Origin of the sequence: Alkalihalobacterium chitinilyticum (assembly GCF_029028005.1) — a bacterium.
GTDB lineage: Bacteria > Bacillota > Bacilli > Bacillales > Bacillaceae_F > Alkalihalobacterium > Alkalihalobacterium chitinilyticum.
This window is the reverse complement of the sequence record NZ_JAOTPO010000005.1, coordinates 1-57,671: the sequence shown is the minus strand read 5'-3', so window position 1 is coordinate 57,671 and position 57,671 is coordinate 1. Positions and strand designations below refer to the sequence as shown.

The window sequence follows — 57,671 nt, the reverse complement described above, 5'->3', positions numbered from 1 at the left end:
TGGTTTAATAAGTTTGAAGTCGGGTTATCCCGGTAAAATGTTTTTGCTTCATCTGACCAATCAATAATAGTCTCTAAGTTTCCATACCATTTTCTTAACCTTCCACCTTTTGCATATAAAAACCAACGCTTGTTCATCTCTTCTTGATTAACTTCCCACGCAAACCGTAAAAAACGTTCATTGTTTGCTGTTTTGTTTCCTGAGCCGGATTTGTCTATAACCGTTTCAATTGACGGGTACATGTTAAAATTTTCAAGCATTGTTTGACTTGTCCAATATGCAAACGGATGCTTTGGAATTCGTTTGAATTCCTTGATTCTTTTAATAAACCAATTATCTGTATTCATCATTTGTTGTTCTTTTTCTTGGGTGCCAAACGAAACGAGATTAATAAAGCAACTAGTAAAATCCTCAATTGGTGTATTGCGAGTAATATACGATGTTGTTTGAACGACTTCCCCGCCGATTTCCTCAAACGCTCGTGCACCGAGATGGACCATGGAGACGATTGATTGAGTTTCCATTAAAAACGATCGAACTCGTTCGTATCTGCTTAAGAACATCCAGGAATGTTGATTAATTGTCGCAATATAACTTTCAGGTTTTCCTAGTTCGTGCATCTGCTCCATGAAAACAGTGAAAAGATCATTGGAGTATTCTTTGTAATGCTCTTCAATGTATTTTTTAAGAGCAGGATTCATATTTCCTATCCCCATATAAGGAGGGTTTGTGATAACGACATCATATTTCATTGTTAATATTTTGGCCTGTTGAAGCAACGGCGGAATGGTTGCTAAAATGACATCTCGATATTGCGCTTCAAACAAATTAATAGAATCACTCGTGCGGAGCTCTTCTAGTCGTTTCTCAACTGCAGCAAATTGAAGATTTTCTAGTTTTAATATTGAACCAAATTCTTTTGCATCATGGAAGCTTGCGATGAAATGGTTTAAGTCGATTTGAACTGTTGGATCCACTTCAACATTCGTTGTGTCAATAAAATAGTCAACGGCATCTCTTGGAATTTCATTACTTTCTTGGATAGAGCATACATGCACTTGAATGGGCTCTCTAAATAAGCGTCGATTATAGCTTCTTGCTTTCATCATCAGTGCAAAATAAGCTAACTGTGCAGCTCGGTCATCAATGTCTAATCCATACAAATTGTTTTCTAGGATCAACTTTGGAATTTCACGAGGAGAATAACCAGCTTTTGCATAAATGTGATAAAGAATATCAAAGGCGTACACAAGGATATGTCCTGAACCCATACAAGGATCTAACACCTTTATTTCTTCAGGCTTTAAATCGGTAGGTTTCAAGCTGTCCAACTGAGCTTGAGCATGAGCGTCTTGTTCAATTTCTTCTATATAATAGTTCCAGTTTGCTTTTAATTCTTCGTTTGGGTGGGTTTCCAACCATACACGCCCAACGGCATTTTCAACCATGTATTGTACGATCCATTTCGGTGTAAAAAGCTGTGTAGCTGCAGGGATGTTTTCTTTCGTGACTTTTTGTTTTTTCTTCAATCCGGCAAAAACTTCATCTTTCTTTTCAGAAATGTAAAATTGATACAGCCAACCGATGATTTCAACTTGATCTTTCCAATCTTCTTCAGGAATTAATGTGACGAGAAGTTGGAGGACGGAATCATCCTGTAATAAATTGTGCGGCAATAACAGTTCGGTATAGTCGTTAATTTTTTTAAACATAACCGGTAAAATCGTATGTAATGCGTTACATTGCTTGATGAGTAAGTATTTAAACAGCCCTTCTCTATCGTTAGCATCTTGAAAACGATAAAGTCTATCAAGGTTAATGTCTAAATCGATGTTTTGGGCTTCTGCTAAAATGTCCGGCTCTGTTTTCCAGGGCTGTTCTGAAGAAAGAACCCTAACCCCTGTTGGCAAGTAGTCATTCACTTCCATAAAACGAAGGGCTATCAAACGGTTAAACCACGTATAAGCGACCTCTTCAATAATTTGCTCGTAGCCTTTTTCTTTTATTTTTTTAATAAGCTCTTCCCGTTGCTTTAGTTCAAAAGAGGGAAAAATTCTTTGATTGACGCGGAAGCCACCTTCACAGACTTCCGCTTCTTTGATCTCACCTGGAGTTATTCCCAGTTCATACGCTTGTTGTTCGATATCAATAACCAGCTGCGTTCGTGCTTGGACAGCGAATTTTCGAATAGTAGATTTATTCATGTAATTCTCCTTCTATTAAATTAAACGAATCACCGTATCTTCTTTTAATTTTTTTTTGAGGCGCTCACGCATCTGTTCAAGCAAATTGTCAATCTCTTGTTCATTTTCGATCGTTGTTGACTCCCGTAACAGACTCGACATGCATACATTTAAAGTCGTTTTCCGTTGATACTCCGTCTTCAATTCCACCGGTTTTACTGTAGTTCCCGATGGGACTATCGGTGTAATTCGTACTTTTTGAGACTGACTCAGTTCCATTTGTTTTGCATGAATTTCATTAAATGAGCGAACTTTTAACCGGCCACTTTCTTCTTTCATGGCGATCGCTTCATAAAAGTTGTTCACGGTTTCCAAACGGTTCGATAAATCATCAAAGCGCTCTTTAATGACCGGTAAAAGCTCATCTTTAAATGACTTTACAGAAAGTTCTTTCATAACCTTTTCATAGTCAGTTTTAATTACTTCTCGCACAGGACGACATTCTATTTCTAATAACCCAGTAAACTTATCGACAAACCGTTTGATTAAAACCGGTAATTGGTAAATGTTAGCGTATGGGTTTGCTTGCTGAACAATTTTTTTCATGTCTCTAATTGCTTTTATGATCTCCTCGTCCATAACGTACGATCGGTTTTTCTCAAAAGTCTCAATTTTTTCAAGCGCATCGTCAAAAATCGATTGTTGTTCTTCAAAGAAATGTTTTATATCTTTTCTATCATCGACATAATCTAGAATATCTTCTTTTAATTGATAGGCCACTTTATACCAGGTGAGCGTGTCAGGAATCGCTAGCAGTTCATTAAATGTCATCTCTGCTTCTAGCAATAGGTCTTTTCCTGGATAAAGCTTTTTGTCACAGCGATCTAAATATCTTTTAATAACTGTTTCAAGCTCTTTTTCTACTAATAAATTAAAATAACTTCGTAATTGCTCTTCGTTTGCAAACGGCGAAGCCACACCCGTTAACTCTTTAGAAAGGTTTTTAATATTGTTTATATATTTCGCCGGTGTTTTCTCTCGTTCTTTTATGAACGTGTGCTCAATGTAATCCCGTTTTGTTAAATAATTTAGAAATTCTTTATCTTCTAGCTCAATATGCTGTTTGTTTAAAAGTAAATTAATTTTTTGTGATTTAAACAACTTAATAACAGAAGCAACAATATCATATTTATGCCAACCGTACGGAATGTTGGAGAAAAACGTTAAGACACTCTTCATAGTAATTGGAATATTTCTTTGGCTGTTTCGACTAATATAAGCATTTAGTTCAGCTAGTGCTAGCTTATTAGGTTCTTCAATCAAACACAGTTGTTCGTTAGTTCTAATTAATAATGGGTATAAATCTTTTACTGAATTTGTATGTTGTCTGATTTGGTTGAGCTTATGATAAAGGGACTCAATCAGAACTTTGATCGCTTCATTCATTCGAGCTTCAGTTTTTTTTGATTTTACTTTTAACGCTTGATTGTTTACATAAAGGTCCGCCTCTTTCAGTCCTTCAATTAAAAGTGTTTTTACTCGTTTCTTTCTATCAGTTGACTCTGTTCTTTTCCTCAACCTAATATCGTCAACAGTCGATGTAAATATCGTTCCGCCTGCTTTTCTTAAATAAGAGTCTATCTTTTTCGCTTGTTCCATTTCTTCAATCAACGTTGTATCTTGTGGAAGTTTAATAATTAAATTATTTTCTCGCTGTGACATTGATTTAAGTTCCGCTTCGTGAAGTGCGTTTATTCCTTCAAAATACGGAGTAATGACCTTCACACCAAACGGATGTCCTTGTTGATGTATGGCGAGACTATCAATATATGTATTAAACGAAAAGTGATAACGAGTTGAATAACGAAACTTTTTTTTGTTATAGATATCTTCAAAGATGAAGAGCCCAATATCACGAATCGTTTCAGCAAAATCAATATGTATACTTTTAATTTCACGATTGACAGCTTGTTCATCACTCGTAAGAAAAATGTACTCTTCTCCGTTTTTCTGGACTAATGTTTCGCAAATGAGTCGTTGCAAGGAATTTTGAATCGTTTTCATTTTTTCGACTTTGTCTTCATCGATATGCTTCACAAGCAACGTTGCGATGTTCTCAATATTGGATGGCATTTCTTTTACGTATTTTACTAAAAACAAGAGTTTCAGAATTTCAACATCTTCATCAGTTAAACGACTGTTTTGTTGTGCTTGAATAATCACCGAGCGGATACTGATTTCAAGGAACGTTTCAATCGTTTCATAAAAAGCAGAAAACGGGACGAGGGTTCCTACTTCATCGGAAGCATGAGCAATGGCAGACGCTTGAAAAGCACTTAGTAAGGAACGCTCTCCTTCAGATAAGCTTTTTCCTGCAGCGCCGTGAACGCGAACTCCAGTAAACACTTTTTGTAATAAGTGAAATTGATAAGGAATGAATGGGTACACATCAATAAAATCGTTTTGATCGGCGAACGATTTAAATTCAGGTATATCTTTGAACGTGATCAGATTATTAATAATCGATCGTTTTTTCGGATATAACAATTGCAAATCTTGCTTCGCTGTATCATTTTTTTTCAGTATCCGTTTCCGAATGACTTCATCCACATTGGAGCTCGATAATCTTAGTCTTGTATTAAAACGACCTTGAATTTTAGAGAAATCATCGCCTTTGACTTTCGTAATTGATTCTATTTCTTGTTGGCTCGTTACTAACACCCAGCACTTTCCACCACAATAAATCCCTAATTGCTCCACTACGGTCTGCAGGTTCAACATGAGTTGGGTGTCGTCCCCTATGTATTGCCCCATTTCATCAACGAGGAATAATACATGATGATTGTCAGCTTGTCTTTCTATATATTCATTGACCCGCTGGGCGAATTTTTCAATACTTAAACTATAATTGTCTTCAGCTTTGTGAAACCAATTCCGGACTGCCTCTTCACTCATTTTTGTTGTCTTGGCTAATGCTTTAACAATCCCCTCTTCTTCGTAGTATAGATTTTCACGAGAGTACTCCCAGGTCGAGCCTGCAATTGATTCGAATGTCGACTTAAAATCCTCATACACGTGTTCTTTTACTAATTGTCGCTCTAAATCCGCAAGCCACGGAATAGAACCACAAAACCCTTGCATTTCATTAAAAGCTTGATTAAATACTCGTAAAATAGAATTTCTATTTAAGTTTGAATCAGATTCCGACTTGGCATCAATGTTAAAAAGAACCACATCAGTCGTGACTTTCGAAACGTCTTTCATGTTTTCTAAGATTGCTGTGTCTTCAATTTTATCTTCAAAAAAAGATAGTGCTTCTTTATTTTTTATTTTTTTATTAGCTAAAAGGTACGATAAAATTTTTAGAAAGTGCGATTTACCAGACCCGAAAAAACCTGATATCCAAACACCCATTTTATCGGTATGGCCAAATACTCCCTTGTTGTAAGCTTTAAAAAAGTCTTCAAAGTGTTCGGCTAACTCATTTGTAACTATATACTCATCCAACTCTTGATAAACGTTTAATTCATCATCTTGACCGACTTTAATTACACCTTTTATATCCCGGTTTATCGGCTTTTTAAACATATTTTTAATGTGCATAATACATCCACCTCGCCCCTTCATTTTACACTTATTCATAATGTCGGTAAACGCAAAAGGAAGTTTATTGTCGAAAAATGCAATAATAGTCTATTAAACCAATAATTGTTATAGCAAGATATAAATGATATGATTAGTAGGATAAAGGAGGTTCTCATGTCTATTGCTACAAAAACCATAGCGCTTACAGAAAGTATTCAAGTGAATGAAGGCTCACACATTCTCTATTTTTACCAATCAGAAGAACTATATTTAGAAAATCTCGCATCATTTATCGTCAGTGCTATTCAATTAAATCAACATGCAATTGTTATTGAAACACCGGAACGTTTTGAGGCCGTCTTACAAAAGTTGCCTAACCTATTAAGTAAAAATGAATATGAACCATTTTTGCATTTTGTTGATAACTTTGATTTCTATCAAAAATACCAAGATTTCCGTTTTGATAGAGTGTTAGAAAACTTTAAGACGACAGTCCAACCGTTTATTAATGATAATCTCTGTGCCCGTGTTTGGGGGCTCGTGGAATGGAAGGATCAACCCAATATTTTAGAAAAGCTGCATACATATGAATGCGAATGTGACCTGACTGTTAGTGAAATCGGATATATGACGGTCTGTTGTTATGACGGCAATTCTGTCCCTTCCTATATTCTTACAGAAATGATGAAAAGCCACCCCTACTTTATGACAGATAATGAGATTGTAAAATCATCGCTGTATCAACGAAATGAGCAAACCGTGTTCCCTTCCTTAGCGACGCAACGAGAGATTGAATCTGAACTAGACTTCTATAAGCAAAAGTTAGATTTTATTCATGTCGTAGCTCATGAAGTTCGCAATCCACTAACGGTCATTAAGTCATTCGCTACGATATTAAAAACCGAATTACATGATCCAGATGTCCAAGCTAGATTAAGTCTAATTGAAGATTATTCTGTAGCGATTGACCACGAAATTCATCATATTATCCAAACAGAACAAATGTTAACGAGTGATACGTTTTGGAAAATGAAACTCATTAAGGTAAACCCTTTATTAGAAGAAGTATATGAAATCATGATGGTTAAAGCACGAACACAAAATATCAACATCAAATCAGACTTGCGTGTACCTAGTAATACGATCATTCACGGGAACAATATGGGTTTTAAATTAATTATTTCTAATCTTATAAGTAATGCCATTAAATACAGCTTTGAGGACAGCACGATTTATCTAAATAGTTTTATTGAAGACAACAAGCTCATCATCGATATTATTGATCAAGGCATCGGCATTTCACCTGATAACCTGGAAAAGCTCTTTCAAAAGTATCATAAATTAAATGAAGAAGAAGCTGGTCAAGGGATCGGGTTGTTTATGGTGTATAAACTCGTCAACCATTTTAAAGGTGAGATTTCAGTAGAAAGTGAATTAGGTAAAGGAACTTCATTCCGAATTAAGTTTCCCGTTTAGTAATTATATATATATCCTTCGTAAGCGCCTAGTTTTGTTTTTATTTGTTTACACCGCTATGATGACTCATAAAAGAACGGATAAGACAACAATTTGTCTTATCCGTTCTTTCAGGTTGATGTGCTTAATTGCTTGATTGGGTCGCTTCACTGTATTCGACCGCATCTTGTTGACTGCTCTCGTCACTGCCAACTTCTTTGGTAAGAAACGTTTCACGATGACGATACAGTAGATAGCCTGCTAATAGGAATGAGAAGAAGTCAGCGATCGGAAATGCTAACCAAACCCCAGTTGTACCGATGAAGTGCGGTAAAATTAAAACGAGTGGAATCAAGAAAAGAAATTGTCGAGATAAAGATAAAATTAACGCAAGCTTTGCTTTACCCAGTGCTTGGTAAAGACCACTGCTGATAATTTGAATTCCAATTAAAAACACAGCTGCAAACATCACTCTCATCGAATCTGCTCCCGCTTCAATAACAGCCCGATCTGAGGTGAATATGGACATAAGGTACGACGGGAACAACATGACAATAAAAAATACAGCAACCGACATAATTGTCGTGATCTTCAGACTTAACAAGACGGTTTCGCGCAGACGCGAAAAATTCTTGGCTCCATAATTGTAACCGACAATCGGTTGCATTCCCTGCATAATTCCTGCCATTGGCATAAAGGACATCATAATAATTCGCTGAATAATTCCGAATACCCCAACGTAGAATTCACCGCCAAAACGAATAAGCATCGCATTAATTGCTATCATCATAACGCTTCCTGCTGCCTGTTGAACAAAGGCAGGAAGACCAACGAGTGTAATTTCCTTTACAAGTGCAAACTTTAATTTAAAATCGGCTATAGTTAACGATAATGTACTCTTACCGGAAACGAAATATTGAATGACCATAGCACTTGTAACCACTTGAGAAATGACAGTCGCATATGCAGCCCCGCGAACCCCCATGTTCAATCCAAAAATAAAAACGGCATCCAGAATAATATTAAGAACGGAAGGAATAATCATCGCCATCATCGCAAAGCGAGCATTACCTTCTGAACGAATAATACTATTTGTTGCAAACCCAAATGTAAAAAACAATGTCGCTAATAAAATCGGGAACATGTAATCAAGGGCATACGGCAAGATCTCAGGTGTAGCTCCAAATAAAATAAGAACCGGTTCCAAAAAGGTAAAGGCCCCGACAAACCCTATAACACTAAGTAAGAGGATAAGCGTTAAGACATTTCCAAACACTTTATTCGCCTCTTTTTCCTTTCTCTCGCCTAACCTTCGCGAAATAACAGAGGCACCACCGATCCCCATTGCTGCTGAAATGGCCATCATAAGCATCATGAGTGGAAATGAGATCGTTACCCCCGCTACTGCTGAAATCCCGACACCGTATGATATAAAGATCGTATCAATGACATTGTAAAGTGCCATAACGACCATTCCGATAATAGCGGGAATTGATAAGCTTTTTAGTAATTTCGGAATGGGTTCTGTACCGAGACGTTCACTTTGAAATTTTTGATTCATGTTGTTTGAACCTTCTTTCTATATAACTAGTAACGTATTACTTTTGTAAATTGAGTGCTAATTTTTTTAACCAAATAATAAGGATCTTCTGTTCTTCCTTAGATAGACCGTTGACCAGCTCTTCCTCTAGTCGGCCAATATCGTTCCACAGCGTTTCTTCTAGAACTCTACCTTTTTCAGTTAGAATAATGGTTTTGCTTCTCCGGTCACTTTCGTTATCTTTTTTCTCAATGAGTTCTTTTTTTAACATTGATTCAATAATTCCGTTCATCGTCGGTGCTTTAATCAATAGATTTTTTTGGAGCTCAGATTGAAGGAGATTACCGTGGGCATGAAGTAAATAAATCACTTTTGCTTGAGCTACGGTTAATCCATATTCGCTTAACTTCTCATTGTATAAATTTTGGAGAAGGTGGCCGACAACACCAATGTGATAACCGACCCTCTCATCAATATTCCGTTCCATTTTCATTAGCCCCCTAACTAATCCTAATCCATAATTTTAAATAAATTTGCTGTTTTCCGCAATGGATTTCTGTTTTTTATATAAAAAAAAATATTAGTGTCCTAACTTTTCGGTTTGTGAAAGAATAAGGTAATTAGTACAAGTACAAGTGGCTGATTAAAAGCCATATCTTGGAGGAAATGCTAAAAGAAAAAAGCCTTACCCTGAGAGAAAACGGGTTCAGCTTTTTGGGGGAAATGCTAATAAATTTAAGTGGTATACTGATAGCATAGCATTAAAAAAAATGATCACCAAAGATTGTACGCCAAAAAGCACTTAAATGTCTACGCCCTCGTATGTTAAAGAAATGATCACCTCTAAAATAGAAACTTAGAACGAAATCAATTTGGCGGACACACAGGACCTTAATTAGTTAAAATCCTTCATTCATGAATGTTCGCGGACTGAGAGGACCTTATTTGTAGCATTTTTTGTTCCAAAGGCTGTTTTTATAGTTAATAAGGGTATCTGAGTCCGCTAAATCATAGAAAACAGATTTTTTGTCACAAATAACGGCTCTGGAGTCCGTTCCTACTCTAATCCTTATCTGGGTACAAACCTGTTCCTCGAAAGATAAGACTTTAAATCCATGTTTCTTTTAAACAAGTGTAAAAATTCAAATTTATAATGCCCATTTTCGTATGGCTACAGCCACGCCATCTTCTATATTGGAAGACGTGACCCAATCCGCAGACTCTTTGACGAATGGCTGCGCATTCCCCATTGCAACACCGATTCCAGCATCTTTTATCATCGCTAGGTCATTAAGACTATCACCCATTGCCATGACATTATCCATTGTAATGCCTAATCGTTCACACACTTTTTCAATTGCTCTCGCTTTATTCACACCAGAGGCATTAATTTCAAGATTTGTCGGACTGGAATTACTAATTTCAAGTGCTTCGTTTTGCTTTAACTCCTTTAATATCACATCTCTCACTTGGTCGTCTTTTATATCAAATCCAAACTTCATCCATTCGTGTGAAGAAAAATCTTCAGGAAATTGCTCGCGCCATACGTTATCGACGGATGCAGCCCAACAAAGTGTATTATGTTTTTGTTTTAATTTGTACATATGCTCAACAAACGAAAAGTCCAGTAACTGTCTCTCAATGAGATTTCCCTGTTCGTCCCAAATTTCACTCCCATTCACTGTTATCAGATAAGAGCTAAGGGACAGTGAATTTACAAGGTCATCGCAAGTCATTCTCGTCCGCCCTGTGCTAATGACAACGTGGATCCCTTTTTGTTCCGCCTCTTTAATGGCTTTACGGTTTTCCTCAGAAATCTCGTGTCGGTCATTTAAAAGGGTTCCGTCCATATCAATTGCAATTAATTTAATATCTTTGTTGCTGATGTTCGAGTTTTCCATTGGTTCTCTCCTCTATATTTGTTTTATTTTAGTTTACTGCACTTTTAACGTGTTTATATGTACTTGTTGCATAGAAAAAGATTAAATAAAGAAGTATTGATATTTACAACTTTATTGTAACAAAAATGGCCGTGAAGAAACATGAATGTGAACATGGAATTATTTACTGTAACGGTTTCGTAAGGGGATTTTATTCTTTTGGGGTAAGATAATAAAAACACGCCAGCCAGTTATTTCATACGAGTTACGATTTGTTTTGATGTAGGAGGATAACGATGAGAAGGATATTGCCAGGTTCGATATTAACTTACAGCCAATATGGTCATGTGAAAATCCCTAAAGAGGTGAAATGCAAATGTCCAGATTGTAGTAAAACAGCACGCTTCACACTTAAAGCGGATTACCAGGCAAATCGAACGGGATTGTTTTCAAAAGGAAATTGTCCAGAATGCAAATCAAGCTCTTCTTTTGTGATCATGCTCTCAGATTACTTGGATAAATCGAATGAGGACGCTGAAGTGTATATATACGATCCTAAAACAACATTTGCTGAAGTAGAAAATCACACGAACATTCCAGAAGATTTGATTCGCGCCTATCGTTCTGCGCTAAACGTACATCAATCTAAAGACCCTTCAGCGACAGCGGTTTTATCAAAACGTGTTCTTGAAAGCGTCGTGAAAAGCTTTCTCGGTGATAAGGTCAAAGGACAGTCTTTATCGGAGCAGTTGGAACACTTACCGAAGCATCTTGATTTAAATAAACCAATCACATCTTTAACAAGCCTTACTCATCCAGAAAGCCACTTTCATCAAATTTTAGAATTGGAACGGGACTTGGATGAAGATATGGCCAGGTTGTTAATTGAATTACTAGAAGGGATCATTGAATATTTATATATACTCCCGTCAAAAATTGAAACAACACATGATCGCATTCAACAACAACTTCACTAGTTCAATTACTCTTTACATATAGAAGTTGGCCTTTATATACAAAGGGCGACTTCTTTTTCATGAACTTATGTAACCATGACGTCTTATTTTTTCCACAACTAAACATTTCTCTCTTCTCTATAAGATTTGGTATAATAAAAAGCATGCATACTAGGCAGGCCAGCTCCCCCATCGTTGATTAGAGAAGAAGAGAGGAAAAACGATTGAAAAAGTTCAAGAAATTTTATTTGGAAATTACGAGTGTTTGCAATCTCGCTTGCAGCTTTTGCCCTCCTACTGAAAGGCAAAAACAATTTTTATCGGTAGATGATTTTTCAAAGCGATTAGATCAAATTAAGCCTCACACAAACTATATCTACTTGCACGTCAAAGGTGAACCATTACTTCATCCGAAAATTGATCAACTACTTGACATTAGTCATGAAAAAGGGTTTAAAGTTAACATTACAACAAATGGGACGTTATTACGAAAAGCAAAGCATAAAATAATAAATAAGCCAGCCCTAAGACAAATGAACTTTTCCTTGCATAGCTTTGATGGACATGAAGGATCAACAGACAAAGAAGGTTATGTAGGTAGTATTTTAAGTTTTATTAAAGAAGCAACTGCTCAATCGGACTTAATCGTCTCGTTACGATTGTGGAACTTAACCGAGGATAACTTGACGAACGTTCAAAAAAAGCGAAATCGTGAAGTCCTCGAAATCATTGAAAAAGAATTTAACCTTGATTATAAAATTGAAGAAAAAGTGGTACCTGGCACCGGTGTAAAAATAGCCGAGCGCATTTATATAAATCAAGATATTGAATTTAAATGGCCAAGCTTGCACGAGGAAGAAGACGACGGTAAAGGTTTCTGTCACGGGCTTCGAAATCAAGCGGGAATACTAGCAAACGGTACCGTTATTCCATGTTGTCTGGATGGAGAAGGAGTTATTAACTTAGGAAATATTAACGAGACGAATTTCTCTGAAATTATTGAAGGCGAACGAGCGAACAATTTGTATAACGGCTTTTCACGCCGTGAAGCCGTCGAAGAATTATGCAGAAAGTGCGGTTATCGAACAAGGTTTGGCGCATAGTTTTTTAAATCATAACTAAAGGGTGGAACTCCTCCACCCTTTTTTATTGACTCTTTCTATATTGGAGCACGAGTGATTTGGGAGCGATTAAATCAGCGATAATAACAAAACGCTTGGGTGCATGCCCAACAAAACCAAAGGGATAGCAGGTAATGACCGTTAAGGTGGCTTTTGGTTTAGGGGCGAGAGCTGTTCGATTTTCTTTATCTACAATTCGTATCTTTCTTACTAAGTACGTAAATTCTCCTGCTTCTGTTTCAACGATCAACCGATCCCCTTTTTCTATTTTCCCCAAATGACGAAACACGGTATCGCGATGCCCGGATAATACAGCATTATTGTTTTCTCCTGGAAGTGCTGTACGTTCGACATGTCCAATCCCTTGTTTAAGCTGCTCCTCTCTTGTGCCATAAAAGATAGGTACCCTTGCTTTTAGTTTAGGGATCATGAAGTATCCGTAACGCTGTCCACGAACAGGTCTAGTTTTTTCTTGTATTCTTGGTTCAACAACAGGTATTACTTCTAAATTTGCTTCAGCATCCTCCGTACTAGGTCGATCGATTTCCGTCATTTCAACAGGTATCTTCTCCACCGCAAAAAACCTTTCATAAACCAAAAGGCATTCCAGCTCATGATACTTAACCCTAACAAGAATAGAAGAAGAATGATGAGTTTGAGTCCCATCATTCTTCCTGTTTTGAACGAACTAAGAAGCACGTCTTCTCTCCTTACGTAAGAAACGAGTATATATCACAGCAGCAAACAACGAAAGGAGTACACCAATGAACATATTGGTAATGTAAGGAGAAGCGGTTTCAGGCATCTTTTCTCCAAGTGGATGTTCATGAGCTAAGTGCGGGAGTACCGGTAGCATATTTCCAATATCCGATAAGAACTGCGAGTCAAAAATATTTTCATCCATCGATAAATCTAACAGCAAGTTTCCTTCATCATCGTAAAATTCGATAACGAGTATCTTTCCATCTAAGCTTTCCCTATCTAATAAGCTTAAAAGCGAAATAGCCTCCCTTTGACCATTCGATTTTAGATAAAATGTTGCTGTCATCTTCAAGGCAGCTAACATATCGGTAAATATAGAAGCAATTTCCTGTTTCTGTTGTTCTGTTAACTCTGTAACATTCGAAAAATCACCGATCGCTAACAGCCTCGCCTCTATAGTGGTCATATGTGCTTCGACCGTTTCTTCATCTAACTTACTTAAATGTAAAAAAAGCCGGTCCAGCTCATCATCTGTTATTCCTAACTGTTCAAAAAAGCCTGTGACTGCATCAAGCTCATGACTGTATGTAAGGTAAAAATCGATAGCTGCGTCTAAGTCTTCTAAGAAATAATAGTCTTGTGGAGAGTCACCTTGTTCGATGAGAAGAATTTCAAGTTCGTCGTAAGACATATTGTACCGATCTAAAAGTTGCTGACGATTTTCAGCGGTTATTGGTGTTCCTACCCATTCTTTTAGCTCTTGGAAAGTGCCGAAATCATCTACCGACAAATCAAAGTAGTTTTGTAAATAGTCCTCTAAGTCTGACTTGGTCCAACCAATAGGGGAAAGATACTGCTCAATGACTTCTTTATTAATTTGGGCCAAGGTGACAAGCGGCAGTTGGATACAGATCAAAAGTACAATGACGAATAGTGCCAGTGCTCTTCTCATAAACATTCCTCCCTAAGATGTTAACGATTATTTGCTTATAGGATTTGATATCTTTTGTAAAATATACCATTTATCAAAAATAACGTTCTATGATCACACCAGCACTAATATTGGACCTTCTACATCAAAACAAAAACGGGTAGATACTAGCCCTACCCGTTTCCACCTTTACTATGAAACTCTTCTAATCAATATTAAAATTTGGTAATATCAGAACCTCTACACGACGGTTTTTCGCTTTTCCTTCATCGGTTTCATTCGATGCAACTGGATGATATTCACCATACCCTGTAGCACTTAAGTTTCGAGGATCTAATTGCGGATTTTCCAGTAGAATCTTCATAAAGTTAAGAGCTCGCTGTGCACTTAAGTCCCAATTGGATCGAAATTGTTGGGTTCGAATCGGAACATTATCCGTATGTCCAGCAACCACGATTTTTCGAGGAGGGTCCGTAACGAGCAAGTCTGAAATCTTGTCTGCAAGCACTTCAGCATCTTCTCGCACGCTTGCACTTCCTGAGTAAAATAACGCATTATCTAAGATCGTTAGTAGTAACCCTTCCGATGATAACTGGGTTTCTAATTCGTCACTAAGGCCATTCTCTTGAATGTAACGGTCAATTAGTTCCTGGAGCTTTTTTAAATCCAACTCTTCTCGTATTTTAACATCAACTTCCTCTTCATCGCTTTTTTCAGGAGTCGTTAGATTAGGTTCTAACGCAGGTGTTGGATGCTCTAAGATACTGCCTCCACCTTGAAAGTTTTCATTAAAAACTTCCATCAGTTGTTGATACTTTTCGGCATCGATGGAACTCACAGCAAATAAGACGATAAAAAGAGCAAGTAATAACGTAAGCATGTCAGCGTAGGGAATTAACCATGACTCATCAATATGTTCCTCATGGTGCTTCTTGTTTCGTCTACCCATTCACACTGTCCCCTTGGCTTAAAGCTCCTTCAAGTTTAGCTCGATCGGAATAAGGAACATACACTCTTAGCTTTTCTTCAATTGCTCGTGGTGCAACTCCAGACTGTATGGACAACACCCCTTCAATCATCATGCTTTTAATCATAACTTCTTGTTTGGATTTTCTTTTTAACTTGTTGGCAAATGGATGCCACAATACATAACCTGTGAAAATTCCAAACAAAGTAGCAACGAATGCTGCAGCAATCGCATACCCTAGTGCATCTATATCATTTAAATTTCCTAGTGCAGCAATGAGCCCGAGCACCGCCCCTAAAACTCCTAACGTTGGAGCGTATGTACCTGCTTGTGTGAAAATAGCTGCGCCAGCTAAATGTCTTTCTTCCATCGCAGAAAGTTCTTCTTCCATCGTATCCCGAATATAGTCAGCTTCCATTCCATCGACTGCCATTTTCATTCCTTGTTTTAAAAAAGGATCTTCAATGGCTTCGACTTGGTTCTCTAACCCTAATAATCCTTCTTTTCTCGCGAGTGAACTAAGGTCTACAAACGTTCGGATAAGTTCATTCACATTTGGATTTTTTTGATCTTGAAACAATACTTTAAATAATTTAGGGATTCGTTTCACTTCGTTCCCAGGAAAGCCAATTAATATTGTAGCTGCTGTACCGAAAAAGATAATAAATAGTGCTGCAGGGTTAAGTAAAACAAGTAAACTCGTTCCTTTAAAAATTAAACCTAATAGAATAGCGGCAACGCCTAAAATAATTCCTATAATTGATGTCTTGTCCATAGTTTCACCCATTCTATAATTATAGTTTCCAAAAATAAAATAACAATAAACCTCCTTATATGTCCTTCTAATAAAATGTACAGGGCAAATAACAAAAGCCTAACAATTAGATTGATAGGCTTTATAAAAAGTACTAATCCCACTTTGTCGTGATTAATAAATTCTATAATCAACCCTATCGGTAGTCCGGCGACCATGGTATAAGTACTTTAGGCCCGTGACTTTGCGTCCTTATTTTTCAATAAGTTTGCCATTTTCGAAGGTTTTTCTATGTTTTTGATAATATCGGTCAATAAATAGGAAATCTTAAGTAGTAAAATAGAATTAATTTAAATTTGACAAAATAAAAAGAACAAGGCTCCTTGCATCCTTGTCCTCACTATAGATGTAGCTTTCTTAATCGACTAACTATGAATAAAGTTTCGGAATAGCTTCTTGATCTTGCCCCCGGTCATTCACCATCTTAAGGTGGTACGTAAGAAACTCATCCCAAAGGCGAATGAATAAATCAACGAGTTTCGGATCAAATTGTTTACCGCGTCCCTCTACTATGATGCTCTTTACCTTTTCGGGTGGAAAAGCGTCTTTGTACACACGCTTTGATAAGAGAGCATCAAATACATCAACAATTGCTACAACCCGACCTTCAAACGGGATTTCCATTTCTTTCATTCCATTAGGATAGCCGTTTCCGTTCCACCATTCATGATGGGTATGAGCAATTGATGCCGCTAGTTTAATAATCGGAATATCGAGATTAGATAAAATTTGATGGCCAATGTCAGCGTGAGTTTTCATAAATTCCCATTCCTTCGAGTCTAGCTTTCCTTCTTTATTTAAGATGGAATCAGGAATACCTACTTTTCCAATGTCATGAAACTTTGCAGCAATCGCGATTTGCTCGACAAATGCCTCATCTCTTCCGGCTAACCGTGCTAACATGCCCGACAATGTACGCATCATCAATTATCCCTGAAAAACATTGTTCTAAATAAAGTTTTTGTGCTTCTTTTAAACGAGTTAATGTTGAGTGATTATCAATAAAGTGTCGTAATTCATCAATTGCCAGCAACTCATCGTAAAGTTCATCAACAACTGAAGGAATAATAGGTATAAGAGTGGTTTTATATTGTGAAAGAAATGCTAGTCTATCTTCTGTAATGCCTGTAAGCTTGATTTGTTCCAATCTTGAATGATCACTTGTTCGAATACGTTTCATTGAGTCCCTCTCCTGCTTCACGAAAACATTTCCTTAAAAAGTCACTTTCATATAAATATTGCAGTTACTTTTTAAGTTGATCCTTTGCATATTTTTTAAGCTCATCCACGATTACTTTTTCCATTCCGAGTGTTAAAAACTTAATTCCATACAATGAGCCATAGACATCTTTTTTCTCCCAAACGACTTCACCGACCATAACAAAAAGTTCGGTGGATAACGTAAAAGTTACTTCGACCTGTTCACCATTTTTTAAGTTGCCAGCATCCTCTTTACTGCAATTTAACTGTAAGCCATTCGGGCTAATATTATTAATTTCCCCTTGAAACGGTGCGGATTTAGTTTCAATATCATGAACATTTGTTATGTGTCTATACTCGCAACCTAGTGGTTTTCCGAAATCATACCTAAAGGCTTCATTTCGTTTATATCTTTTGTCTACCATTTTGAGTCCCCCATTTTTAAAACGAATTTACTAATTGGCTTTGATATGTATTTAGTCCTATTCTAGAAACTTAAATTTTTACATGAGCCAAAGAAATACTAAGTTCCCATTATCTCTATTTTTTAAACCATTTTATTTATATTTAAAATCGACAGGAAATGACTAGAATAGTACTATTATACCTTTGTTTTTATTCGCAGGAAGAAAAAAATGTAACAAATTTAATAATTTTATACCAATAAAAAATGATGATTATAGTTGAATTTTTACCTACTCTACGTGTGATTATAATGCTAAGATAATATAAAAGTAATAATACAAAACTTTCCTTTAAGGAGTTACTATGTTGTGGAAATGGTTCATTAGATCAAAAAAGAATGTGCTTATCTACTTGATGATTACAATCATACCTACGATAACGATTAGTCATGCTTTAGCTTTACAAAAAGTTCAAGAAATTGAAAATCATTATATGTATATAACTGAAAATTACGCTCAACTGCATGCTCGTCATATTGACCGCTTTATTGGAGAAACGGTTAGCAGGATTGATATGTTAGCGACTCTAATTGAAATTAATCCGGATGATTTAAGTAATGTTGAAGAGATATTAAAGAGAACCCGTGATAAAGATATCCGGTTTTCGGGGTTTTATTGGTCCAATCCGGAAGGCGATATATTGATTGGAACTAATGAACTTGCTAACCCAATAAACATAGCAGATCGTGAATATTTTCAAAAAGCAATAGAAACAGGAGAATACACCATTTCCCCTGCCCATATTGGCCGTGTCACAGGGCGATTTATTATAACCATTGCTACTCCGGTTCTAAACAATGGTGAAATGAGCGGGGTTTTATTAAGTAGTTTGAGAATTGATAAGATAGAGGAATCAGTTATTAAGCATAGTGATGACGAAAAGGTCTCGGTAATAGACGATACGGGACAATCGATCTTAGACACCGGCTTCAACCTAGCTAGGGATGGAACGTATAATTACACAGTAGAAATTGACAAAGTACCTTGGAGGATTGAGGCTCAGATAGAAACGACAGAAGGTAATTTGTATGCTAAGGCTTTTTTTACAAACGTAGGAATCTTATTTATTTTCACTCATATCCTGTTTATGTTAATTCAATATTCTTTACTAAAAAGACAAATTAAAATTGAAAAGAAACAAAATGAATTGCAAAAAATTGAATTAGTTGAAAACTTAGCAGCTAGCACAGCCCATGAGATACGAAATCCGTTAACTGGGATTAAGGGATTAGTTCAGCTTTTGAGTGAAAAATATAATGATGAAAAAGATCAACTTTACTTTAATGTCATCCAACAAGAAGTTAATCGGATCAACACAATTGTAAGCGAGTTACTATTACTAGGAAAACCAACTGCTCATAAATTAAATACGTATTGTGCCAAGGAAATTATTAAAGAAATAGAGCCAATTATTCATTCGGAAGCTAATTTAAAGAGTGTTGACTTATCTATACAATTTGCTTACGATCGACTTCCTATATCGTGTGTAAAAGATCACCTTAAACAAGTATTATTAAATTTAATAAAGAATGCTTTAGATGCCGTAAACGAAAATGGTGGTCAAGTAAGGATCTGTTTAGAAAAGAAGGGTACGAATTGCGTCATTAAAGTTGCTGATAATGGTATAGGTATGCCTGAAGACGTATTAAATCGTGTATTTGATCCTTTCTTTACAACGAAAGAAACAGGAACAGGTTTAGGTCTAGTAGTATGTAAGCGAATTGTTGAGTCGTACGGTGGAAAAATAAAAATCGATAGTACAATCGACAAAGGTACTGACGTAGAAATAATACTTCCCTTGGTTCTGGACAAGAATTAGTAAAGAAATGACCTTCCCCTTTGCTGTGGAGAAGATCATTTCTTATTTAGTATTTTGATAAAAACTATTTATAAATAGCTATTAACCTTTTTTTATCCAGAACTTTAATACACCAGCATCTTCAGTATCACTTAGAAGCTCATGACCTCCTGTTTTTGCCCACGCAGCTAAGTCATTTTTAGCTCCTTTATCGGTTGCATGAATTTCTAGAATTTGTCCTGAAGTAAGTTCATCCATCGCTTTTTTTGTTCGAACGATTGGCATAGGACATGCTAATCCTTTTGCGTCTAGTACTTTATCTGCTTTCATTGTCATTGTAGTCACTCCTATTATTTTAAGTTTATTATAGGTTTCTCTTATATTTGGGAAGGGAGATCATCCCTTCCTTATTTTCAATTCAGTATACTACTTAGCGAACCGCGCAACGGTTTGGTCCTATTTCCATTTCACGCTTTTCATCTTCGTTTGGAGTAATCTTACCCATATTCGTTTCACGAATTTCTTGGTATGCATTCGGTTGTGGCGGTAAGTTTTCAGTAACGATTTTTCTGAACTCATCTTCATCCGTGATATTGAGGCCATGATTTTTGGCGAATAATGTACCTAATTTTTCTGATACACTACCATCATCATTGAGTTCATCGATAATCATAAAGTGAGCTGGTAATACAACTAAATCCTCTGATAATTCACGGTAACGGTTATAAAGTGATTCTCTTAAGTCAGCTACCCAATCTTCAGCTTTTCCAGCTAAGTCTGGTCTACCGATTGAGTCGATGAAAAGAATATCTCCTGAAAGTAAGAATTTCTCATCAACTACAAATGATGTTGATCCGATTGTATGGCCTGGAGAATAAAGGGCGTGAATATTGATCGTTGTATTACCGATCTTCACATCGGTTCCACCTTCTAATGGTGCGTATTCAAATGTTACTTCTTCTGCATCTTTTGGCGGTAACCAATACGTTGCACCTGTTTGTTCAGCAATTGTACGTCCACCTGAAATATGATCAGCATGAAGATGTGTATCAAATACATGCGTAATTTTTGAACCAATTTCCTTAGCAAAATCAGTGTAAACATCCGTCATACGCGTTGAGTCGATAATAGCAGCTTCCCCGTTAGAAACGACCATATAAGATAAACAACCTTTCCCAATACGTACAAATTGGTACAGTTCACCACCGTCCGTTAAATCACCAACTTTAACCGGCTCTAAGTGCTCACTCCAAGCTTTCATTCCACCTTTGAGGTAAGAAACGTCTAAACCTTCTTCAGAAAGCATTTCTGCTACCATGATTGAAGAACCTTCTTTTGCACAAACCACTAAGATTTCTTTATCAGTAGGAATTTTATCGATAATTCCTTCAACACCATCTAATAAATCAAAATATGGAATGTTAAAATAATTAAAGTTCTCTCCTTCAATTTTCCAATCTGCAAAGTCTGCTTCATTACGAACGTCTAATATAAATAAATCTTCTTTGTTAAAAACCTTCTTCGTCACTTCTTTAGCTTCCATTGCTTTTACAGTCATCTTGCATACCCCCATTAGTATAATTTTAATTAAAAAAATATAGGATTAAAACGTTAAACTTACATCAGCATCTTTCGCAAACTCTAAAAATGTTACAGCTCCACCTACATCAATACCGTCAACAAATTGGTCCTTCTCTAATCCCATTACGTCCATTGTCATTTGGCAGCCGATCAGTTTCACACCCATTTCTTGTGCCATTTGGACTAGCGCTGGAATAGATGGAACTTGTGCCTTTTCAAAGCCAGCTTGGTATTGTTCTTTTCCTTCAGGCATTGGAAGCTGTTGGTGTGCTTCTTTATGAATTAAGTTTAAGCCTTCAAATGTAAAGAAAATAGCTACTTCTTGATTGGTTGCTGCAGCAGCATTTGCTACATTAAATACTTTATATGCATCAAATAGTCCACCATTACTTGCGATAATTGCTAATTTTCCACTCATTATAAAATCCTCCTAAAATTGTAATTAGTATTACTATTTATTCAATAGATTAATAATTGAATTTGGATCAAAACCTAACACCCATTGACCATTAATTTCTGTTTGTGGAACCCCATACTGACCAGTTTTTCGAACCAAATCTTCCATTAATGCTGGGTTCGTTTCAAGATTCACTTCATTAAACGGAATGTTCTGTTCCATTAAGAAGTTTTTTAGCATCACACAGTAGCGACATGAGTTTGTTGTATAGACCGTAATGTTTTTCATTTGTAAAATCCCCTTTCACCTTATTCTTTATAATCCATATACCTCAATGGGTATTTGGTTAAACAAAAATTTTTAGATCACCTTTCCAGTCCAAGCGTTCATTCCACCAGATAAGTTAGTGACATTAAAGCCGTAGCTTTCTAAAAAGTTGACTGCAGTTGCACTTCTCGCACCAGATCGGCAAACCATAATATACTCTTTTGATTTATCTAGTTCGTGCATTAATGCCAAGCACTCATACCACCTTTGACATTTGTTACTTTTTCAAATCCTAACTTTTTTAACATCTTCGTCGCTTTATTACTTCTCATCCCACTTTGGCAAATAACAACTACTTCCTTTTCCTTCGTTAAATGATTTACTTTATTCGAAAGTTCATGAAGTGGAATGTTTTTAAACCTTTTTATGTGATTAGACCTGTACTCTCCAGGTGTTCGGACATCAATCAGTTGAACGTCTTTTTTGTTTAATTCTCGTTTTAATTCAGCTGTAGTGATCTGTCTAACACCTTTTGCTGGCATGAATCTATTAATTAAAAATAAAACGAGAAATATTGGAATGATATAATTTAAGTACTCCATTCATTTCCTCCTTGACTGTAAGCTCATTACAACTTTTAATTACCCCTATAGGTATATTTCAATCTAAAAAAACCCTTAACTATCTACTTTTAACCAACATGTTCACAGCTTCTTGGATCAGTGCATCGGTATTTTCTCCCTTTTGTAGTTGCTCTCTAACACAATGTTCTAGATTGGCACTAACCACTACAGCTAATGTTCGGTCTAATGCGTTTCTAGCTGCAGATAATTGGACAACAAGATCTTTGCAATCTTTGTTTTCTTCCATCATACGCAAGATCGCCTTGATTTGTCCTTCAACGCGTTTAACTCTATTTCTCATTTGATCGGTATACATCATTGTTATCCCTCCATTAATCTGGGAATGTTTCCTTGATTTTATGTGCTTTACAATTACTATAATATACCCTACTAGGTATAATGTCAAATCTTTTTATTAAATTAAATAATAAATAGCAAACACAAATAAAATAAAACCAATAAATGTGGTCATAAAAATAATGAGCTTAAAAGAAGAATGGAAGGTTTGCGCATTTATATTTCTACGATTTCTTAAATAAATAAAGGTGGCTAATGTAATGGTTAAAAGACCTAAGATTAAGGAAAATACACTAATGAATATGGCTAGCGTTTGGTCATAAATATCAGCAAGAGGGGTATTGTAATGCAGCGTCGTTGCTAAAAAGCCGATCCCAATAATCGCAATGGCCGTTCGGATCCAAGCAAGGTACGTTCTTTCGTTAGCTAAATGCTGTTGAATGTATTTTGATTCATGTGTCTCGTTTTTTTCTTTCATAAGTAACTCCTCCCCATCGAGTGGTCAAGCCTCAAATTCAAGACAACTTACCTTTTTATATACTCTTGTCAATTGAAGCAATCAATCGTTCTTCGATGTCCTGGGCAATTTGATTTAACTCGATGTCATTTACTGTCTGAATTAGGGCTGTAGGCTTTGGCATTCCAATTTTTGTCTTTTGATCTTCCGTATAAACTACGATCTTACATGGTAAGAAATAACCTACTAATTTATTATTATCAAGAACTCGCTTCGCTTCTTGTGGATTACATACCTCTAGAACGGTAAAGGATTGATCAAATTCTAATCCTGTTTGGTTTAACTTCTGCTGTACATCAAATTCCCATAGTACACCAAATTTATCTTCTAATAAATTGGCTTCAAGTCTTTTAATCGTCTCTTTGACTGATTGATTTGTTTCTACAGTATAATGAAACATAAGCATTCTCCTTTTCTAATTTATTTTTGTTGGTGAAATTAATAAGCCTCACTGTGGTAATTTTATACCTATAACGGTATATCACCAGATCAATTAAAGTCAAATAAAACCTCTTACTTTTCCTTCTCTTAGAGTTAAGTAGTGACTCGCTCAATTTCTCCCGATTCGACGTGGAACAAACAACCTATTATTTCTACATCCGTGCCGTACTTTCTATAAGTGGGATGTTCTTTCAAATGATTCACTTGTTCTAATACATTGATTTTAGTTAGTTCATCAATAGATACTTCTTTCTGGTTGTTTCTCGAGGGTAGGCTAGTTTGAATTTTCGATAACCAACCATTTAGTTCGTCATCATTCAATCCAGACCATGCGGCTTTCACCCCACCACAGTCAGTATGCCCTTTAATTATGATTTTTTTTACCTTTAGATGTTTAAGCGCGTAATATAGACTTGCTGAAAAGCTTTCATCTTCGGTATGAACTTGATTGGCGATGTTTCGGTGAACAAACATGTGACCGAGTGGCATTTGTGTAATGACAGAAGGGCTTACTCGAGAGTCACTACAAGACAAAACAAAAAATTCAGGTGTCTGTCCTTTTTTTAGATCATCAAAAAAGGCAGGATCTGTTTCTTTTATTTTTTTAATAAATTCCTCATTCTTTTTTCTTAGTTCCAATAGCTCCATATTCTAAGCTCCTTCTTTGATTGCCTGTAATGCTTCGTCAATTGACAGAAACGTTACATGTTCTTTATATTTCTGATCCCATTTTGCTTTTTTCAAGATATCCATAACTGGACCTTTAATTCCTGCAAAAAGAAATTGAATTTCTCCTTTACGACAAGTGTCTATGATTTCTTCTAGTGAATGAATCGCTACGGCGTCTATTGAATTCACACCTGTAAAATCGAGAATAATCCATTTGGTTTGTGGTTTTTCGCCAATCCGTTCACAAAGTTTATCCTCTAAAAACGTCATGTTAGCAAAATAAAGAGAAGAGTCAATTCGAAAGATTATTATATCTGGATCAGTCGCTGCCTCAGGATAGCGTTTTATATTTCGATATACGCCTTTTTCTGGTAAATAACCTAACTCAGCAATATGTGGATAAGCACTACGAACTATAAATAAAAGTAAAGAAAATGCAACCCCAATCAAAATACCTTGCTCAATTCCAATAAATAGTGTGGCTAGAAAGGTAATCACCCACGTCCAGCCATCTAGCTTTCGAACATTAAAGAGGTGCTTAGCTTCTTTTACGTCAATTAAGCTATAAACCGCTACCATAATGATTGCAGCTAGCACGGCATTAGGAAGATAATAAAATAAGCCCGTAAAAAATAATAATGTGAAGATAATAAGAAAGGCTGTAATCATTGTGGCTAATGGCGTCTTTGCACCTGCTTGGTAGTTAACAGCTGATCTAGAAAAGCCACCTGTCACTGGATAGCCAGCAAAAAAAGAGCCACCAACGTTGGCTAAGCCAAGAGCCACCAATTCTTTATTTGGAACGACCTTATATTTTTCTTTTGTTGCAATCGCCTTAGCCATTGCAATCGATTCCATAAACCCGATTAATGAAATAGCTAACGCAATTGGTAGTAAAGCTATTAGGTCAGCTAATTGAATGAAAGGTAAGGTGAACGTCGGTAGCCCACTTGGGACTTCACCGATTATTTTTACCCCCATACGTTCAAGCCGGAAAAGGTATACCGTCAAAATACTTAACACAACTACAGCTAATGGACCCGGAACTTTTGGTACCCATCGTTTTAATAAAATTAACAATAAGATACTAACAACACCTATTGACAAAGTAATTGGATTTATTTCTAGAATGCGCTGAAATGATTCCCATAAAATCCTAAATACATCTTTTTCAGCCTCTAAATTTACACCGAGTAAATGTTTTAATTGACTTAAACCTATTATGATTGCTGCAGCCGATGTAAAACCGCTTATAACAGCATGCGACAAAAAATTAACTAAAAACCCTAATCGAAAAACACCCATTAAAAACTGAATAAGGCCAATTATTAGCATCAGAAGTAATACTAACGAAATATACCTATCTGTTCCTGGTTCTGCTAGGGTTGAAACACCAGCTAGTACTAACAAAGAAACCATAGCTACAGGTCCAACCGCTAACTGCCGAGATGTTCCAAACAAGGCATAAATTATTAATGGTATTGTAGAAGCATATAAACCAATGACTGGCGGTAATCCAGCCAGCATTGCATAAGCCATACCTTGAGGGATAAGCATAATCGCTACAATTAAACCTGCTGAAAAATCCCCCCTTAAATCTGCCGGCTTATAGCTTGGGAGCCATTCAAATGCAGGTACCCACTTCTTAAGCATATTTATTACTCCTTTATATTCAAAAGTTTTATGTATAAAGGTTGCAAATTACGCAACCTTTTCTGTCTCCAAGAAACTATATGAACACTTAACGAACCGCACAGCGGTTAGGCCCGATTTCCATCTCGCGTTGCTTATCGGTATCTGGTGTTATTTTACCCATATTTGTTTCACGAATTTCTTGGTAGCTATTTGGTTGAGGCGGTAAATTTTCAGTTACTGTTTTTCTAAATTTATCTTCTTCATGAATATTTAAGCCATGGTTTTCATCATATAAATTTCCAAGACTCTTAGATATACTACCGTCCTCATTCATTTCATTGATACCCATGTAATGGGCAGGCAAGACGATGAGGTTATCAGCTAACTCTTTATAACGTTGATATAGCGTTTGTCTTAGGTCAGCCACCCAATCCTCTGCTTTACCTGCTAAATCGGGGCGGCCAATCGAGTCAATAAATAAAATATCACCAGTTAACAGATATTTATCATCAATAATTAAGGACGTACTTCCGATTGTATGCCCCGGTGAATAAACGGCTTTAATCGTAACGTCACCTACTTTAATCTCGTTACCATCTTCTAATGGTGTATAACTAAAGGTTACTTCTTCGGCATCTTTTGGAGGTAAGTGATACGTTGCCCCGTATTTTTCAGCCATCGCTCTTGCACCTGATATATGGTCAGCATGAAGATGTGTATCAAGAACATGAGTAAGCTTCACGTTATGCTCCTTGATGAATTGCTCAAACGGGGCTGTTATCCGAACAGTATCCACTATTGTCGCTTCCCCATTGGACTCAATATAGTAAGATAGACACCCTTTACCAATACGAACAAATTGATAAATAGCTCCCCCATTTGTGAGCTCACCAATTTTAATCGGCTCAAGATGTTCGCTCCACGCATTCATACCGCCTTCAATCGAATACACATTATCGTACCCTTTATTGGCGATTTGTTCAGCAACGAATTCAGAGGAACCGCCTTTTGCACAAACAACATAAATCGGTTCTCCTTCAGGAAGTTGGTCCATAATCGGATCAACGCTTTCGATTAAGTCAAAATAAGGTTTATTTATAACCTCAACATTTTTTCCTTCTACTTTCCAGTCATCAAAATCACCTGTATTTCGAACATCTAGTATAAACACGCGATCCCCAGCAATTATTTTTTGGGTTAAATCTTTAACGGAAATTCCTTTTACTGCAGTATCTTGGCTCATCAAAAGCTCTCCTTTTTCTAAGAGTTAAAACGTTAAGGTAATATCTGCATCTTTTGCATACGTTAAAAACGTTACCGCCCCACCGACATCAACACCATCCACAAACTGGTCTTTTTCTAAACTCATAACATCCATAGTCATTTGACAAGCAATCATTTTAACTCCCATTTCAGTTGCCATTCCCACTAGTTGATCTACTGGAGGAACATTCTCTCTTTGGAAACCTTCTTGAAAGTGCTCTGCACCAGCTGGCATTGGCAAATTCTTATGAGCTTCTTTATGAATCAGATTAAGTCCCTCAAAGGTAAAAAATATACCGACTTCAGCATCAGTAGCAGCGGCTGCTGTAGCTATATTAAAAACTTTATAAGCATCGAACATGCCACCATTAGCAGCGATAATTGCGATTTTCATTTGGGACACTCCTTCATTAATGTTTTTTTTCAGTCGGTCCTGTCCAATCTTTCATTCCAGGAACGACATTTTTGACGTTCGTAAAACCTTTTTCCGACAGCTTTTGCGCCGCTAAATCACTTCGACTACCACTACGACAAACAACATGAATTTCATCATTTTTATCTAATTCTTCAAAACGTTGTTCAAGTTCTCCAAGTGGAATATGCACAGCTCCTGGAATATGACCGAAAGCATACTCAGCAGATTCCCGAACATCTAGAACTGTAACTTTTTCATTTCCTTCTACTTTCTTTAATAAATTATCTAGGCTAGTAACATGAGGGTGAGCGGTTTCGGATTTCTCTTCTTCTGCACTTGCTTTACGAAGGTAATGCTTTAGAATTTCTCCATCTTCAACAGTTCCTAAATACTGATTGCCTGTACTACCAGCCCATGCTTTAATGTCAGCTGTAGACCCTTTATCTGTTGCTTGAATTTCCATTACTTGCCCGGGTTCAAGGGTATCAATTTCTTTTTTTGTCTTTACGATTGGCATTGGACACGCTAAACCTTTTGCATCTAAGATCTTGTTTACAGTAACTTCCAAGTTAATTACCTCCCTTCATAACATGTATATTATTTTTTGACTTATCAATTAAAATACAGCTATAGGTTTGTCCCTTTGATGGATGTTCTTCCATTATCTTGATGGTTGAGAATGGGCACAATACCATACATTGATGCATATTGTTCGTTTATTGATTTCATAATAAAAGTGAGGTGAAACTAAATGGCATTACTCCCCGCTACAACAGCAAGAGTTTCAATTAATACATCGAAAGAAATCAATGAAAAAATTGCAGAAACTACACGGGTATCGATTGAAAGTTTTAAGTATAAAAGTAAGGAAGACATATTAAAGCGATTAATGGAATTGGATCAAGAATGGGATACAGAAAGACTATTAGAAACCTCAGCAGCTAGCTTTATATTAGCAGGAACATTTTTGGGCTTTACTAAAAATAAAAGTTGGCACTTGTTTTCAGGAGTGGTTGGATACTTTTTATTACGACATGCTCTTCAAGGATGGTGTCCCCCATTACCTGTGATTCGAGGTCTCGGTGTTCGTACCGCTACTGAAATTCAAAAAGAGCGAAATGCATTATTAGCTATATTAGAGAAAAAGAATTTACATTGGTCATTGAATTGAAATGAATAGAAAAAAAGTTCACGGTGATCGATTTAAAAAATTGCATATTGCTAGTTAACTAAAAGGGCATCATCAAAAAAACATTAGGAAAACATCCTAATGTTTTTGAATTCTTACTTATCGTTTGCATCAAGCGAGTTATTATCTATCATCAGAGTCGGACTTTTTAATGTCGATAACTTATAAATCATTCATCTGGCCTTGAGAACTTGATAATGGAATCGTAAACCAAAACGTATGAATATTATTTTCTGTAGAAAAACCGACTTCCCCGTTATGACTCTCAATTATTTCTTTAACGATTGATAGCCCTAATCCTGAACCACCAGTGTTGCGGTTACGTGAAGCTTCAGCTCGATAAAATCGTTCGAATGGTTGGTCTGAATCGGCAACCTGGATAGGAAGACCCTCGTTCGATATTTGGAGTTTGTACTGTTGGTCGTTGACACCCCCTTTTATTCTCATCCACTTCCCTTGATCATACCGATGGACATTTTCGATTAAATTGTAGATCACCTGAAGTAATCCGTTTTTATTCACAAACAGTGTGGCATCACATAGTTGAAGGTCTACGATGATCGCTTCCTTTTGAAGCTCCATTTGAAAATGATGCAGCGCCTGTTCCAATAGTGATTTCATCGAGACCCATTCATAATTTGCAGTGTCTTGCTCATGTACGTTCCACTTATTAATTTGTCGCAATTGCTCAACCAAATGGGTTAAACGTAAAGACTCCTCATGAAGCGATTGAAATAAATCTTTATCACCTTTGATGACGCCAGTACTTAATGCCTCTAGGTAACCATTGATGTTCGTTAGCGGCGTACGTAATTCGTGGGCAACATCTCTTGTAATCTTTTCTCTGTTTTCTTCAATCTTCTTCATATAATTGACCATTTCATTAAAGTGTAGCGTTAATTGACCGATCTCATCTTGGGCGGTGTTTTCAGTTAATTGAGGATATTTTCCTTCTATAATCTCTGTGGTTGCATTCGTTAGACTGTGCAGTGGGTCTAGTAATCGAGAAATAAAATAAAAATGGATAACAGCTGCAATGATGACTGACAATATCACTGCGAATAAAAGATAAGTGTCCATCCCTTCGATAAACGCAAGCCGTTGCTCTACACTAAGAGCATTTTCTTTTTCTATTAAATAACAAGCATAGTCTTTGACTGAGATACCGACTAACCAAATCACCAACCCGATCACAATACTATTGATAAGCGTTAGTTTCCACATTAGTTTGCGTTTAATAAACTGATTCAAATTTCGTTTAAAACGCATCAAATTGATACCCCATCCCTCTTACAGTTTGGATACAATCAGGAGCATCGACTTTTCTTAGCTTTTCGCGCAGGTTCCGCACATGAACATCAATCGTTCGCCACGTAATTTCTTTTTCATCATTCGGGTACAATTCTGCAATCATTTGATCTCTAGACAATACTTGGTTCGGATTTTTCATTAACATATGTAAAAGCTTACACTCATTGTTAGTAAGCGAGAGTTCTTTGCCTGCATAATTCACTTCACCTTTGTACGGTTTAATAGTAATCCCTCGATAACTGATTTTATGACAGCGATTGGCTGTGCGACGAAGAACCGCTTCGACCCGAGCAACAAGTTCTTTGGGACTAAAGGGTTTTGTCACGTAATCATCTGCCCCCATTTTTAATCCGTTGATTCGATCGGTCTCATCCACTTTTGCCGTAACCATAATAATTGGGCTGTCACTTTTTTTCACCGTCCGGATCCATTGACATACTTCTTCTCCACTGACTTGAGGGAGCATTAGGTCGATAATTGTAAAGCAAGGTTCATATCGATCATAAAGTTCAATTGCTTGCTTCCCATCCTCTGCTTCCCACACTTCATAGCCTTCTCGTTCTAAATAAACCTTAATTAACTGTCTGATTTTTAGATCATCTTCAACAATTAAAATCGATTTACCTTTCGTATTCACTTTAACCGCCGCCTTTTTAGCTGGTTTGCTCAAGTTACATTTCCTGTCTTTCCTATATGTTTCAAAGATTTGTTCTATTAAACTATTACTTTAAACTCTAAAAGAAAATCCTGCAATTAATCTATATTTTTTTTGAAGTGTTCCATCATTTCATAAGACATTGGACCAATGACTTTATGCTGAATTCTTCCGCTTGTATCTATAATATAAGTTGTTGGAATGGAAAATGCTTGATAAATTTGACCAATTTCCCCGTCAACATCTAGTAAAATGGGAAACGTAAGCTGAAATTCATCCTTTACAAATGGAACGATGTCATCTGTGTTTCGCTCTAATGTTGTCAGGTTGACTGCTAGGATTGTGATGCCGTCATCTTTATATTTCTCATAAAAATCTTGCATATGAGGCATTTCAGCTCGACAAGGCGGACACCAGCTGGCCCATAAATTAAGGATGACTTTTTGACCGTAGAAATCAGATAATTTTACAAGTTCCCCGTCTAGTGTTTCAAGTTCAAAATCAGGAGCATAATTTCCTTGTTGCAAGCCAACAATTACCTCTTCCTTCGGTTCTTTCTTAACCGTATTTTCAGGTTCGGTTTCTGTGTCCGCATTTCCGTCTGTTTCAGTTGCAGTTTGATCAGTTACATCTGTTGTTGTCTGAATGACTTGTTCCTCATTTGCGGTTTTCACCCCGTCTTCTCCTCGTAAATCCAACAAGCCCCATGTAATTAAACCAGCTAATAAAACAATGACAATGATATTTCGTTTCATAACTAATCGTCCTTTCTCTTAAGAAATAAAACTAAATTGAGCTAACCACGCACTAAGTCTTTGAAACTGTCCAGTAAATAACAGCAATCCAAGTCCGATCAACACCCACCCGTTCATGACACTTAGTTTAGGCAGCCATTTGTTGACGTTTTTTATTGCTTTTAGCGAGTACGTTAATACAAGAGATAAGATGAAAAAAGGTATACCTAAACCGAGTGAATAGACCGAAAGCATTAACATCCCGCTTCCCATCGTTTCTACGGATGCTGCTAAAAGCAGAATCGACGACAGAACAATGCCTACACATGGTGTCCACCCAAACGCAAAGGCCACCCCAATAATGAAGGCATTTCCAATCCCATGTTTCTTTGTATTCATTTGCACTCTTTTTTCACGCATTAAAAATTTCAACTGCAATAACCCAGCCATTTGTAAACCAAACACAATAATGAGAAATCCACTTATTTTCTCAACTAGATTACGATTATCAAAAAATAATTGACCGATAAAACTAGCAGACGCACCTAGTAAAATGAAAACGATACTAAACCCTAGAATAAAACTGATCGAACGAACCATGACAGTTCTCTTCATCGCATTCACTTTATTATTGTTAATTGATGAACCTGTTAACGTAGCGATGTAAGCTGGTATGAGCGGAAACACGCAAGGTGAAAAGAAAGAGAGCATTCCTGCTGAGAAGGCGACAAATAAAGATAAATTATCGATCCGTTTCCCCCCCTTTCGTTTTAAAAATTAGTGTAAGAACAATAATGACAAAAAAGAGCACTTGACCGAACGTAAACGATAAAAGAACATCATACGAGGTCGAGAAATACTGTAAAAAGAATTGACCTAAACTGTAAATTAAAATGAGCAAAGATAAACGGTGCCATTCTCCCACTGGTTTAACCAGCTTAAATAGAGCAACTAGTAAAAAGAATGCTAACCCAATCTGACCAGCGTGGTATAAAAAGCTCAATTGATCCTGATACGTATAAATGATAATTGAAGTTGCTAATAAACCGGTGAACAATAAATCAATGAAAACCGTTAATTTCAATTTATGTTTGATAGATTGGTAATATAAATAAATACATCCAACAAGAAGAGCTAGTATTAGACCTTTTCGTCCGCCATTAAAATATAAGATCCCTAATGGATTCGTAAAAGCATATACCGGATGAAATAATACATAGCTAAGCTTCCAAACGATCCACCCAATTAACACAACATTAAAAATTGAGTCAATTAACAGTTTCTCCTTTAACATACTTTGTTTTAAGCGTATTTTCATGGCAACATAAGCCGCCACAAAACCAAGCCCTATAAAGATCCACTTGGTCGGGAGCTGAATAGGACCCAGTGAAAAAAACTCCTCCATAATTTCCCTCCTTGTCTCTTCTCTTCAGTTATACAGCGGGAATATTAAGAAACGTTTAAGAAATATAAAAAAACCGGAACTTCCTTAAGGAAATTCCGGTCATTTTTATCATAAAAACATTCTTTAAAAGAAAACCTGTTCTCTGTTGTAAATCAAACAAACCTTAATTTGGAAGTTACCTACCTGCTTAACTCTTTAAGAGATTCATTATAGTCTTGAATTGCTTGTTGTAAAGTTCCTTTCGTTTCTACTTTTTCATTTAACTCGATTCCTAATTCAACGATTGTATTTGTAATTTCAGGACGGATGCCTGTTAATACCGCTTTACAACCTTGAATGCGGATCCCGTTAATAATTTTAAATAAGTGTCCGAGTACAGCTGTATCTAAGTAAGCAACACCTGATAAATCGATGATAATATGTTTTAAACTTTGGTTATGTATTTCTTCTAACAATTTGACTTGAATATTTTTAGCACGACGTGTGTCAACCGCACCGATAATAGGTAAGATGGCCATCGTATCATATAGTGGGATGATTGGTACATTTAGATCATCAATGAGCTCATTTTGAGATTGAATGAGTTCTTGACTGTATTCCGAAAAGCTAGATGAGAAATGCTTAATGTATGAATCTAAATTATAGTTTACACGTCTTTCAAGATCAAAAAATTCTTGCAAGTTAAGTTGAATTTGTTGCTCATAATAATTAGCAAGGAAGTCCCAGTAAATCTTTCGGACCATTTGAAACCATTCTAAAATAAGGATTAATTCGATATCATGCATTGCCCACTTTTTCCCTTGTTCCTTCGCATGCATAATTAAACCGTACTCATTTGCCTCATGTAAAAACTCAATGACTTTATGGGTGGAATTTAAAATAAATTGATCATTGATTTCGTTATTTTCTTTAATTCTTTCAAACAACTCTCGAGATTGTCTTGTTAGCAAATCGTTGAACACTTCTCTATTCGTTAGATAAAATTCATTAAAGGTTTGCTGTTCTTCATAAACTAAGTTCAATTTCATCACTCCTATACCATTGTTTTGTTGGATTGGAAAATAAATAGTGAAATTTGTTCCTAATCCGACTTCACTCGTAGCTTCGATCATTCCATGATGTTCGTATATTGTCGAATAAACTTGCGTTAATCCCATACCTGTACCTGTTTCTTTAGAAGTAAAAAAAGGTGTGCCTAGCATGTTTATCTTTTCTTCTGGTATGCCAACACCAGTGTCAGAAATTGAAACGACTAAATGCTCGTTATTAATATAGTGTTTGATTGTAATCGTTCCAGAGTCAGGGATCGCTTCAAAGGAATTTTTCAATAGATTAAAGAATGCTTTTTTTAGTTGATTCTTTCTTCCGTAAATATTGACATCATAATTCTCAAACTTTTTAATGATCTCAACATTATAAACCTTATCTTGAAAAAGGTAGAGAATCGCTTCCAATTCAGAGCAAAGATTAATAAAAGAATAGCCTTCATCATCTAAGTCAGGTTTGGATACATTTAATAGGTTTTGCATCGTAGCCAGTGCGTTTTCTAATTCTTCTGAAGCTATATCAATATATGCATGCGGGTGTTCCTTTTTTAGTAATTGCAGAAAGCCTTTAACTGCAGTCAATGGATTTCTAACTTCATGTGCGATTCCAGCTGCAATTTGACCAACAGAAGCCAGCCGGTCAACCGTAACGTCATCTTTGTCTTCTCTTATTTGGTTAGTCGTTTTTCCATTTAGTAGCAATGACCTTCGTCCCCTTTTCTGAAGTCTCGATTTGGAAGTCATCCAACAATCTCTTTGCACCTACTAAACCTAGTCCTAAACCTTTTTTTTGAAAATCATTTGCTCCTTCTAGTATTTGATCCAATTCCTTGATGCCTTTACCACGGTCTTGAACGGTGACCTGAATTCCTCTTCCTTCAATCATTTCACATATGAATATCCCAGGTTCATTTGTGTGATCCAAAACATTTTGTGTTAACTCTGAAACAGCGACAATTAATTTTTGCAAATCTACTTTTGAAAAAGCAAGAGAGTTTGCTAGTATACGAACGGCATTCACAGCTATACGAATATCATGTTCTGATCTAATAGTCATTTTTTTTCTCATACAGAATATTCTATAGCATTCATTCATATTTTTCCAAAAAAACATAGATTTTCTTAAAAATAATTCTAAAGTCCCATTGTTGAAAACTGTCTGTTATATTACTAATTCCAAGTTAAAGATTTGATATTCCTAAATAATTTTCATAGAATCTAAAAAATAGATAGAACTGAAATTAATCAGATACTATCTATTTTTATAGGACTAAAGTTTTGTTATCTCACTATAATAAATATATATTCTTCTCACAGTTACTTCTTTTGGATGTATGCCAGGAAGCCATTGTCTTTACTCACTTCTTTTAACAAGGTATGTCCATTGTGATCACACCAAGAGGATAAGTCTTTAACAAAATTAGAGTCTGTCGCTGAAACTTCAAGCACTTCACCCGTTGTCATAGTCTTTAAGGCATTCACTACACTCATAATTGGACCCGGACATTGTAGACCAGTTGCATCTATTGATACATTAGCTTTAAATTTGTTGTCCCCTGTACATTCCATTCTCGCAACCCCAGCGTCATCCGTAACCACTTTGCAATTTTGGTTATTGGTTGTTTTAAAAACGGAAGAATACGTTTTCCAACCGCCGTCTAAATTTTCCACTTCAAATCCATTTTCTTGTAAAATCCGTGAAGCTAAATACCCTCGTAAACCAACTTGGCAATTAACATAAATGGTTTGGTCTTTCGGGAGTTCATCAAGTCGGGTACGCAACTCATCGACTGGAATGTTGATCGCACCGTTAATATATCCCATTTCTAGTTCAATCGGGTTGCGAACGTCTACTAAGAAACCACCACTTGCAACAATGTCATCAATCTCATACCATTGAACGGTCTTAATGACACCATCCACAATATTAGTTGCTGCATACCCTGCCATATTGACAGGATCTTTTGCTGATGAATACGGCGGTGCATAGGCTAATTCTAAGTCTGGCAAATCTAGTACCGTTAAATTACCTTTAATGGCTGTAGCAATGACATCAATTCGTTTATCAACACCGTCCATTCCTACCGCTTGTGCACCGTAAATCTTTCCTGTGTCTTTATCAAACACAAGTTTTAAGGCGATGGGAGCTGCCCCCGGGTAATAACCAGCATGCGATCCAGGATGAATGTGAACGACCTCATATGGGATTCCTAATCGTTTTAACGTTTTTTCATTATTTCCAGTTGTCGACACAGTATAATCAAACACTTTTGCAATAGATGTCCCTAGAGTACCGTTATATTTGACCTCTTTACCGTAAATGTTATCAGCAACAATACGACCTTGGCGATTAGCCGGCCATGCAAGTGGAATCATCGTCGGCTGCTCGTTAATATAATCTTTTACTTCAATCACATCGCCGATCGCATAAATATGGGGATCGTTCGTTTGCAAATAGTCGTTAACTTGAATTCCGCCTCGTTCACCAACATTTAACCCAGCGTTTACAGCAAGTTCATTTTCTGGACGAACACCGATGGATAAAATGATTAAATCCGTTTCGATTTCTTTACCAGATTGAGTCACAACTTTTGAACCTGCATTTTCAAAAGACTTCACTCCATCTTCTAAAATAAGTTGAACCCCTTTATCTTCAAGATGGTTATGAATAATAGCTGCCATCTCATAGTCTAGAGGTGCCATGACTTGATTTGCCATTTCCACAATCGTTACTTCTATGCCACGATCATGTAGATTTTCAGCCATTTCTAAACCAATAAACCCACCGCCAACAACAACAGCCCGTTTTGGTTGTTGGACATCAACATATGATTTAATTCGGTCAGTGTCAGGTATATTACGCAATGTGAAAATTGCTTTTGCCTCATTAAGCCCAGGTATCGGCGGTACAATCGGACGTGCCCCTGGTGATAATATTAACTCATCATAAGACTCCTCGTACGTTTCAAGTGTTTGCACATTTTTCACTGTAATATGTTTAGTTTCACGATTAATTTCAATGACTTCGCTTAAATTGCGAATATCTAAGTTGAATTTTTTAGACATCCCTTCAACCGTTTGCACTAAAAGCTTTTGACGGTCTTTGATTGTTTCACCGATATAATACGGTAACCCGCAATTGGCAAAAGAAATGTACTCTCCTTTTTCAAACATAACGATCGTTGACGTCTCATCTATTCTTCTAAGTCGTGCTGCAGCTGTTGCTCCTCCTGCAACTCCACCTACAATAACAATTTTTTTACTCATTCTATATTCCTCCCTTTGATCTCAAAAAAGTTAAATTACCATATAGGGTATATACCTCATAATGTATTTTACATGAACAAACGGAAAAAGTGTGTGACAAAAATCACACACTTTTAATTATGGTGATATGTGAACAGCTTTTTAAAACATTGCTATCAAAAGAACCAAAGTAAAGTAGAATATTTCCAGACTCATCTGTAAAAAATAAACAATTATAAAGTCAATGAACATGAAAATATGATCAATCATCAGGAGTTAAACAATGGCGGAACATATTGAAGTGATATTAAGGTCACTAATGGCCTTTACGATCTTATTAATGGGAGCACGAATATTAGGGAAGCAATTAATATCTCAAATGAATACGATTGATTTTATTGCAGCTGTTTCACTAGGTTCAATCACTGCAAACTTAGCGTTTAATACGACGATTGATATTCACCATTTTCTTCTTGCATTTTTCATCTTTGTTTTTGTCAGCTTCATCACTGCTTATATTTCAATGAAAAATCGCAAGGCAAGAAGACTATTTGCTGGAGATCCAATCGTACTCGTTCAAAATGGGAAAATATTAGAAGGTAATATGAGGAAAATGCGCTACACAATTGATTATTTAAATCAACAGATGCGTGAGAAAGATGTATTTAATATTGAAGAAGTGCTATTTGCCATTATCGAGCCAAATGGAAACTTGACTGTATTGAAAAAACCACAATACCGACATGTGACAAAACAAGATTTAAACCTCCCTGCTCCTTCTGAAACAAAGTTACCGATCGAACTCATCATGGATGGAGAAATTATTGAAGAGAATTTAATTGAGAACAACCTTAGTAATCATTGGCTGATCGATGTTTTAAAAAAGCGCAAATATAAGCCGGAAGAAGTCGCTTATGCGGTCCTTGCAGCCAATGGAAATGTTTATATTGATACGTATCGTGATCACATCACTTCTCCGATTGATAGAGAATGGTGAAAGTCGGCTAAGATTAGTTTTTTTGTTTATGATACCCGATAGTTTAAAATTATGTTAGATAAAGTGATGCGGACTCAAGGGCCTTTGTTCCAAAGAATTTAGGGAAATAAGGTCCTGTGAGTCCGCAAACTTCAGTACAATGCTTTGTTTATTCCTTTGTAGTAACAGGATGATTTACAAAGGTACTATTTTTATCTACACTCGTATACATAGAGCGGCCAATATAAAGAGGAATAGAAAGTTTATCGAAATTAGGCAAGCCGTTCTCTTCAAAAAGCGCATTGTCACGATAAAACTGTACAATGTTTCCTACAAACCAATCATGATCTCCATATGTATTTCGGTCCATAACCTCACACTCGTAAGCGATATATGCATCCTGTAAAATGGGTGCACCTGTAACTTTTCCTCTTTCAAAGCCCATATTCCCATGTTCAAACTTATTGACGCTTGAACCCGAATAAACCCCTGCTTGTTGAATTAAATGGGCCTTATCAAACGGTAGAAAGTTAATAGCGAACTTTCCTGCTTCTTTCATTAATTGGAACGTATAACGCTCTCGTCCAATCGCAACACCGTAAATCGGCGGTTCGTAAGATATGTAGGAATGCCATCCAGCCGCCATGATGTTATTTTCACCATTGTGTGAAACGGTTACAAGGGCGACCATCCCAGGATAACTGTGCATGACTTGTTTATTAATTGCCTGTATCATCTAGTTTCCTCCTAATTTCTCTCTTTTTTAGCTATTTATAATATAAAGATACTCATATTAAGTTTAACGTAAATTCCTTAATCATTAAAATATCTGGCTCGCCCATTCAAAAAAGACACCCATCTACCTGATGAACGTCTCTTTAGAATTCTTTTTCCCTTCTAAAAAAAATTACACCCTTCTATTTCTGCATTAAAAATAAATCACTTTAGGGTATTTATCTACTTTCACATCAACAGCTAAACGGCTCATTCCAATTGTCATTCTACCTTTGTCCATTGTCGTTAAGCTCGCCATATGCACAAAGCTTGGAACTTGCTCATCAGGGTAAATCGCAACGTTTTCTTTGACTAATTGAATGCGGTCCCAATCGGTTAACTCGATCGTTTCTTCAGCCTGGTCTCTACTCGTATAGTCTGTGGCTTGCTGAACGAGTGGAGTGTGCGTAGGCTTTTTTAGCTTTTGATACGGATTGGCGAAAATCGTAGTCTCAAAAATACCAGCTTGCCTAAACGCATTGAGCGTTCGATACACCGCTTGTTCTGCACCGTTACCGAAATTCCCTGGAACGATACAAAGATCCACTTTTAGATCTTGTATATGTTGAACACCAGCCATTAACGTATACATATCGGAGCAAATCACAAAAAGAACTTTTTTCTTTTCGCCGTTAATGTCGATATCAACAATGTTTAAGTAATCATAGTCACTGACATTGATCGCTGGAAATTTTTCACCGTACTGTTTTCTCTCAAAGGATTGCGGTGTTATTTTCGCTTGTGGCGTATGTACTTCTCCGTCTTTTGTAAAAACGGTTAACGTATTGTAGTTTGTTCCTGCTTCTGCATGAGGCAAATCTTTTGGAACGATATTTAATGTAGTGATGACACTAATTTTTTGCTCAATACAAACCTCTCTTAACTTAGCGAAAGCGGTTTCAGAATATTCGATTGAATTAGCTACATATTCAGGTAAAACAGCAATCCCACCTTCAGGGACCTGCTGCAATTGTTCCACACAATCTTCTAAAATAGCTGACTCTTTGCTCATTGCATAACTTAAAACGTACCAAGGATGATGTGCATTCATTCTCTTTCCCCCTAAAAACATAATCTACTGTAATATTCTAACATTTATTTACGTATATGGGTATACATAATTGACAGTATGTTCTGAAATATTCATAAAAAATACTTTTAAGTAAATACTTTTAACAGGAGGTAATCTAACATGAGCCACATTCAAGCTTTACTAATAAAAACAGCAATGGCTGGAATTGTCCTACTTGTTGTCTTGACGGGAATATATAATTACCCTGCCGGTGCTACGATTGGTTTAGCGGTTTTAATTGTCATTTTAAGTTATATTGTCGGAGATTTAGCCATACTTCAGGCGACCAATAACACTATTGCAACACTATCTGACTTAGTGTTAGCATCCTTAATTATTTGGATAGTCGGTCCTTTCTTCCAAGGCGCATTCATCCCATTTTCGGTAGCGCTAATTTCAGCGATTATTATATCTGCTGGTGAATGGGTTTTTCATAAGTTTTTCATTAGGTCTACCGATGATGAATTAGAAACTCAAAGTTAAAACCCCTATCGATTGAGCTTCCCCCTCAAATGGTGTAGTGCGTGCCCAGATAATAGTTGCATGCTCTACCAGAGGGGGTTTTTTGACTAATCATGTCACTATTCCATTTAAATCCAGTGTCTTTTGTGAATTTATCTCGACCTTTAGATCACAATATGCTTTGGGTAAGGCCCAAAAAACATCTGGAGGCGTTTGAATGAATATCGCAGCACATGAACTTTTAGAAACTTCTGAAGCATTACGCACAAAGGCGGCTGAAATTGAGCAACACGGTGCATTTGCAGCACAGTGTAACGATCAACAACTTAAGCAAATTTTAATGAGACACCAACAATCGATGCTTCAAGCCTACCAGCAAGGTGTAAGTATGATGCAAGGTAAAGGAGCTCAAATGACGCATCAAAGTCCCTCTTTTAATACACAACATGTAAATACGGGCATGCACCAACAAGTAACAATGTCTGCACCGATGACAAATACACAAACTCTTTCTGACCAAACAATCGCAACATTAGCTTTAAATGCTCATAAATCAGGAGCAGTTATGGGAATGCAGTGGGCAAATGAATGTGCGGACCCGCAACTTCGTATGTATCATGTTAACGGCGCTAACATGTGTCAAGAAATGGGCTATGAGATTTGGAATTGGATGAACCAGAATGGCTACTATCAACCACCTACCTTCTCAACTACTCAAACTTCCCAAATGACAGCAATGTTCCAACCAGCGGACGCACCAATGAATCCAATGAATCCAATGAACACAACAATGAACCACTCTATGAATCAAATGCAAAATAACAATTACCAGTAGTCTTGTATTCATTAAGACGATCGAAAGAGCGGAGTATCAGGTTTCTGCTCTTTTGGTTATTGTTTTTTAAGGCTACGTTTAAATTGATCCAAACAATTTTGGCAAATACAGGAGCGATGGAGTTGATCTTTAGGTATTAGCTCGAAAATTTCTTTAGGAAAAGATTCTTTACTACACCAACAAGCCGACTGAGTTTCTTCATTTCCACAATGGTTCACTTCATAACAAAGTGGACACTTTTTTACATCAATTTTCATTTTTCCCCTCACCTTTTCTGAGTTCACTTCTTATTAATCTCTTTTAGAATTTTAGACGTGTTATTCATTTTTTTAGCGTTACTCTGACCGACACATTTATATATCCATTTTACTCTTTTTCCAATACAGTACGTAAAATTTTTTTCAGAAATTCCACAATTTTAACAAGCCTAATGATCTTAAAATTCAGGATAGTTTAACAAGGAAAAGAACAGATTAATTTATTGAAGTAACATTTTATTGTAAGGACAAAGGTGGTGGGTAAAAATGCCTCAAAGAAATGAACTTAATTTCTCTACAGGAGAACGAGTTATTGAAACTACAGATTATGTTTGTGATGCAGGTGTACTGAAACAATTTAAAAACAATGATACGTTTCCAGTCTGTCCTGTTAAGGGTAGAGAAACGACCTGGAGAAAAAAAAAGTAGAACGGAATAGCACCGTAACGTCACATAATAAATCAAGCACATTATTCAAAGGGAGATTAACGATGAAAAAGCAAGAGAACAGAAACCATCGAGCAATTGATGAGAGAGATGAGCAGTTACAGAACCAGAATCAGGATGATATAAGGGAAAACAAACAACCGGTTCCTCAACCAAAGGATTTCGAGGATATTGAATATTAGACGCTAATTATCTATTCCACTATAAAGGAGACGATCAAAGATGGGCAGACACCATAAACAAAAAGCACGCGACAAAAATAAAGCAGGATTACCACAAACACCAAAGAAAGATATCAAAACAGATGAACAAGATTTGGAGCTGGCAAAAGAGTTAGATGACCGTTATGAATTAAAAGCACGACCAGGTTACGCTCCGACAGAGGTAGACCGGAAATAAATACGATTATTCAGCTAACTCAATCTCTACACAGCATCCTCACTTTTCAAACGGTTCGCCGTTAAAGATGCTACTCTTACTTCCTTATGACTATGTTAGCCTATTGCTAGCATAGTCATAGCAAATTTATAGGTCATGTGAAAATAACTATTTACCCAGCATTACCAATCATCGGTAGCAGGTACCTTTAGCACTGCACTTTGCTAAAGGTACCTGCTACCGGTATTTTATTGGAGAGCTCCGGCGACATCATATTGGGTGATGTCAATTTCTAATGGTTTGCCTAAGGCTAGCTTGGCGAGTTCTGCACCTAAGTATGGCCCTGCAGTTAAACCAGAAGCTCCTAAGCCGTTGGCTACTAGAACGCCTTTAACATTCGGTACCGGTCCAATGACGGGTAGAAATCCCGGTGTGAATGGACGAAAACCGACTCTTGTTTCAAGAACTGTACTATCAGCTAAACCAGGTGCTATCATTAAAGCTTTATCAAATATTTCATGCAGACCGCCTGGAGTGACACGAGTATCATAGCCTTTTTCATCTTCGTGTGTTGCACCTACAACAACTCTTCCGTCTTCAAATGCAAGTAAGTATTGATTATTAGGTGGCATTACGACCGGCCACTCACTCGTGTCCGTATCTAACATTTCCAAATGAACGATTTGGGCTTTTTGCGGTTTGACAATAAAGTGAACCCCAATCGACTTGAGTAACTCGTTTGCCCATGCTCCACCTGTGATGATAACTTGATCCGCTTCAAAAGTTTTGTCATTTACAGTAATACCGGAAATTTGATTGCCCTCATACTCTAATGAGGCTTCCCCTGTAATAATCGTTGCGCCATTTATTTTAGCTGCGTTGATCATTGCATCTCGAAGCGCTCTGCCATTTACTCGAGCCCCCCCGCTTATATGCACAGCACCGTATTCTCCCGAAAGAGGCGGAAATAGGGCTTTTGTTTCGGCAGGTGTTAATCGTGTAATTTCACCGATCTCTGGTGCATCCTCTTTTCGCTTTCTGGCCCGTTCCTCCATCTGGTCCAGCTTTTTCTCATCTGTATGTAAACTAATCGCTCCTACTTTTGCATAGCCTGAATTCGTTTCACCGATTTCTTCTAATTCCCGAATTAAACCTGGATAAAACCGAGCACCATTTTTTACAAGTTGGTACCACGCTTTGTTTCTGCGTTGAGTTAGCCAAGGACAAACAATCCCAGCTGCGGCGTCCGTAGCCTGTCCGTTATCTTTCCGATCAACTAAGATCACCTTAGCTTCTGTTTTCGCTAAATGATAGGCAGTTGAGGCCCCGAGAATCCCTGCTCCCACTACTATATAAGTTACCATGATAAAACACCTTTTCTATTTCAATTTCTGTTCATCTCATTATTTTACAAAACAATCGAACACCTAACAAATATTTATTAAATGTATAAACCAAAATAGAGACTGACAAGATTGTTCAGTCCCTTTTGCACAAATGTACCCCTGTTAAAAATTTATTCAGGAAGACGGTTTTTGAAGGCTTCCTTTTCCACTAAGTACCCATCATCACCAGATGATTCGATTTTCGGCTCTTTTTGTTCGCTGTTTTTTGGGAACTCTCCAGGATGACTCTTTTTCTTATGGTTAAAGCTTTTTCCACGTGCCATTGATATAACCTCCTTCATAGTTCGTACATGTTCATTTTTTTCTAAAATGAAAGGACTTATGTATCTATGACTGAATTTAGATTAAGAATAAAAGGAGATCATTCCATAAGAAAGTTCGACCTCCTATACAAAAAAAGAGTTATAACAGCTCCATACTGTTATAACACCTTTAACTCATTATTTTACAATCATAACCGGACTCTTCACTCGTTTTGCAACCTTGTGACTAACGCTGCCGAGAACCATGCTTTGAAGACGGTTTAATCCTCTGCTGCCTAATAGTACACAATCAAAGTCATGTTCGTTAGCATAATCGACAACCGTTGGCCCTGGCTCACCATGAAGTGTCTTAATCTCATACTTCACTCCTGCTACGTCCAACTTTTCGACAATCCCAGCAAGTCGTTCTTTTCGTTTATTTGCGATTTCAATCGATCCTCTATTATGAAGAACATCTGCTTTTGATGTTGCACCATCTACCACATAAATAATTTCAATAACAGCATCCTCGTTACCATTTACTAGCGCAATTGCTTTTTCTGCCGCTCTTAAAGAATGCTCTGATCCGTCTGCTGCTAAAAGAATACGTTGAAACATACCATCACTACTCCCAAAAATTTCATTTTTATCTGTCTCTATCCATAGTATAACGAAAAGCTATACCGTTCAAGATATAGCTTTTCGTCAATTCAGTGTCCAGAAGCTTTTGATGCACCACCCATATTTCAGCAACTTGAACTTGCGGTAATGAAACTCAAGCATTGCTTTTTATATTGACAAGTGATGAGATAGCTCATACATCTTCTCATCAATAGTATGCTTTCGCTCTAGAACTTCAACAATCGGATAATGAACAAGACGATTATTTTCAAGACCAACAGCTAATCCTTTTTTACCTTCTAGTAATAATTCTACAGCATAAGCCCCGAGTCTACTAGCTAGAACTCGATCGAACCCTGTTGGCTGTCCACCGCGCTGAAGGTGTCCAAGTACAGTAACCCTCGGCTCAAGATCGGTTTTATTTTTAATTTCTTCACCGATTTCCATGGCACTTCCGACTCCTTCTGCCACCACAATAATACTATGTTTCTTTTCTCGTTTAGACCCTCGTTCTAACCTCTTAATAACTTCATCTATGTTGTAAGGTATTTCAGGTAGTAAAATCGTTTCCGCACCTGCAGCCAAACTACTCCAAAGCGCTAAATCACCAGCATGTCTTCCCATTACTTCAATTAAAAACGTTCGTTCATGAGAAGAAGCAGTATCACGGATCTTATCTATCGCTTGAATAATGGTGTTGAGTGCTGTATCAAATCCGATTGTAAAGTCAGTGCCTGGAATGTCATTATCAATTGTACCCGGTACGCCAATGGTCGCAATCCCATGCTCTACTAGCTTATCTGCACCACGATAAGAACCATCACCGCCAATGACGACCAACCCGTCAATACCTCGTTCTTGTAGTTGTTTTACCGCTTTTAATTGTCCTTCTTTCGTTCTAAATTCTTCACTTCTAGCAGAATGTAAAATTGTCCCTCCACGGTGAATGATGTCACCTACAGACCCTAATTGAAACGGCTGTAGGTCTCCTTCGATCAAACCATTATAACCACGGTATACACCAAACACTTCAAGGTCGTGATAAAGCGCTTTTCGAACGACTGCACGTACCGCAGCATTCATCCCAGGTGAGTCACCACCACTTGTTAAAACAGCTATTCGTTTCAGAATAACCACTCCTTCTTATGTAAAATTGTAATTTTTTTATCTATGTAGGGTTTTACAGTAATGGAGTTTTTTACCCTTCAATAGGAGTAGTATCTTCTTTGTAGATATATTAAATTCATTTTGGGGGACAAAAAGAAACTGGAGTTGGGGTATTTACGGTTTTTGTGAGACGTCGATAAGTACAGGTGGATTTTCAATGGTTCGAATTGTCCCAAAGATAAAATGAAACTTTTTCAGTAGGGTTTTCTTCATCCCCCAATGAAATTTAGTTGAAGTAATCAGGTTGTTACTGAGACCCAAACGATGTGGCAACGTCTGTGTACAATCGTATCCCACTTAGCCTTTTTGCTTCCTCAAAGGCTTGAAAAGGGAGTCTTTGCGCCAGATAAAATATAATTCTGCTTAAATTTAATCACAAAACTTGTCACAATTGAAATTCAATTGTAAAATGAAAACAGTTTCATTGCAGATTCCTTGTAGGAAGGGAATCGAAAAAGGCTGCCATTTATCTGGTCAGCCTTTTCCTTTTTACTTGTCGGTAATTTGCAGCTGACGAAGTCTTGCTCGTTCTTTGATCATGGTGATTTCTGTAATACAACGTTTGATTTCTTCTTCTGTTGCATGGTTTACCATTCGGTCCGTCAACTGTTCAATTTGCTTAAGCTCTTCATCAGTTAAGAACTCTTCATTATTCATCGTATCCACCTTTCTGTCATTTATTTTAAATAATTTATCTAAGAAGAATGTATGTCTAGGAATAATTTTGAACGGAAGAACAAAGAGGAAATAAGAGGTATGTACTATTGTACTATAACACATATTTGTCACAATTAAAAATGATAACCATTTATATATATTTATTTATATTGTATGATAAAATTCGTAAATTTAATGTTTAACTTTTAACCCCATGGGAAACAAAGTTAGGTAGCTAGGTTTAATATCCAGCTACCGTTTAATTCATTCTATACATAAAGTAAGCGATTACACCTATTCTACTTAACAATCATGACTGGACATTTAACTCGTTTAGCAACTTTGTGACTGACACTTCCTAACACCATACTCTGCAATGCATTTAATCCTCTGCTCCCAATGACCAGACAATCAAAATTTTTATCATTGGCGTACTCGACGACAGTTGGTCCCGGTTCTCCATGTAATATATTGACTTGATGTTTAATTCCTTCCTTTGTAAGAAGGTTTATAATGTCTTTTAACTTTTCTCGCCGTTGTTCTTCCATTTGTTTTGAGTCATTATTTCGAAGCGCATCTGCCTTAGAAGTAGACCCGTTGATGACGTAGATGACTTCAACTAAACTATTGGCTTGGTTCTTGACTAATTGAATCGCTTTTTCTGCAGCACGTATCGAGTGTTTTGAACCATCTGCTGCTAAAAGTATTTGTTGAAACATCACCATCCCCTACTTTCTCACTTTAAATTCATTAAAATACACATTATTAACAGAATATTATAATAATATTTTATCAGAATACCCAACACATTTCAAAATAATTCAGAGATTTTTCAAATCAGTTTTGACCTATGGATCATTACCCAAATGCACAACAAAAAAACCTACTAAATCACAGTAGGCCTGTCAACATTCATTAAAAATTATAAGTTAGAAATGAAGGAAAAGGACATCTTCTTCACTTTAATTTTCGAACAATTACGAGTTACAGCGAAAAGATATCACTTCTCCTCGTTACAGTATTAGCCCCACCTACGCTGAATACTACGATAGCCACAATTGCTATCCTGCCTACATTCACTATAAATGAAAACGCTTACATAGTCAATGGGTAGACACCACTTTTTCATAAAATTACCTTTATTAGTATGTATATGCAATCACATTTTAAACAAACTGTCTATAGATCTGATGAATCATCATAGTCGTAACGAAACCCATCATTTTGAGCTGTTGTTTCTTCATTTTGCTGGCGTTCTGATGTATTCTGCATAGTAGCCTGTTCATCATTATTAGCCGGACGGCTTTGATTTTTCTTAAACTCGCTCAATTTAGACCCTCCTGTTTAGTTAAATTTAGTCCTAGGTATTATTTGTTTTTTTCTACATTTATATACAAGAGAAACTGCTATCGTATAAATTATGGAGACTTGTGTTATAGTGTACATTCTTTTTGCTCTACAAAGAGACCACTTGAGCATTTAGAAATGGCCCAAGTGGTCTCTGTATTTCAGAATTATTATGCTGCGATCTTATCGTCCGCATCAATTTTAAATTCAGATTCTGCACGATTTAATTTTAACTTATAAGCAAACAATACAAGAATAATTACAGTGCCGATACCTGCAGCTATATAAGATGTTGTCATTGGCAATCCAAACCCAATTGGTGCGTTAAAGATAAACGTAAGAGCAACCATAGTCATGAATGTGGCAGGGATCGAAGCCACCCAGTGGAATTTATACTGAATAGCTAAATACATCGCTCCAACGAATAATGCAATAGCACTAATTGCGGCATTGGTTACACCAAAGTATCTCCATAGTAAGGTGAAATCCATGTTTGTTAAGATAAACGAGATTACGAATAACGGTAAAGCAATCCATAAACGACTGAATAGCTTGATTTGTGGTAGATTGATATATTCAGCGATAATCATACGAGCTGAACGGAACGCTGTGTCTCCAGAAGTAATTGGCAACACGATAACACCAAGTACTGCTAATGTACCACCGATTGCACCTAGTAATGTAAATGCAACTTCACTCACAACTAGACCCGCACCACCTGTAGCGATTAATTCACTTAAATCTTGTCCGTAGAAAAGACTCATCGCTGCTGCTGCCCAGATCATTGCAATAATACCTTCAACAATCATCATTCCGTAAAATACTTTACGACCATTTCGTTCATTTTGCAGGGTTCTTGAAATAATCGGTGACTGTGTCGCGTGGAACCCAGAAATTGCACCACATGCGATTGTAATCATCAGTAGTGGGAAGATCGCTGCTCCTGACGGGTGCATATTTTGTAATGTTAATTCAGGAATTGGTGCACCTGTTACAATCAGCATCCCACCTACACCGATTGCACTAATTAAAAGAAGTGCTCCTAAGATCGGATAAATTCTTCCGATAATTTTATCAACAGGTAACAACGTAGCGATAATATAGTAAACAAAGATGGCTCCAGTAATAATTCCTAATGCAATCACGCCATCCATTAAGCTAAACAACAAACCAGCAGGTGCCGTCACGAAAACGGTTCCAACTAGAAGTAGCAGAAGAACAGCAACGGCATTAACGATATGCTTCATACCCGTTCCTAAAAACTTACCAGCAAGTTGTGGTAAATGGGCTCCTTTATTACGGATGGAAATCATGCCTGTTAAATAGTCATGAACAGCTCCTGCAAAAATTGCCCCAACGACGATCCAGATAAAAGCGACTGGACCATAAAGCGCACCCATAATTGGGCCGAAAATTGGACCTACTCCAGCAATGTTTAACAACTGGATTAAAGAGTTACGATTCGTTCCCATTGGAATGTAGTCCACTCCATCTTTCATACTATATGCAGGTGTTTGTCGTGCCTCTTTTACACCGAAAATTCTTTCTATTAACTTACCATACGTATAATAACCAATAATTAAAAGTGCAATAGCAATTAAAAATGTAAACATTTATGAACACCTCTTTCTATTTTGAATGCGTTTTCATCATGCTATTATTCTATCATCTTTGAACAATTTGTGACGAAAACCTGTTCAACATGTCGAAAGAGGATGCTAACATGTATGTATTTGAGATTATACGGTGAAACTCAAAGCTCCAAACGTTCTCTTAGCGATTTTACATAGTTACGACTAACAGGGATCTCATCTTGCTTTCCTTCCACTTTCAATTGATAGGCACCATTAAACCATGGGATGAGCTCTTCAATTTTATCGAGATTTACTAAGTAACTTTTGTGGGTTCTAAAGAACGGATACCCTTTCAACTTTTCTTCTAATTCTTTAATGGGTGTTTTCAAACTGAACCTTCTTTCTTTTGTACAAATAATCGTCTCTCTTTCCTCACGGTATAAATAAACAATGTCGGATGGGGATAAGTAGACGATTCGCCCTTCGTCTTCTACTGCTAAGCGTGCAATTGGACTGAGTTGGTCCATTTTATCTTCCTGTTTTAGACGTTCCTTTACTCTTGTCATCGTTTCAAAAAGCTGCTCTTCATCAAATGGTTTAAGTAAATAATCTACAGCATCGACACGAAACGCTTTAGCTGCGTAATTTGGGTAAGCGGTCGCAAAGATGATAAGTGGTGTCTTTTTCATGTTTTGGATCGCTCGTGCTAAATCTAAACCTGACATTTGTGGCATTTCAATATCGATAAACACAATATCAGGCTCTTTTGTCATGATCAGTTCAAGCCCTTTTTCTCCAGAGTCGGCTTCTGCAATGATTTCAATATCGTTAAAACTTTCTAAAAGAAATTTCAGCTCATCACGACTTAACGGCTCATCATCAATAATAATCGTCTTCATTTTTCTATTCATTCTACGGTTTCCTCACTTTTTTCCTATTGTAAACGATATACTTGTCCCTTGATTTACTACACTTTCCACTTGCAACGTTGCTGTATCTCCATACATCATTTGTAGGCGACGATTTAAGTTATAAAGTCCAATCCCAGTTCCAGTTTTAGAGGCAACACCTTCTTGCCCTAACTCTAATTGCCGCTCTTCTGTCATACCGATACCGTTATCTTGAACTGTAATCGTTACATTCTCCTGATGTTTTCGAATACGAATTAAAATAAAACTATCATCTGTTAATTGTTTTACCCCATGCTTGATTGCATTTTCCACAATCGGCTGTAAAGTCATTGGCGGCACTTTGTAATAAAGTACACCTTCATCAATTTCATATTTAATGGTTAGCTTATCGGAAAACCTTGCTTCTTCAATCGATAAATAAGCTCTAACATGATTTAATTCATCCTCTAGTGTCACTTCTGTTGCCGTTGTTCCAGCTAGATTTTGTCTAAAGAAGTTGGAGAGTGAAATCAATAGTTTTCTTGCTTTCATTGGATCTGTTCGAATGAGTGCAACAATGGTGTTTAATGCATTAAATAAAAAGTGAGGACTGACTTGTGCTTGCAATGCTTTAATTTCAGCCTGTTTAGCAAGCTCTAAATGTCGCTCTACTTCTGACAACTCCAGTTGATGACTTAACAAGGTCGATAAGCCTTTACTTAACTCAATAATCATCGGTGAGATTTGTTTTTCTGACTTAAAGTAAAATTTGATCGTACCGATTGTTTGTTCCTTTAACTTGAGTGGAGCAATCACTGCTGCCTGAAGAGGACAATCATTATGCCTACATTGAATTTCCCATGAATGAGCGATTACAAGGTGCCCTTCTCTTAAAACTCGTTTTGTTGCCTCTGTTTTTATTTCTTCATTCGCTAAATGATGTTCTTCCCCTTCGCCGACAAAAGCTAACACCTTTTCTTTGTTTGTAACAGAAACAGCATCTGCATCAATTTCCTTCAGCAATATTTCGCACGTTGGTTGTGCTGTTTTCGTTGATAAACCACTTCGTAAATATTTTAACGTTAAATCGGCGAGTTTAAGTGCTTTTTGGGCTTGAAGCGAGCCTCTCTTTTCCTCTTCATTTAGGACATTACGAATAATTAAAATAAAGATTGCCGTTCCGATTCCATTGGCAATAATCATTGGAATACCAATACTTTCAACGAGTCTTAATGCTTGTTCATATGGCCTTGCCATGATTAAAATTAATGCCATTTGAACAGCTTCTGCACCCATTCCGACGAAAAGAGCTGTTTTAATAGAGACAATATTGTTACTTTCTTTCGTTTTTTTATAAAAGTACCCTGCAATTAAACCCGATATAATCGCTGATAAACCACAAGCTAGACCTGTAAATCCCCCTAACAAAAACCGGTGAACTCCAGCAATAACCCCAGCCCCTAATCCAACAGCCCATCCACCGAGCAATCCGGCTACAACGACACCAATCACTCGGTAATTAGCAATGGCTTCGCTTTCCCCAACATCTAGAACAATTCGGCTGTATGTTGCATCGGAAACATTTATCGTGATACCGGAATAGGTCCCGATAATACCAAATAATCCGAAAATGACAATAACAGCTATTTTATGTGACTTAGAAATTTCTTGTTTATCGATTAAATGACGTACAAATTTTAATCGCGTCAAAACAAATGCTACAGCAATAATAATCCCAAGTCTTTCAATCATAACAAATAAAAGTTCCCACATAGTCGTAACCCCTACAATTAAATTGTTCGTTTGCTATAAGATAGTATACACTTGTTTGTTGCATATATTTAAGTAAGAAACCCTTTCTAATATTGTAGGTTAAATAAAGGAACTAAAACAATAAAAAACCTCCATATCGTATCAGTACAAATAAATCCACGATTAGGAGGTTTTCTTTTATTCTTCTTATATAATTAAAGCAACATACCAGCAATAGCAGCACTTAATAATGAGGCTAGTGAACCCGCTAGTACAGCACGTAAACCAAAGCGAGCAATATCACTGCGACGGTCTGGTGCTAGTCCACCAAGTCCCCCTAAAAGAATCGCCATTGAACTTAAGTTAGCAAATCCACAAAGCGCAAAACTAACAACGGCAACAGTTTTGTCCGTTAACTGAGGAATTTCTGGTGCAAAAGATGCATAAGCAACAAACTCATTAAGGACAAGCTTTTGGCCGATAAAACTCCCTGCTGCTAACGCTTCCGACCATGGAACTCCAACAGCAAACGCGATCGGTGCAAAAAGAACGCCTAAGATCATATCCAGCGTTAGCCCTTCAAACCCAAACCAACTACCAACACCGCTTAACATACCGTTTATTAAGGCAATTAAAGCGATAAAAGCCAGCAGCATCGCACCGACATTAAGCGCTAGCTGAAGACCTACACCAGCCCCGCGTGCTGCGGCATCAATGACGTTGGCTGATTCAGTATCTTTCTCAATCTTAACATCGTCTGTTATTGTAACTGTTTCTGTTTCTGGCATTATCATTTTTGCCATAATGAGACCTGCTGGTGCTGCCATAAAGCTAGCCGCTAACAAATATTCTAACGGTACGCCTAGCAATGAATAACCAATTAAAACAGATCCAGCTACAGACGCAAGTCCCCCAGTCATAACCGCAAATAGTTCAGAATTCGTCATCTTACTTAAGTAAGGACGTACAACAAGAGGTGCTTCCGTTTGACCAACAAATATGTTAGCTGCGGCTGACATCGATTCAGCTTTACTAGTACCTAAAACTTTTGAGAGTGCTCCACCAATTAATAATATCAGCCATTGCATAACTCCCATATAATAAAGTACAGAGATGAGTGCCGAAAAGAAAATAATAACGGTTAGCACTTGAAAAGCAAAGACAAACCCAATATTCGATCCCTCCACAAAAAAACCACCGAATAAAAAGTCAATTCCTTCATTTGCATAACCAATAATATCTGTCACCCGTAATGTTAACCATTGAAGTGCCGCTCGACCCATGTCCCATTTTAATACGATAAAAGCAAATGTAAGCTGAATTGCTAAGCCTCCAAGAATCGTTTGTAGTTTTATCGCTTTACGGTTCGTTGAGAAAAGAAACGCAATCAAAAATACAGTAATAATCCCAAAAATACCCCATAAAAAATTCATAAAACACTAACCTTTCCAGTCTTTTTCATAATGTTGTAACTTACTTGATTGTCCATTTTGCAGTTTCCTGCAATCCTATAAAACGGTTACAAACACGTTTTACAAGAAGAGTTGAGCTTATATAGGAATTGTAAAAAACACTATAGTTGTAGACTCGTCCTAGACATTACCATTTCATGACTCTACAAGGAACACGATAATAAAATCATGATGTAGGATGTCTGACATCATACTACCGTTGACTATTATAAAGGGTTATATTTTATTAGTAAATAGCTATTTTGAAATAATTTTATGTAACTGGAAAGGTAATAAACGGGGAAAAGGCTGACCTGTTATAGTCAGCCTTTTCGAATAAAATTAAAGAACATCTATTTCAACTAGCAACGCGATTAGAAGTTGAAGCAGGACTTGGATGTTCGCAGCGATTTGTGTGTCTGTTGTTGTGACATCCACGTTTTGTGAACCGTCGATAACGATTTTTTGTACCGTTTGTTGTTTGATTTTTGAAGTTTGTAACAATTCTTGAGTAATCGTATCAGCTTTAGTGCTATCTGCAATGGCAATGTTTACGATTAACGCAATGACTGCTTGTAAAGAAGCTTGTAAAGAGATCGCAGCTTTCGTATCTGTTGTACTCACTGTAACATCACATGAATTTAGGATATGAATTAACTCCTCAGAGCTTTGAATTTCTTTATTTACATTTGCAGCTTCTAAATCAATTTGGTTACTCATTAATGAGGTCCTCCTTTACTCGTGATAGTTTACCATATGTAAAATGTCCAGAAATGGTATGGACAACTGCACAAGGCATCTGCTGATTTTTTTAAAGGAGGTGATGAAATAAGGATAAATACAGTGACTTTATTTAAAATTTACGTGTAAATTAAATCCTCTAAAGTCTGTTCCAGGTCAGTAAACTGAAATTGAAACTTCTTCTCTTGCAGTTTTTTGGGAATACAGTTTCTTCCGGTTAACGCAAGACTAGGTTCTGTTCTCATGAAGAGATAGGCACCGAGCCATACAAATGGTGTTGGTGCGGGCGGACTCCAGCCTTTCCCCATGACTTTACGTAGCTTCTGCATAAACTCTTTGTTAGTAACTGGGTTGGGTACCGTTGCATTGAATACTCCAGTATAGTTTTCATTTTCAATCGATTGAAAAAACATCTCATTCAAATCGTCAATATGTAACCAACTAATAAACTGTTTACCAGTTCCTACTGTTCCACCTAAGTTCATTTTGGTTAATTTTATTAATGGATCGAGAGCACCACCATTTCTTCCTAATGCAAAACCAATTCGAAGTAATACTTGTCTTGTCTCAGGTAGGGTTTCTTTAAAGAATTCTTCTTCCCATTGCTTACAAACATCCACTGAAAACCCGTCTCCAAGCTTAGAATCCTCATCACAAACTTCTCGAGTATCACCAAAAATGGCTAGAGAACCCGCTTGAACAAAAGATTGAGGTGGATGGTCACAATTTTTTATGGCTTCTTTTAAAACTTTAACAGAGTTAAGTCTCGATAAAATGATTTCTTCTTTATTGGCCTTTGTGTAAATGCAATTAACACTTTTACCAGTGAAATTAACGATTGCGTAACTGCGATCAATTTCTTTCTGCCACTGGTCATCGAGGGTTTTTCCATCCCAATGTATATATCGAATTGTATCCTGTTCTTTGGACACGCCCCTTGTCAGGATAACGACTTTATATCCTTTCCCGATCAAAAAATGTGCTAGCGAGCTTCCTAAAAAACCAGACCCGCCTGCTAAAATGATTTTTTTACTCATCCAATCAAGCCCTTCCCTTTTAATCTAAAAATCTCTTTCGTTGTTCTGGTGTTGGGAGCATACAACTTTCTCTTTGACCGAACCAGCGATATCGATTTTGGGCGATAAAATTGTAGACGATATTTCTAATGGGTGTTGGAATGAAACGAAAGATAACCATAAACCTCCAAAAACCATCTAAATACTTACAGACACGTAGAGCAGCACTTGATTTGATGAACGGTTTGTCATTGTCAATTAAAACAAAAGTGCTCATATCATGAGGTAAATGATATTGATCTAATAGTCTTTTCCCTATATCACTTTGAAGGGAAGCAAATTTAAAATAACCACGTTTATCCCTTTTTAGAATAAACTGAACACTATGATGACAAAAGTTACAAACTCCATCAAATAAAACGATTCCGCCCATTACGGTCACCTCTTGCTATAATTTATCAATACAGCTTCTCAAAACACCTATAGTTTAACATATTATACCAAAAAAAATAAAAAAACTTTTTTAAAGAGATTTTAATTGATAGCCTGATAACCTATTACTTATCTTTTTTCACAAAATAATAGAATGAGTGTTGCGAGCGGTCCAAGTATAATAGAGAGTAAAAACCAGTTAAACCCCGTTCTATTTTTTCCTTGTGCTAACCCCGCATTAATTAGAGCGAGTGTTCCCCAACCGACAAAAAATTGATTTTCCATTTTAACTCCCCCTTCCAACAATAACATATCATTTAAAATGAGTTTAACATCTCTAGTTACCAACACGAACTTTCTGTGATCATGTGAAATTACATTTTATTTATATTTGGAATTCGACTTACTATACAATAAATCATGAAAAAGCTTTAAAAACACTAATCTGGTGTGTCTCTAAAGCTTTTTCTACTTAAGAAAAGTTTTAACTTCGCTAATGTTTATGATGCTGCCCTACATATTTCCCGTAATCTGGAACAGCAATTCGCCCAAAATCATCAGCAAGTGTCTTTAAATTTTTAGAAAGCTCCTCACCAATCATAGGTAATCCATGTCCTGTTATCGCAAGAGAAGGCTTTAGTGCTTCTAACTTTTTAACTGACTCCCAAGCTGACTTCCAGTCGGGAGTAAAATAACGAGGAGGACCACTAATTTCCTTTTCTTGAGTAAGAACAGCATATAGCGATTCTTGTTTAACAGTCACAAAAGCATCTCCTGCAATCAGCGCTCCGTCTTCATCTCTAAAATAAGAAACATGACCAGGTGTATGGCCAGGCGTATGTACCCAACAAAATCCTTCCATTTCAGGAACAGTTCCATTTGATGGCAATGGTTGCACATGTTTACCTAAGTTAATCGGCTCATTCGGAAAAAAGGACGACATTTTTGCAATCATTCCGCCTTCAACCGTTGGGTCAGGATCCGGATAACTTTGCTTGCCTGTAAGAAAAGGCAATTCTAATGGATAGGCATACACTGGTACCTTCCAATGCTTGACTAACTCCATAATAGAACCAACATGATCAAAATGACCATGAGTCAAAAAAATGGCCTTTGGACAACTGTTTGCCCCAAACCGTTCTTCTGTTGCAGCAATAATTTCATCGGCTGAGCCAGGCATGCCCGCATCAACTAAAACAAAATTATCGGCATACCGATGTCCGACTAAACAAATATTTACGATGCGCACGTTGTAACTATACAAATCAGGCAGAATTTCCAATCCTTGACCGCTAGTTGCTGAAATGGCTGGAATGGGCTTATAATCAGTACCATATGTCATAGGTTGTTGTTCCATGTTGATTTCCTCTTTTCTCTCTACTTATCATATCAACTCTAATATTTAACTTTCGAACATGAATTATGTAACCAATAATTAGTTCTTTAACTTGTAACGTATGGTATGAATTTAATGGTGAAGTCGGTTGCTGTAAGCATTGCATTGAAAATATTGAACAAAAAAATAAACAAACACTAAAAAACAAAGCAAAACATCATAAAAAAGCACAATCCTCTAGGGATTGTGCTTTCAGGATTCTCTCAAAACTGGATAATGGCTAGATGAATTCAACGCTTTATTTTTGTCTAGCTTCAATGCCTAGATTTTTGTGTCATTTCGCTTCCTCAGTTGAAGTGTTACCACTTCGCCTTCTGAAGCTCCAATGCACTGCAAATCTGACCAAGGCATTTCCGCCTTTCATATTTGGATAAGTCCTCGACCGATTAGTATCTCTCAGCTCCACGTGTCGCCACGCTTCCACCCGAGACCTATCAACCTCATCATCTCTAAGGGGTCTTACTTACTTAACGTAATGGGAAATCTCATCT

At 36.9% G+C, this 57,671-nt stretch carries 63 protein-coding genes, 1 rRNA gene, 1 pseudogene and 1 riboswitch (1 of these 66 running past the window's edge); of the genes and pseudogenes, 11 read left to right on the top strand and 54 right to left on the bottom strand.

All coding sequences use genetic code 11. From position 1 onward, the window contains the following. Both pglX and brxC read right to left on the bottom strand, forming a co-directional pair. Positions 1-2,204 carry the 5' portion of a BREX-1 system adenine-specific DNA-methyltransferase PglX gene (gene pglX / locus N7Z68_RS08940; RefSeq protein ID WP_275118137.1) on the bottom strand. It extends 1,318 nt beyond the left edge of the window, so only the first 2,204 of its 3,522 coding nucleotides appear in the window; its start codon is at positions 2,202-2,204; its stop codon lies off the left edge, out of view. Positions 2,205-2,219: 15 nt separating this feature from the next. Beyond that, positions 2,220-5,786, bottom strand: a complete 3,567-nt coding sequence (gene brxC, locus N7Z68_RS08935; RefSeq protein WP_275118136.1) for a BREX system P-loop protein BrxC — start codon at positions 5,784-5,786, stop codon at positions 2,220-2,222. A 156-nt stretch (positions 5,787-5,942) separates the two neighbouring features. On the opposite strand from brxC, the gene N7Z68_RS08930 reads away from it, so the two are divergent. Then, the gene (locus tag N7Z68_RS08930) at positions 5,943-7,244 is read left to right on the top strand and encodes an MEDS domain-containing protein (protein ID WP_275118135.1); all 1,302 of its coding nucleotides are present in this window, start codon (positions 5,943-5,945) and stop codon (positions 7,242-7,244) included. Positions 7,245-7,368: 124 nt separating this feature from the next. On the opposite strand, the gene N7Z68_RS08925 is transcribed toward N7Z68_RS08930, so the two are convergent. The 3 genes from N7Z68_RS08925 to N7Z68_RS08915 form a co-directional block, all read right to left on the bottom strand. Continuing rightward, positions 7,369-8,784 carry an MATE family efflux transporter gene (locus N7Z68_RS08925; RefSeq protein ID WP_275118134.1) on the bottom strand — a complete coding sequence of 472 codons (1,416 nt, stop codon included), beginning with the start codon at positions 8,782-8,784 and terminating at the stop codon, positions 7,369-7,371. A 37-nt stretch (positions 8,785-8,821) separates the two neighbouring features. Further along, a complete protein-coding gene (locus tag N7Z68_RS08920) occupies positions 8,822-9,250 on the bottom strand; it encodes a MarR family winged helix-turn-helix transcriptional regulator (protein WP_275118133.1) in 429 nt (142 codons plus the stop codon). A gap of 661 nt (positions 9,251-9,911) precedes the next feature. Further along, positions 9,912-10,664 carry a Cof-type HAD-IIB family hydrolase gene (locus tag N7Z68_RS08915; protein ID WP_275118132.1) on the bottom strand — a complete coding sequence of 251 codons (753 nt, stop codon included), beginning with the start codon at positions 10,662-10,664 and terminating at the stop codon, positions 9,912-9,914. 275 nt (positions 10,665-10,939) lie between these two features. On the opposite strand from N7Z68_RS08915, the gene N7Z68_RS08910 reads away from it, so the two are divergent. Together N7Z68_RS08910 and N7Z68_RS08905 are read left to right on the top strand one after the other, a co-directional pair. After that, positions 10,940-11,620: a DUF4145 domain-containing protein gene (locus tag N7Z68_RS08910; RefSeq protein WP_275118131.1), complete on the top strand. Its 681-nt coding sequence runs from the start codon at positions 10,940-10,942 to the stop codon at positions 11,618-11,620. A gap of 203 nt (positions 11,621-11,823) precedes the next feature. Then, complete coding sequence (locus N7Z68_RS08905; protein WP_275118130.1) at positions 11,824-12,702, top strand: radical SAM/SPASM domain-containing protein; 879 nt, start codon at positions 11,824-11,826, stop codon at positions 12,700-12,702. Positions 12,703-12,745: 43 nt separating this feature from the next. Here the strand turns inward: N7Z68_RS08905 and srtD are convergent, their stop codons facing one another. The 7 genes from srtD to N7Z68_RS08870 all read right to left on the bottom strand — a co-directional run bounded on the left by srtD (position 12,746) and on the right by N7Z68_RS08870 (position 17,759). After that, complete coding sequence (gene srtD, locus N7Z68_RS08900; RefSeq protein ID WP_275118129.1) at positions 12,746-13,294, bottom strand: class D sortase, LPxTATN-specific; 549 nt, start codon at positions 13,292-13,294, stop codon at positions 12,746-12,748. A 114-nt stretch (positions 13,295-13,408) separates the two neighbouring features. Then, entirely contained in the window at positions 13,409-14,374 is a 966-nt protein-coding gene (locus tag N7Z68_RS08895; RefSeq protein WP_275118128.1) for a processed acidic surface protein, read from the bottom strand. A 184-nt stretch (positions 14,375-14,558) separates the two neighbouring features. After that, complete coding sequence (gene motB, locus N7Z68_RS08890; RefSeq protein ID WP_275118127.1) at positions 14,559-15,302, bottom strand: flagellar motor protein MotB; 744 nt, start codon at positions 15,300-15,302, stop codon at positions 14,559-14,561. Continuing rightward, complete coding sequence (gene motA, locus N7Z68_RS08885; RefSeq protein WP_275118126.1) at positions 15,295-16,095, bottom strand: flagellar motor stator protein MotA; 801 nt, start codon at positions 16,093-16,095, stop codon at positions 15,295-15,297. Before motA ends, motB begins: the two co-directional genes overlap by 8 nt. A gap of 177 nt (positions 16,096-16,272) precedes the next feature. Next, positions 16,273-16,357, bottom strand: a riboswitch (cyclic di-GMP riboswitch). A gap of 146 nt (positions 16,358-16,503) precedes the next feature. After that, positions 16,504-17,058 (bottom strand): HD-GYP domain-containing protein, encoded by a 555-nt coding sequence (locus N7Z68_RS08880; protein ID WP_275118125.1) that lies wholly within the window; start codon positions 17,056-17,058, stop codon positions 16,504-16,506. Then, positions 17,009-17,314, bottom strand: coding sequence for a protoglobin domain-containing protein (locus tag N7Z68_RS08875; RefSeq protein ID WP_275118124.1), 306 nt, complete (start codon positions 17,312-17,314; stop codon positions 17,009-17,011). The genes N7Z68_RS08880 and N7Z68_RS08875 overlap by 50 nt, the downstream gene beginning before the upstream one ends. A 64-nt stretch (positions 17,315-17,378) precedes the next feature. After that, complete coding sequence (locus N7Z68_RS08870; protein WP_275118123.1) at positions 17,379-17,759, bottom strand: PilZ domain-containing protein; 381 nt, start codon at positions 17,757-17,759, stop codon at positions 17,379-17,381. A gap of 343 nt (positions 17,760-18,102) precedes the next feature. Between N7Z68_RS08870 and N7Z68_RS08865 the strand changes: the two genes are divergently transcribed. Beyond that, positions 18,103-19,617: an ATP-binding protein gene (locus N7Z68_RS08865; protein ID WP_275118122.1), complete on the top strand. Its 1,515-nt coding sequence runs from the start codon at positions 18,103-18,105 to the stop codon at positions 19,615-19,617. 81 nt (positions 19,618-19,698) lie between these two features. Here the strand turns inward: N7Z68_RS08865 and N7Z68_RS08860 are convergent, their stop codons facing one another. The 14 genes and pseudogenes from N7Z68_RS08860 to N7Z68_RS08795 form a co-directional block, all read right to left on the bottom strand. Then, positions 19,699-19,926 carry a sulfurtransferase TusA family protein gene (locus N7Z68_RS08860; protein ID WP_275118331.1) on the bottom strand — a complete coding sequence of 76 codons (228 nt, stop codon included), beginning with the start codon at positions 19,924-19,926 and terminating at the stop codon, positions 19,699-19,701. 100 nt (positions 19,927-20,026) lie between these two features. Beyond that, a complete protein-coding gene (locus tag N7Z68_RS08855; protein WP_275118121.1) occupies positions 20,027-21,154 on the bottom strand; it encodes an MBL fold metallo-hydrolase in 1,128 nt (375 codons plus the stop codon). Between the two features lie 45 nt (positions 21,155-21,199). Next, positions 21,200-21,595, bottom strand: coding sequence for a DsrE/DsrF/DrsH-like family protein (locus N7Z68_RS08850; RefSeq protein ID WP_275118120.1), 396 nt, complete (start codon positions 21,593-21,595; stop codon positions 21,200-21,202). Positions 21,596-21,628: 33 nt separating this feature from the next. Next, a complete protein-coding gene (locus tag N7Z68_RS08845) occupies positions 21,629-21,862 on the bottom strand; it encodes a glutaredoxin family protein (protein ID WP_275118119.1) in 234 nt (77 codons plus the stop codon). Between the two features lie 72 nt (positions 21,863-21,934). Beyond that, positions 21,935-22,084, bottom strand: a pseudogene (locus tag N7Z68_RS08840) (rhodanese-like domain-containing protein); the annotation flags it as partial. Continuing rightward, positions 22,084-22,443, bottom strand: a complete 360-nt coding sequence (locus N7Z68_RS08835) for a rhodanese-like domain-containing protein (RefSeq protein WP_275118118.1) — start codon at positions 22,441-22,443, stop codon at positions 22,084-22,086. The pseudogene N7Z68_RS08840 and the gene N7Z68_RS08835, both read right to left, overlap by 1 nt. A gap of 79 nt (positions 22,444-22,522) precedes the next feature. Next, entirely contained in the window at positions 22,523-22,783 is a 261-nt protein-coding gene (locus tag N7Z68_RS08830; protein ID WP_275118117.1) for a metal-sensitive transcriptional regulator, read from the bottom strand. 96 nt (positions 22,784-22,879) lie between these two features. Then, positions 22,880-23,239 carry a YidH family protein gene (locus tag N7Z68_RS08825; RefSeq protein WP_275118116.1) on the bottom strand — a complete coding sequence of 120 codons (360 nt, stop codon included), beginning with the start codon at positions 23,237-23,239 and terminating at the stop codon, positions 22,880-22,882. 55 nt (positions 23,240-23,294) lie between these two features. Beyond that, positions 23,295-23,678: a DUF302 domain-containing protein gene (locus N7Z68_RS08820; RefSeq protein WP_275118115.1), complete on the bottom strand. Its 384-nt coding sequence runs from the start codon at positions 23,676-23,678 to the stop codon at positions 23,295-23,297. A 134-nt stretch (positions 23,679-23,812) separates the two neighbouring features. Next, positions 23,813-24,367, bottom strand: a complete 555-nt coding sequence (locus N7Z68_RS08815) for a carbonic anhydrase (protein WP_275118114.1) — start codon at positions 24,365-24,367, stop codon at positions 23,813-23,815. A 3-nt stretch (positions 24,368-24,370) separates the two neighbouring features. Continuing rightward, entirely contained in the window at positions 24,371-26,041 is a 1,671-nt protein-coding gene (locus tag N7Z68_RS08810) for a SulP family inorganic anion transporter (protein ID WP_275118113.1), read from the bottom strand. 88 nt (positions 26,042-26,129) lie between these two features. Further along, on the bottom strand, positions 26,130-27,266 hold the full coding sequence (locus N7Z68_RS08805) for an MBL fold metallo-hydrolase (RefSeq protein WP_275118112.1): 1,137 nt from the start codon (positions 27,264-27,266) through the stop codon (positions 26,130-26,132). A 24-nt stretch (positions 27,267-27,290) separates the two neighbouring features. After that, positions 27,291-27,680, bottom strand: coding sequence for a DsrE/DsrF/DrsH-like family protein (locus N7Z68_RS08800; RefSeq protein WP_275118111.1), 390 nt, complete (start codon positions 27,678-27,680; stop codon positions 27,291-27,293). 16 nt (positions 27,681-27,696) lie between these two features. Beyond that, positions 27,697-28,269: a sulfurtransferase TusA family protein gene (locus tag N7Z68_RS08795; RefSeq protein ID WP_275118110.1), complete on the bottom strand. Its 573-nt coding sequence runs from the start codon at positions 28,267-28,269 to the stop codon at positions 27,697-27,699. A gap of 183 nt (positions 28,270-28,452) precedes the next feature. On the opposite strand from N7Z68_RS08795, the gene N7Z68_RS08790 reads away from it, so the two are divergent. Further along, positions 28,453-28,872 (top strand): YgaP family membrane protein, encoded by a 420-nt coding sequence (locus N7Z68_RS08790; protein ID WP_275118109.1) that lies wholly within the window; start codon positions 28,453-28,455, stop codon positions 28,870-28,872. Between the two features lie 180 nt (positions 28,873-29,052). Here N7Z68_RS08790 and N7Z68_RS08785 read toward each other — a convergent pair whose 3' ends face one another. From N7Z68_RS08785 to cdr, 8 genes are all read right to left on the bottom strand, one after another. Next, positions 29,053-30,159 carry a sensor histidine kinase gene (locus N7Z68_RS08785; RefSeq protein ID WP_275118108.1) on the bottom strand — a complete coding sequence of 369 codons (1,107 nt, stop codon included), beginning with the start codon at positions 30,157-30,159 and terminating at the stop codon, positions 29,053-29,055. Next, positions 30,149-30,871: a response regulator transcription factor gene (locus N7Z68_RS08780; protein WP_275118107.1), complete on the bottom strand. Its 723-nt coding sequence runs from the start codon at positions 30,869-30,871 to the stop codon at positions 30,149-30,151. Before N7Z68_RS08780 ends, N7Z68_RS08785 begins: the two co-directional genes overlap by 11 nt. An 83-nt stretch (positions 30,872-30,954) precedes the next feature. Next, the gene (locus tag N7Z68_RS08775) at positions 30,955-31,611 is read right to left on the bottom strand and encodes a peroxiredoxin family protein (RefSeq protein WP_275118106.1); all 657 of its coding nucleotides are present in this window, start codon (positions 31,609-31,611) and stop codon (positions 30,955-30,957) included. 18 nt (positions 31,612-31,629) lie between these two features. Then, positions 31,630-32,340, bottom strand: a complete 711-nt coding sequence (locus N7Z68_RS08770; protein ID WP_275118330.1) for a cytochrome c biogenesis CcdA family protein — start codon at positions 32,338-32,340, stop codon at positions 31,630-31,632. Then, positions 32,333-32,995, bottom strand: coding sequence for a prolipoprotein diacylglyceryl transferase family protein (locus tag N7Z68_RS08765; RefSeq protein ID WP_275118105.1), 663 nt, complete (start codon positions 32,993-32,995; stop codon positions 32,333-32,335). The genes N7Z68_RS08770 and N7Z68_RS08765 overlap by 8 nt, the downstream gene beginning before the upstream one ends. A gap of 179 nt (positions 32,996-33,174) precedes the next feature. Then, positions 33,175-34,743, bottom strand: a complete 1,569-nt coding sequence (locus N7Z68_RS08760) for an ATP-binding protein (protein ID WP_275118104.1) — start codon at positions 34,741-34,743, stop codon at positions 33,175-33,177. Then, complete coding sequence (locus N7Z68_RS08755; protein ID WP_275118103.1) at positions 34,718-35,098, bottom strand: ATP-binding protein; 381 nt, start codon at positions 35,096-35,098, stop codon at positions 34,718-34,720. Before N7Z68_RS08755 ends, N7Z68_RS08760 begins: the two co-directional genes overlap by 26 nt. 260 nt (positions 35,099-35,358) lie before the next feature. Then, the gene (gene cdr / locus N7Z68_RS08750; RefSeq protein ID WP_275118102.1) at positions 35,359-37,308 is read right to left on the bottom strand and encodes a CoA-disulfide reductase; all 1,950 of its coding nucleotides are present in this window, start codon (positions 37,306-37,308) and stop codon (positions 35,359-35,361) included. Between the two features lie 262 nt (positions 37,309-37,570). On the opposite strand from cdr, the gene N7Z68_RS08745 reads away from it, so the two are divergent. Next, positions 37,571-38,284, top strand: coding sequence for a DUF421 domain-containing protein (locus tag N7Z68_RS08745; RefSeq protein WP_275118101.1), 714 nt, complete (start codon positions 37,571-37,573; stop codon positions 38,282-38,284). A 148-nt stretch (positions 38,285-38,432) separates the two neighbouring features. Here N7Z68_RS08745 and N7Z68_RS08740 read toward each other — a convergent pair whose 3' ends face one another. Both N7Z68_RS08740 and N7Z68_RS08735 read right to left on the bottom strand, forming a co-directional pair. Next, complete coding sequence (locus N7Z68_RS08740; protein ID WP_275118100.1) at positions 38,433-38,999, bottom strand: flavin reductase family protein; 567 nt, start codon at positions 38,997-38,999, stop codon at positions 38,433-38,435. Between the two features lie 192 nt (positions 39,000-39,191). Then, positions 39,192-40,088: a carbon-nitrogen hydrolase family protein gene (locus N7Z68_RS08735; protein ID WP_275118099.1), complete on the bottom strand. Its 897-nt coding sequence runs from the start codon at positions 40,086-40,088 to the stop codon at positions 39,192-39,194. 141 nt (positions 40,089-40,229) lie between these two features. On the opposite strand from N7Z68_RS08735, the gene N7Z68_RS08730 reads away from it, so the two are divergent. Both N7Z68_RS08730 and N7Z68_RS08725 read left to right on the top strand, forming a co-directional pair. Further along, positions 40,230-40,592, top strand: coding sequence for a DUF2512 family protein (locus N7Z68_RS08730; RefSeq protein WP_275118098.1), 363 nt, complete (start codon positions 40,230-40,232; stop codon positions 40,590-40,592). Between the two features lie 196 nt (positions 40,593-40,788). Continuing rightward, the gene (locus N7Z68_RS08725; RefSeq protein WP_275118097.1) at positions 40,789-41,406 is read left to right on the top strand and encodes a spore coat protein; all 618 of its coding nucleotides are present in this window, start codon (positions 40,789-40,791) and stop codon (positions 41,404-41,406) included. Between the two features lie 56 nt (positions 41,407-41,462). Here N7Z68_RS08725 and N7Z68_RS08720 read toward each other — a convergent pair whose 3' ends face one another. Continuing rightward, a complete protein-coding gene (locus N7Z68_RS08720) occupies positions 41,463-41,663 on the bottom strand; it encodes a cysteine-rich CWC family protein (protein ID WP_275118096.1) in 201 nt (66 codons plus the stop codon). 267 nt (positions 41,664-41,930) lie between these two features. Between N7Z68_RS08720 and N7Z68_RS08715 the strand changes: the two genes are divergently transcribed. The 3 genes from N7Z68_RS08715 (at position 41,931) to N7Z68_RS08705 (ending at position 42,509) form a co-directional block, all read left to right on the top strand. Continuing rightward, entirely contained in the window at positions 41,931-42,092 is a 162-nt protein-coding gene (locus N7Z68_RS08715) for a hypothetical protein (protein WP_275118095.1), read from the top strand. 62 nt (positions 42,093-42,154) lie between these two features. Next, positions 42,155-42,292: a hypothetical protein gene (locus tag N7Z68_RS08710; RefSeq protein WP_275118094.1), complete on the top strand. Its 138-nt coding sequence runs from the start codon at positions 42,155-42,157 to the stop codon at positions 42,290-42,292. A gap of 40 nt (positions 42,293-42,332) precedes the next feature. Then, positions 42,333-42,509 (top strand): YfhD family protein, encoded by a 177-nt coding sequence (locus N7Z68_RS08705; protein WP_275118093.1) that lies wholly within the window; start codon positions 42,333-42,335, stop codon positions 42,507-42,509. 227 nt (positions 42,510-42,736) lie between these two features. Here N7Z68_RS08705 and N7Z68_RS08700 read toward each other — a convergent pair whose 3' ends face one another. The 17 genes from N7Z68_RS08700 to N7Z68_RS08620 all read right to left on the bottom strand — a co-directional run. Continuing rightward, positions 42,737-43,852 (bottom strand): NAD(P)/FAD-dependent oxidoreductase, encoded by a 1,116-nt coding sequence (locus tag N7Z68_RS08700; protein WP_275118092.1) that lies wholly within the window; start codon positions 43,850-43,852, stop codon positions 42,737-42,739. A 152-nt stretch (positions 43,853-44,004) separates the two neighbouring features. Further along, positions 44,005-44,157: a hypothetical protein gene (locus tag N7Z68_RS08695; protein WP_275118091.1), complete on the bottom strand. Its 153-nt coding sequence runs from the start codon at positions 44,155-44,157 to the stop codon at positions 44,005-44,007. A 177-nt stretch (positions 44,158-44,334) separates the two neighbouring features. Next, complete coding sequence (locus tag N7Z68_RS08690; RefSeq protein ID WP_275118090.1) at positions 44,335-44,754, bottom strand: universal stress protein; 420 nt, start codon at positions 44,752-44,754, stop codon at positions 44,335-44,337. 171 nt (positions 44,755-44,925) lie between these two features. Beyond that, positions 44,926-45,885 (bottom strand): 6-phosphofructokinase, encoded by a 960-nt coding sequence (gene pfkA, locus N7Z68_RS08685; RefSeq protein WP_275118329.1) that lies wholly within the window; start codon positions 45,883-45,885, stop codon positions 44,926-44,928. A 528-nt stretch (positions 45,886-46,413) separates the two neighbouring features. Further along, positions 46,414-46,581: a hypothetical protein gene (locus N7Z68_RS08680; protein WP_275118089.1), complete on the bottom strand. Its 168-nt coding sequence runs from the start codon at positions 46,579-46,581 to the stop codon at positions 46,414-46,416. A gap of 299 nt (positions 46,582-46,880) precedes the next feature. After that, positions 46,881-47,300 (bottom strand): universal stress protein, encoded by a 420-nt coding sequence (locus N7Z68_RS08675; RefSeq protein ID WP_275118088.1) that lies wholly within the window; start codon positions 47,298-47,300, stop codon positions 46,881-46,883. 460 nt (positions 47,301-47,760) lie between these two features. Then, on the bottom strand, positions 47,761-47,910 hold the full coding sequence (locus N7Z68_RS08670) for a hypothetical protein (protein ID WP_275118087.1): 150 nt from the start codon (positions 47,908-47,910) through the stop codon (positions 47,761-47,763). 188 nt (positions 47,911-48,098) lie between these two features. Beyond that, complete coding sequence (locus tag N7Z68_RS08665; protein WP_275118086.1) at positions 48,099-49,541, bottom strand: carbon starvation CstA family protein; 1,443 nt, start codon at positions 49,539-49,541, stop codon at positions 48,099-48,101. 140 nt (positions 49,542-49,681) lie between these two features. After that, on the bottom strand, positions 49,682-50,413 hold the full coding sequence (locus N7Z68_RS08660) for a LytR/AlgR family response regulator transcription factor (protein WP_275118085.1): 732 nt from the start codon (positions 50,411-50,413) through the stop codon (positions 49,682-49,684). A 12-nt stretch (positions 50,414-50,425) separates the two neighbouring features. After that, on the bottom strand, positions 50,426-52,165 hold the full coding sequence (locus N7Z68_RS08655; RefSeq protein ID WP_275118084.1) for a sensor histidine kinase: 1,740 nt from the start codon (positions 52,163-52,165) through the stop codon (positions 50,426-50,428). A 194-nt stretch (positions 52,166-52,359) separates the two neighbouring features. Continuing rightward, on the bottom strand, positions 52,360-53,577 hold the full coding sequence (locus tag N7Z68_RS08650; protein ID WP_275118083.1) for a NupC/NupG family nucleoside CNT transporter: 1,218 nt from the start codon (positions 53,575-53,577) through the stop codon (positions 52,360-52,362). A 360-nt stretch (positions 53,578-53,937) separates the two neighbouring features. Further along, on the bottom strand, positions 53,938-54,315 hold the full coding sequence (locus N7Z68_RS08645; protein ID WP_275118082.1) for a spore coat protein: 378 nt from the start codon (positions 54,313-54,315) through the stop codon (positions 53,938-53,940). A 140-nt stretch (positions 54,316-54,455) separates the two neighbouring features. After that, positions 54,456-55,373 carry a TIGR01777 family oxidoreductase gene (locus N7Z68_RS08640; protein WP_275118081.1) on the bottom strand — a complete coding sequence of 306 codons (918 nt, stop codon included), beginning with the start codon at positions 55,371-55,373 and terminating at the stop codon, positions 54,456-54,458. Between the two features lie 19 nt (positions 55,374-55,392). Continuing rightward, positions 55,393-55,785, bottom strand: coding sequence for a thiol-disulfide oxidoreductase DCC family protein (locus N7Z68_RS08635; RefSeq protein ID WP_275118080.1), 393 nt, complete (start codon positions 55,783-55,785; stop codon positions 55,393-55,395). A gap of 128 nt (positions 55,786-55,913) precedes the next feature. Beyond that, positions 55,914-56,069 carry a hypothetical protein gene (locus N7Z68_RS08630; RefSeq protein ID WP_275118079.1) on the bottom strand — a complete coding sequence of 52 codons (156 nt, stop codon included), beginning with the start codon at positions 56,067-56,069 and terminating at the stop codon, positions 55,914-55,916. A gap of 208 nt (positions 56,070-56,277) precedes the next feature. After that, entirely contained in the window at positions 56,278-57,126 is an 849-nt protein-coding gene (locus N7Z68_RS08625) for an MBL fold metallo-hydrolase (RefSeq protein WP_373323126.1), read from the bottom strand. A 420-nt stretch (positions 57,127-57,546) separates the two neighbouring features. Beyond that, positions 57,547-57,671, bottom strand: a 23S ribosomal RNA gene (locus N7Z68_RS08620); the annotation flags it as partial.

Coding starts and splice junctions, on each gene's coding strand:
- N7Z68_RS08815 (WP_275118114.1), bottom strand. CDS start 24,367: ATGGAGCTATTGGAACTAAGAAAAAAGAATGAGGAATTTATTAAAAAA.
- N7Z68_RS08710 (WP_275118094.1), top strand. CDS start 42,155: ATGAAAAAGCAAGAGAACAGAAACCATCGAGCAATTGATGAGAGAGAT.
- N7Z68_RS08820 (WP_275118115.1), bottom strand. CDS start 23,678: ATGTTTCATTATACTGTAGAAACAAATCAATCAGTCAAAGAGACGATT.
- N7Z68_RS08630 (WP_275118079.1), bottom strand. CDS start 56,069: ATGGAAAATCAATTTTTTGTCGGTTGGGGAACACTCGCTCTAATTAAT.
- N7Z68_RS08715 (WP_275118095.1), top strand. CDS start 41,931: ATGCCTCAAAGAAATGAACTTAATTTCTCTACAGGAGAACGAGTTATT.
- N7Z68_RS08845 (WP_275118119.1), bottom strand. CDS start 21,862: ATGAAAAACATTACGGTCTATACAACAAACTCATGTCGCTACTGTGTG.
- N7Z68_RS08625 (WP_373323126.1), bottom strand. CDS start 57,126: ATGACATATGGTACTGATTATAAGCCCATTCCAGCCATTTCAGCAACT.
- N7Z68_RS08810 (WP_275118113.1), bottom strand. CDS start 26,041: ATGCTTAAGAAGTGGGTACCTGCATTTGAATGGCTCCCAAGCTATAAG.
- N7Z68_RS08830 (WP_275118117.1), bottom strand. CDS start 22,783: ATGATGTATACCGATCAAATGAGAAATAGAGTTAAACGCGTTGAAGGA.
- motB (WP_275118127.1), bottom strand. CDS start 15,302: ATGGGTAGACGAAACAAGAAGCACCATGAGGAACATATTGATGAGTCA.
- N7Z68_RS08800 (WP_275118111.1), bottom strand. CDS start 27,680: ATGAAAATCGCAATTATCGCTGCTAATGGTGGCATGTTCGATGCTTAT.
- N7Z68_RS08735 (WP_275118099.1), bottom strand. CDS start 40,088: ATGAATGCACATCATCCTTGGTACGTTTTAAGTTATGCAATGAGCAAA.
- N7Z68_RS08855 (WP_275118121.1), bottom strand. CDS start 21,154: ATGACTGTAAAAGCAATGGAAGCTAAAGAAGTGACGAAGAAGGTTTTT.
- N7Z68_RS08915 (WP_275118132.1), bottom strand. CDS start 10,664: ATGGAAAACTCGAACATCAGCAACAAAGATATTAAATTAATTGCAATT.
- N7Z68_RS08740 (WP_275118100.1), bottom strand. CDS start 38,999: ATGATACAGGCAATTAATAAACAAGTCATGCACAGTTATCCTGGGATG.
- N7Z68_RS08835 (WP_275118118.1), bottom strand. CDS start 22,443: ATGGAGTACTTAAATTATATCATTCCAATATTTCTCGTTTTATTTTTA.
- N7Z68_RS08690 (WP_275118090.1), bottom strand. CDS start 44,754: ATGTTTCAACGTATTCTTTTAGCAGCAGACGGATCAGAGCATTCTTTA.
- N7Z68_RS08930 (WP_275118135.1), top strand. CDS start 5,943: ATGTCTATTGCTACAAAAACCATAGCGCTTACAGAAAGTATTCAAGTG.
- N7Z68_RS08745 (WP_275118101.1), top strand. CDS start 37,571: ATGGCGGAACATATTGAAGTGATATTAAGGTCACTAATGGCCTTTACG.
- N7Z68_RS08910 (WP_275118131.1), top strand. CDS start 10,940: ATGAGAAGGATATTGCCAGGTTCGATATTAACTTACAGCCAATATGGT.
- N7Z68_RS08730 (WP_275118098.1), top strand. CDS start 40,230: ATGAGCCACATTCAAGCTTTACTAATAAAAACAGCAATGGCTGGAATT.
- N7Z68_RS08720 (WP_275118096.1), bottom strand. CDS start 41,663: ATGAAAATTGATGTAAAAAAGTGTCCACTTTGTTATGAAGTGAACCAT.
- N7Z68_RS08635 (WP_275118080.1), bottom strand. CDS start 55,785: ATGGGCGGAATCGTTTTATTTGATGGAGTTTGTAACTTTTGTCATCAT.
- N7Z68_RS08755 (WP_275118103.1), bottom strand. CDS start 35,098: ATGACTATTAGATCAGAACATGATATTCGTATAGCTGTGAATGCCGTT.
- N7Z68_RS08695 (WP_275118091.1), bottom strand. CDS start 44,157: ATGGCACGTGGAAAAAGCTTTAACCATAAGAAAAAGAGTCATCCTGGA.
- N7Z68_RS08875 (WP_275118124.1), bottom strand. CDS start 17,314: ATGAAACGTATTCGAACAAGTGATCATTCAAGATTGGAACAAATCAAG.
- N7Z68_RS08870 (WP_275118123.1), bottom strand. CDS start 17,759: ATGGTAGACAAAAGATATAAACGAAATGAAGCCTTTAGGTATGATTTC.
- N7Z68_RS08880 (WP_275118125.1), bottom strand. CDS start 17,058: ATGATGCGTACATTGTCGGGCATGTTAGCACGGTTAGCCGGAAGAGAT.
- N7Z68_RS08920 (WP_275118133.1), bottom strand. CDS start 9,250: ATGGAACGGAATATTGATGAGAGGGTCGGTTATCACATTGGTGTTGTC.
- N7Z68_RS08675 (WP_275118088.1), bottom strand. CDS start 47,300: ATGTTTCAACAAATACTTTTAGCAGCAGATGGTTCAAAACACTCGATA.
- N7Z68_RS08705 (WP_275118093.1), top strand. CDS start 42,333: ATGGGCAGACACCATAAACAAAAAGCACGCGACAAAAATAAAGCAGGA.
- N7Z68_RS08785 (WP_275118108.1), bottom strand. CDS start 30,159: ATGCGTTTTAAACGAAATTTGAATCAGTTTATTAAACGCAAACTAATG.
- N7Z68_RS08790 (WP_275118109.1), top strand. CDS start 28,453: ATGGCATTACTCCCCGCTACAACAGCAAGAGTTTCAATTAATACATCG.
- N7Z68_RS08700 (WP_275118092.1), bottom strand. CDS start 43,852: ATGGTAACTTATATAGTAGTGGGAGCAGGGATTCTCGGGGCCTCAACT.
- motA (WP_275118126.1), bottom strand. CDS start 16,095: ATGGACAAGACATCAATTATAGGAATTATTTTAGGCGTTGCCGCTATT.
- brxC (WP_275118136.1), bottom strand. CDS start 5,786: ATGCACATTAAAAATATGTTTAAAAAGCCGATAAACCGGGATATAAAA.
- N7Z68_RS08895 (WP_275118128.1), bottom strand. CDS start 14,374: ATGAGAAGAGCACTGGCACTATTCGTCATTGTACTTTTGATCTGTATC.
- N7Z68_RS08680 (WP_275118089.1), bottom strand. CDS start 46,581: ATGAATAATGAAGAGTTCTTAACTGATGAAGAGCTTAAGCAAATTGAA.
- N7Z68_RS08775 (WP_275118106.1), bottom strand. CDS start 31,611: ATGAAACGAAATATCATTGTCATTGTTTTATTAGCTGGTTTAATTACA.
- N7Z68_RS08640 (WP_275118081.1), bottom strand. CDS start 55,373: ATGAGTAAAAAAATCATTTTAGCAGGCGGGTCTGGTTTTTTAGGAAGC.
- N7Z68_RS08850 (WP_275118120.1), bottom strand. CDS start 21,595: ATGAGTGGAAAATTAGCAATTATCGCAAGTAATGGTGGACTATTTGAT.
- N7Z68_RS08925 (WP_275118134.1), bottom strand. CDS start 8,784: ATGAATCAAAAATTTCAAAGTGAACGTCTCGGTACAGAACCCATTCCG.
- N7Z68_RS08655 (WP_275118084.1), bottom strand. CDS start 52,165: ATGTGGGAACTTTTATTTGTTATGATTGAAAGACTTGGGATTATTATT.
- N7Z68_RS08865 (WP_275118122.1), top strand. CDS start 18,103: ATGTTGTGGAAATGGTTCATTAGATCAAAAAAGAATGTGCTTATCTAC.
- N7Z68_RS08805 (WP_275118112.1), bottom strand. CDS start 27,266: ATGAGCCAAGATACTGCAGTAAAAGGAATTTCCGTTAAAGATTTAACC.
- N7Z68_RS08825 (WP_275118116.1), bottom strand. CDS start 23,239: ATGAAAGAAAAAAACGAGACACATGAATCAAAATACATTCAACAGCAT.
- N7Z68_RS08860 (WP_275118331.1), bottom strand. CDS start 19,926: ATGAAAGCAGATAAAGTACTAGACGCAAAAGGATTAGCATGTCCTATG.
- N7Z68_RS08660 (WP_275118085.1), bottom strand. CDS start 50,413: ATGAATAGAAAAATGAAGACGATTATTATTGATGATGAGCCGTTAAGT.
- N7Z68_RS08650 (WP_275118083.1), bottom strand. CDS start 53,577: ATGAATTTTTTATGGGGTATTTTTGGGATTATTACTGTATTTTTGATT.
- N7Z68_RS08665 (WP_275118086.1), bottom strand. CDS start 49,541: ATGTTTACATTTTTAATTGCTATTGCACTTTTAATTATTGGTTATTAT.
- cdr (WP_275118102.1), bottom strand. CDS start 37,308: ATGAGTAAAAAAATTGTTATTGTAGGTGGAGTTGCAGGAGGAGCAACA.
- N7Z68_RS08765 (WP_275118105.1), bottom strand. CDS start 32,995: ATGGAGGAGTTTTTTTCACTGGGTCCTATTCAGCTCCCGACCAAGTGG.
- N7Z68_RS08725 (WP_275118097.1), top strand. CDS start 40,789: ATGAATATCGCAGCACATGAACTTTTAGAAACTTCTGAAGCATTACGC.
- N7Z68_RS08645 (WP_275118082.1), bottom strand. CDS start 54,315: ATGAGTAACCAAATTGATTTAGAAGCTGCAAATGTAAATAAAGAAATT.